Below are 57671 nucleotides of genomic sequence, written 5' to 3' on the forward strand. Positions count from 1 at the left end.
GAGGCATTTTTGCGCAACATAAGCGAGCAAGGGCGATGAAAAGCAGGCAGCGCTAACCCTAATTCCCAGGGTTTTACCGGGGTGAGGCGCGGCAAGCTTCGCAGAGTCACACAACTGCGATAGGAATCAGGGTACCGGTGATTCGTCGCCGGCTCTAATTTGGATAGGGTCCTGCTCAGGGACTGTACCCAAGCATCGGGAGTGCGAAACGATGCCGCGTTTGTTCACTGGTCTGGAAATTCCGGCCGAGATCGGCCAGTCGCTTTCCAACTTGCGGGGCGGCCTTCCCGGCGCCCGGTGGATCGATCCCGAAAATTATCACGTCACGTTGCGCTTCATCGGCGATATCGACGGCGTCTCCGCCAACGAGATCGCCTCGATGCTGTTTCGCGTCGACCGCAAACCGTTCGAGGTGAAGGTGCAGGGGCTGACCAGCTTCGGCGGCCGCAAGCCGCGCGCGGTGGTCGCCACCATCGCGCCGAGCAAGCCGCTGATGGAGTTGCAGGCCGAGCTCGAGCGCATGATGCAGCGGATCGGTCTCGATCCGGAGGGACGCAAGTTCATCCCGCATGTCACGCTGGCCCGTCTGCACGACGCCTCCGACCGCGACGTCGCCGACTATCTCTCGATCCGCGGCTATTTTCCAAGCAAGGCGTTCACGGCCGAACGTTTTGTCTTGTTCTCGTCGCGCGCATCGACCGGCGGCGGCCCGTATGTCGTCGAGGACGCCTACGAGCTGTGTGAGTAGGTCGCTCTTTCGCGATGTACGAAACGGTGGGTCCCGGATCTGCGCAGCAGTGTTGCACGCTGCGGTGTGTCCGGGATACGAATCCGCATACCCCGTCCACCAATTGACGGCTTGCAATTTCCGCCGGTCTCTGGCGGTAAAGAGCCATGCTCTCCACCCCCAGTTCCTCCTTCAGCGAAGCCTATCAGGCCCAGGTCGCATCAGGCGTGATCGAGCCCGATGCCGCGCAGGCTGAAGTCGCCGAAGCCTATGCCGCGCTGGACCTGCGGCTCGCGAACTACAAGCCGCAGCGCAAGCAGGGCCTGCTCAGCCGCCTGTTCGGCGGCGACAAGGACGAGGCGCCGCACGGGCTCTACATCCATGGCGAGGTCGGCCGCGGCAAGACCATGCTGATGGATCTGTTCTTCCAGCACTCGACCGTCGATTACAAGCGCCGCGCGCATTTCCACGAATTCATGGCGGAAACGCATGAGCGCATCTACGACTATCGCCAGAGCATCGCGCGCGGCGAGATCGCCGATGGCGACGTCATCGCGTTGACGGCGACTGCGATCTTCGAGGAGAGCTGGCTGCTCTGCTTCGACGAATTCCACGTCACCGACATCGCGGACGCGATGATCCTGGGACGCCTGTTCGCAAAGCTGTTCGAGCTCGGCACCGTCGTGGTCGCGACCTCCAACGTTGCGCCCGACGATCTCTACAAGGGCGGCCTGAACCGCGCGCTGTTCCTGCCCTTCATCAAGCAGATCACCGACCACATGGATGTCTCGCGGCTCGATGCGCGCACCGACTTCCGTCTGGAAAAACTTCAGGGCGTGCCGATGTGGCTGACGCCCGCCGACGGCGATGCCGATGCCGCGCTCGACCGCGCCTGGGCGAAGATGACCGGCAATGCCAAATGCAAGTCGCGCGACATCTCGATCAAGGGCCGCACCCTGCAGGTGCCGTGCTCGGCCCACGGCGTGGCGCGCTTCAAATTCGCCGATCTCTGCGAGAAGCCGTTAGGCGCATCCGACTACCTCAGGCTCGCGCACGACTATCACACCGTCCTGGTCGACCATATTCCAGTGATGGACTTCTCCCAGCGCAACGCCGCCAAGCGCTTCATCACGCTGATCGATACGTTCTATGACAATGCCGTGAAGCTGATGGCCTCGGCCGATGCCAACCCGATCTCGCTCTACATCGCCGATGAGGGCACCGAGGCGATGGAGTTCAAGCGCACGTCGTCGCGCCTGATCGAAATGAGTTCGGAGTCCTATCTGGCGCTGCCTCACGGCCGCAAGGATTCCACCGCCAGCGGCTCCACCAAGGGCCTGGTGGAGACTTAAGTCCTATTTCACCATCTTCCCAGCGTCATTCCGGGGCGCGCGTAGCGCGAGCCCGGAATCCATACTCCCGGCGCGCTTGGCCCCTGGGCCATTCGCGCAAAGAGTTAAGGGGGTGCGCCATCTTCAATTTGCCGCGAATGCGGCAAGCCGCAAGCGCGGGCGTGGTTATGGATTCCGGGCCTGCGCCTGTCGGCGCATCCCGGAATGACGGCGGGGTATGCTGGCTGCTCTCTCGCCAAGCCCGACAATTGGGCACCCACCGACTTGAACGAGGGAGGCGAAAGGGATAACCACCCTCTCAGTTTTCCCTCCTTACGTGTCTAAAGGACAGGTTCACATGGCGCGCGACAAGATTGCTTTGATTGGCTCCGGTCAGATCGGCGGAACGCTGGCTCACCTCATCGGTCTGAAAGAACTGGGCGACGTCGTGATGTTCGACATCGCCGAGGGCGTGCCGCAGGGCAAGGCGCTCGACATTGCGCAGTCCTCGCCGGTCGACGGTTTCGACGCGCACTACAGCGGCGCCAACTCGTACGAAGCCCTCGACAACGCCAAGGTCTGCATCGTCACCGCCGGCGTGCCGCGCAAGCCCGGCATGAGCCGCGACGACCTCCTCTCCATCAACCTCAAGGTCATGGAGCAGGTCGGCGCCGGCATCAAGAAGTACGCCCCCGACGCGTTCGTCATCTGCATCACCAACCCGCTCGACGCGATGGTCTGGGCGCTGCAGAAGGCCTCCGGCCTGCCGCACAAGAAGGTCGTCGGCATGGCCGGCGTGCTCGATTCGGCGCGCTTCCGCTACTTCCTGGCTGACGAGTTCAACGTGTCGGTCGAAGACGTCACCGCCTTCGTGCTCGGCGGCCATGGCGACACCATGGTGCCGCTGGTGAAGTACTCCACCGTCGCCGGCATCCCGCTGCCCGACCTCGTCAAGATGGGCTGGACCTCGCAGGCGCGCCTCGACGAGATCGTCGACCGCACCCGCAACGGCGGCGCCGAGATCGTCAATTTGCTCAAGACCGGTTCGGCCTTCTACGCCCCGGCCGCGTCCGCGATCGCGATGGCCGAGAGCTATCTGCGTGACAAGAAGCGCGTGCTGCCGTCGGCCGCCTACCTCAACGGCGAATACGGCGTGAAGGACATGTATGTCGGCGTGCCTGTCGTGATCGGCTCCAAGGGTGTCGAGCGCGTCGTCGAGATCGAGCTCGCCGGCAAGGACCGCGAGGCCTTCGACAAGTCGGTCGGCGCGGTGCAGGGCCTGGTGGACGCCTGCAAGAAGATCGCACCCGATCTTCTCGGCCGCTAAGGCGCAAAAATCCCCGCCGAAGATCGAAAACCGGTCTTCGGCGGTTTCACTTCCGGACCCCTGCTGACCGGGGTGGGTTCCGGGTCCGAGATCTCGATGTCAAAGAATCCGGGTTGCAGTTCCTGTGGTATATGGTATGCCAGCCACAAGACTGAGGTGGGCCCGTGGGGTCACCGCCCGCGGGTTCAGGGAGCGACCATATGAATATCCATGAATATCAGGCCAAAGCGCTGCTGGGTGAGTTCGGCGTGCCGATCTCCAAGGGCGTCCCGGTTCTCAAGGCCGCCGACGCGGAAGCCGCTGCCAAGGCGCTGCCGGGTCCGGTCTATGTGGTGAAGAGCCAGATCCATGCCGGCGGCCGCGGCAAGGGCAAGTTCAAGGAAGCCAGTGCCGGCGACAAGGGCGGCGTCCGCATCGCCAAGTCGGCCGCCGAGGTCACCGAATTCGCCAAGCAGATGCTCGGCGCCACCCTCGTGACGATCCAGACCGGCCCTGCCGGCAAGCAGGTCAACCGCCTCTACGTCGAGGACGGCTCGGACATCGACAAGGAGTTCTATCTCTCGCTCCTGGTCGACCGCGAAACCTCGCGCGTCTCCTTCGTCGTCTCGACCGAAGGCGGCGTCAACATCGAGGACGTCGCGCACAACACCCCCGAGAAGATCGTGACCTTCTCGGTCGATCCCGCGACCGGCATCATGGGCCATCACGGCCGCACCGTTGCCAACGCGCTGAAGCTCTCCGGTGATCTCGCCAAGCAGGCCGAGAAGCTCACCGCGCAGCTCTACGCGGCCTTCGTCGCCAAGGACATGTCGATGCTGGAGATCAACCCGCTGGTCGTGACCAAGCAGGGCCAGCTCCGCGTGCTCGACGCCAAGGTGTCGTTCGACGACAACGCGCTGTTCCGTCATCCCGAAGTGCTCGCGCTGCGCGACGAGACCGAGGAAGACGCCAAGGAAATCGAGGCGTCCAAGTACGACCTCAACTACGTCACCCTCGACGGCAACATCGGCTGCATGGTCAACGGCGCCGGTCTCGCCATGGCGACGATGGACATCATCAAGCTCTACGGCATGGCGCCGGCGAACTTCCTCGACGTCGGCGGCAGCGCCAGCAAGGAGAAGGTCGCGGCCGCGTTCAAGATCATCACCGCCGATCCCAACGTGAAGGGCATCCTGGTCAACATCTTCGGCGGCATCATGAAGTGCGACGTGATCGCCGAGGGCGTCACCGCCGCCGTGCGCGAGGTCGGCCTCAGCGTGCCGCTGGTGGTTCGCCTCGAAGGCACCAATGTCGAGCTCGGCAAGAAGATCATCCGAGAATCCGGCCTGAACGTGGTGCCGGCCGACAATCTCGACGACGCCGCGCAGAAGATCGTGAAGGCCGTCAAGGGAGGCTAAGGCCATGACCCAAGACCATCTCGCCGCATCATCCCCGCTCACCGAACACATGCGCCTGTCGGCGTTTGCCGGCGAATGGGATGGTGAGGAGATGGTCTTTCCGTCGCGCTGGGTGGAGGGTGGCTCTGCCACCTCTCATGTCAAGGCGCGCATGGACCTCAACGGCTTCTACCTGATCCAGGACTCGGTGCAGATGCGTGACGGCAAGCAGAGCTTCGCCACCCACGGCATCTTCACCTACGATCGTGACGACCGGACCTACAAATTGTTCTGGTACGACTCGCTCGGCTACACGCCGCCCTCGCCCGCTTCCGGCGGGTGGGTCGGCAATACCCTGACGCTGGTGCGCGGCTCGCTCCGCGGCAATGCGCGCCACGTCTACGAGATCATCGACGACAATTCCTACTCGTTGAAGATCCAGTTCTCGCCGGACGCGGAAGGCTGGGCTGACGTGCTCACCGGCGTCTACCGCCGCATCCACTGACCTCTCACTCGTTAGTTCGCGAAAGCAGACCTCATGTCCATCCTGATCGACAAGAACACCAAGGTCATCTGCCAGGGATTCACCGGCAAGAACGGCACCTTCCACTCGGAAGCCGCGCTTGCCTACGGCACCAAGATGGTCGGCGGCACCTCGCCGGGCAAAGGCGGCTCGACGCATCTGGGCCTGCCGGTGTTCGACACCGTGCGCGATGCGCGTGAGAAGACCGGCGCCGACGCCTCGGTGATCTACGTTCCGCCGCCGGGCGCGGCGGATGCGATCTGCGAAGCCATCGACGCCGAGATCCCGCTGATCGTCTGCATCACCGAAGGCATTCCGGTCATCGACATGGTACGCGTGAAGCGCTCGCTGGCCGGCTCCAAGTCGCGCCTGATCGGGCCGAACTGCCCGGGCGTCATGACCGCCGGCGAGTGCAAGATCGGCATCATGCCCGCCAACATCTTCAAGACCGGCTCGGTCGGCATCGTCTCCCGCTCGGGCACGCTGACCTATGAAGCCGTGTTCCAGACCTCCCAGGAAGGCCTCGGCCAGACCACCGCGGTCGGCATCGGCGGCGACCCGGTCAAGGGCACCGAGTTCATCGACGTCCTCGAAATGCTGCTGGCCGACCCCAAGACCGAATCGATCATCATGATCGGCGAGATCGGCGGTTCCGCCGAGGAAGACGCCGCCCAGTTCCTCAAGGACGAGGCCAAGCGCGGCCGCAAGAAGCCCATGGTCGGCTTCATCGCCGGCGTCACGGCGCCTCCCGGCCGCCGCATGGGTCATGCCGGCGCGATCATCTCGGGCGGCAAGGGCGACGCCGGTTCCAAGACCGAGGCGATGAAATCGGCAGGGATTACAGTGTCCCCGTCACCCGCCCGCCTCGGCCACACGCTTGCCGAAAAGTTGAAGAGCTAATTCACTTCTTCGTGCTTTTCCGGGCGAAGTTTCGCAGCAAATAGGCTAAATGGTGCCAGCCGCGTCGGGCCTCTGCCGGGGAGCCCGACGCCAGCGCCGTTTGTTATGCGCGAACCGAAATCGCCAGGAACTCAAGTATGTCTCGCCAGGACGCGAACGCAGCCTTTGCCCTCTCATCCTTTTTGCAGGGCACCAACGCCACCTACATCGACGAAATCTACGCCCGCTACGAGAAGGACCCGTCCTCGGTCGACGCCGAGTGGCAGGAGTTCTTCAAGAGCCTCAACGACCAGCCCGCTGACGTCCGGAAGAACGCCGAGGGCCCGTCCTGGGAGCGCGCCAACTGGCCGCTGACCCCGAAGGACGATCTCACCTCCGCCCTCGACGGCAACTGGGCCGAAGTCGAGAAGGCGGTCGGTGCCAAGATCGCCGCCAAGGCGCAGGCCAAGGGAGGCGACATCTCCTCCGCCGACGTGCTCCAGGCGACGCGCGACTCCGTCCGCGCCCTGATGCTGATCCGCTCCTACCGCATGCGCGGCCACTTCCACGCCAAGCTCGATCCGCTCGGCATCGAAGCCCCGCGCAACCGCGAAGAGCTCGATCCGCGCACCTACGGCTTCAGCGAGGCCGATTTCGACCGGAAGATCTTCCTCGATCACGTGCTTGGTCTCGAATTCGCCAACCTGCGCGAGATCACCGCCATCTGCGAGCGCACCTACTGCCAGACGCTCGGCGTCGAGTTCATGCATATCAGCAATGCTGCGCAGAAGGCCTGGATCCAGGAGCGCATCGAGGGTCCGGATAAGGAAATCTCCTTCACCCGCGAAGGCCGTCGCGCCATCCTGATGAAGCTGGTCGAGGCCGAGGGCTTCGAAAAATTCTGCGACACCAAGTTCACCGGCACCAAGCGCTTCGGCCTCGACGGCGGTGAATCGCTGATCCCCGCGCTCGAGCAGATCATCAAGCGCGGCGGCAATCTCGGCGTGAAGGAAGTCGTGCTCGGCATGCCGCATCGCGGCCGCCTCAACGTGCTGACCCAGGTGATGGGCAAGGCTCATCGCGCGCTGTTCCACGAGTTCAAGGGCGGCTCGGCCAATCCCGATGCGGTCGAAGGCTCGGGCGACGTCAAATATCACCTCGGCGCGTCCTCGGACCGCGAGTTCGACGGCAACCGCATCCATCTGTCGTTGACCGCCAACCCGTCGCATCTCGAGATCGTCGATCCCGTCGTGCTCGGCAAGGTGCGCGCCAAGCAGGACCAGCACGGCGATCCGCCGGACCAGCGGATCTCCGTGATGCCGCTGTTGATGCATGGCGACGCGGCGTTCGCGGGCCAGGGCGTGGTCGCGGAATGCTTCGGCCTGTCGGACCTGAAGGGCTACCGCACCGGCGGCTCCGTCCACTTCATCGTCAACAACCAGATCGGCTTCACCACCTATCCGCGTTACTCGCGCTCCTCGCCCTATCCGTCGGATGTGGCGAAGATGATCGACGCGCCGATCTTCCACGTGAACGGCGACGATCCGGAAGCCGTCGTGTTCGCGGCCAAGGTCGCGACCGAATTCCGTCAGAAGTTCCACAAGCCCGTCGTGATCGACATGTGGTGCTATCGCCGCTATGGCCACAATGAGGGCGACGAGCCGGCCTTCACCCAGCCGGTGATGTACAAGCGGATTGCGGCCCATCCCTCGACACTCACGCTCTACTCCAAGCGCCTGATTGCCGAAGGCGTCGTCACAGAGGGTGAGGTCGACAAGCTGAAGGCCGACTGGCGCGCGCGGCTCGATGCCGAGTTCGAGGCCGGCACCTCCTACAAGCCGAACAAGGCCGACTGGCTCGACGGCAAGTGGTCCGGCTTCAAGATCGCCGACCAGGAAGAGGATGCGCGTCGCGGCGTCACCGGCGTCGACCTGCCGATCCTGAAGGACATCGGCCGCAAGATCACCAAGGCGCCGGACGGTTTCCGCGTTCACCGCACCATCCAGCGCTTCCTGGAGAACCGCTCCAGGGCGATCGACAGCGGCAACGGCATCGACTGGGCGACCGGCGAAGCGCTGGCGTTCTGCACGCTGCTCAACGAGAACCACCACGTGCGCCTGTCAGGCCAGGATTCGGAGCGCGGCACCTTCTCGCAGCGCCACTCGGTCCTGATCGACCAGGAAGACGAGAGCCGCTACACGCCGTTCAACCATCTCGGCCACGAGCAGGGCCACTACGAGGTCATCAACTCGCTGCTGTCGGAAGAGGCCGTGCTCGGCTTCGAATACGGCTACTCGCTCGCCGAGCCGAACACGCTGACGCTGTGGGAAGCCCAGTTCGGCGATTTCGCCAACGGTGCGCAGGTCGTGTTCGACCAGTTCATCTCCTCGGGTGAGCGCAAATGGCTGCGTATGTCCGGTCTCGTCTGCCTCTTGCCGCACGGCTATGAGGGCCAGGGTCCGGAGCACTCCTCGGCGCGTCTCGAGCGCTATTTGCAGATGTGCGCGGAAGACAACATGCAGGTGGTCTACCCGACCACGCCGGCGAACTACTTCCACGTGCTGCGCCGCCAGCTGCATCGCGAGATCCGCAAGCCGCTGATCGTCATGACGCCGAAGTCGCTGCTGCGCCACAAGCGCGCGGTCTCGCGTCTCGAAGAGCTCGCGAAGGGAACGACGTTCCACCGCATCCTGTACGATGACGCCCAGATGCAGCCGAATGAGGCGACCAAGCTCGTCCCCGACGAGAAGATCCGCCGCATCGTGCTCTGCTCCGGCAAGGTCTATTACGATCTGTACGAAGAGCGCGAGAAGCGCGGCATCGACGACATCTACCTGATGCGCGTCGAGCAGCTCTATCCGGTGCCGCTGAAGGCGCTGGTGGCCGAGCTGTCGCGCTTCAAGAAGGCTGAAGTGGTGTGGTGCCAGGAAGAGCCCCGCAACATGGGTGCCTGGCACTTCATCGAGCCCTATCTGGAATGGGTGCTCAACCAGGTGAACGGCGTGAGCCGGCGTCCGCGTTATGTCGGCCGCGCCGCTTCCGCCGCGACAGCCACTGGTCTGATGTCCAAGCATCAGGCGCAGTTGAAGGCGTTCCTGGACGAAGCACTGAGCTGACCTTTCTGAACTGCGTCATGCCCCGCCCCAGTGCGCAATCGCGCACAAGGGCGGGGCATCCAGTAACTCGTGACGTGCTCGTGAATGCGATGCGTCCCGGCTTGCTGGATGGCCTGCTTTTCGCTGGCCGATGACATCCGGAATTCATGACCGCATTGGCGATCTCCTTAAGGAAAAGACCATGACTGAAATTCGTGTGCCGACGCTCGGCGAATCCGTCACCGAGGCCACCATCGGCCGCTGGTTCAAGAAGGCCGGCGACCCGGTCGCCGTCGACGAGCCCTTGGTGGAGCTCGAGACCGACAAGGTCACCATCGAAGTCCCGGCGCCGTCCGCCGGCACGCTGAGCGAGATCATCGCCGCCGATGGCGCGACCGTTGCGGTCGGCGCGCTGCTCGGCCAGATCACCGACGGTGCCGGCGCTGCCAAGCCCGCTGCCGCGCCCGCCAAGCCGGCTGCTGCTGCTCCGGCTGCCGCCGCTCCCGCGCCGGCTCCGGCTGCGAAGGCGCCGCCGGCCGATGCGCCGCTCGCCCCGTCCGTTCGCAAGCTGTCGGCCGAGACCGGCGTCGATGCCTCGACCGTTCCGGGCTCCGGCAAGGACGGCCGCGTCACCAAGGGCGACATGCTCGCCGCGATCGAGCGTGCGGCTTCAGCGCCGACCCCGGTCAACCAGCCTGCCGCCGCCGTTCAGGTGCGCGCGCCGTCGCCGGCCGATGACGCTGCCCGCGAAGAGCGCGTCAAGATGACCCGCCTGCGCCAGACCATCGCGCGCCGCCTCAAGGACGTGCAGAACACCGCGGCCATGCTGACGACCTTCAACGAGGTCGACATGACCAACGTCATGGCGCTGCGTGCCCACTACAAGGATGCGTTCGAGAAGAAGCATGGCGGCAAGCTCGGCTTCATGGGCTTCTTCACCAAGGCCGTCGTGCAGGCGCTGAAGGACATCCCGGCCGTCAACGCCGAGATCGACGGCACCGACCTGATCTACAAGAACTACTACCACATCGGCGTCGCCGTCGGCACCGACAAGGGTCTCGTCGTGCCCGTCGTGCGCGACTGCGACCACAAGTCGATCGCCGACATCGAGAAGGGCATCGCCGATTTCGGCCGCCGCGCCCGTGACGGCCAGCTCAAGATCGACGAGATGCAGGGCGGCACCTTCACCATCACCAACGGCGGCATCTACGGCTCGCTGATGTCGACCCCGATCCTGAACGCGCCGCAGTCCGGCATCCTCGGCATGCACAAGATCCAGGATCGTCCGATGGTCGTCGGCGGCAAGATCGAGGTCCGCCCGATGATGTATCTGGCGCTATCCTACGATCACCGCGTCATCGACGGCAAGGAAGCCGTCACCTTCCTGGTTCGCGTCAAGGAGAGCCTGGAAGATCCGGCGCGTCTGGTGCTCGATCTCTGATCCCTGATGCTCTGCGAGCGCCGTCGCCTCCCTGCGCGACGGCGCATGTCGAACCATGGAGGCGCGCGTGACGGATAAAGTCGTTGTCATCACCGGCGGCAGCCGCGGCATCGGGCGGGCGACTGCGATTGCGGCGGCCGCGCGCGGCTACCGCGTCGTGGTCGGCTATGCCAGCAACCAGAAGGCCGCCGACGAGGTTGTCGCGCAGATCGAGGCCGGCAACGGCAAGGCGATCGCGGTGAAATGCGATGTCGCCGAGGAAGGCGACATCCTCGATCTGTTCAAGCAAGCCGACAAATTCGGCACGCTTGCCGCGCTCGTCAACAATGGCGGCATCGTCGGCAAGAGCGGCGTGCGCGTCGACGAAATGTCGGCCGAGCGCATCCAGCGCGTGCTGGCCGTCAACGTCACCGGCTCGATCCTCTGCGCGCGTGAAGCGGTGAAGCGGATGTCGACCAAGCATGGCGGCAAGGGCGGCGTCATCGTCAATCTGTCATCGGTCGCCGCCAAGCTCGGCGCGCCCAACACCTATGTCGACTACGCCGCCTCCAAGGGCGCGATCGATTCCTTCACCATCGGCCTCGGCTACGAGGTCGCAAGCGAAGGCATTCGCGTCGCGGGCATCCGCCCCGGCCTGATCGACACCGACATCCATGCTTCCGGCGGCGAGCCCGACCGGCATCATCGCCTCGCCCATATGGTGCCGATGAAGCGCGTCGGCACCGCCGATGAAATCGCCAACGCCATCGTCTGGCTGATGTCGGACGATGCCTCCTACGTCACCTCTGCCATTCTCGATGTGTCCGGCGGACGCTGACGCGCCGCGCGGACGCTGACACATCCTCATCACGCTAAACTTACGGGACTTTCTCTCATGGCTACCTACGATCTCGTCGTCATCGGCACCGGACCTGGCGGTTATGTCTGCGCGGTGCGCGCCAGCCAGCTCGGCATGAAGGTCGCCGTGGTCGAAAAGAACGCCACGCTCGGCGGCACCTGCCTCAACGTCGGCTGCATGCCCTCGAAGGCGCTGCTGCACGCCTCCGAAATGTTCGAGGAAGCCGCGCACTCCTTCGCCAAGATGGGCGTGTCCGTCTCCGCGCCGAAGCTCGAGCTTCCCGCGATGATGAACTTCAAGCAGCAGGGCATCGACGGCAACGTCAAGGGCGTCGAGTTCCTGATGAAGAAGAACAAGGTCGACGTGCTCAAGGGCACCGGCAAGATCCTCGGCACCGGCAAGGTCGAAGTCTCCGCCGACGGCAAGTCGCAGGTGATCGAGACCAGGAACATCGTCATCGCCACCGGCTCGGACATCGCGCGCCTGAAGGGCATCGAGATCGACGAGAAGCGCATCGTCTCGTCGACCGGCGCGCTGTCGCTGGACAAGGTCCCGGGCAAGCTGCTCATCGTCGGCGCCGGCGTGATCGGCCTCGAGCTCGGCTCGGTGTGGAAGCGGCTCGGTGCCGAAGTCGCCGTCGTTGAATTCCTCGATCGCATCCTGCCCGGCATGGACGGCGAGATCGCCAAGCAATTCCAGCGCATCCTCGAGAAGCAGGGTTTTGCGTTCAAGCTCGGCGCCAAGGTCACCGGCGTCGACACCGCGGGCAAGACGCTGAAGGCGACGGTCGAGCCGGCCGCCGGTGGCGCGCCTGAAACCATCGAAGCCGACGTCGTGCTCGTCTGCATCGGCCGCGTGCCCTACACCGATGGTCTCGGCTTGAAGGAAGCCGGCGTTGCGCTCGACAATCGCGGCCGCGTGCAGATCGATCCGCATTTCGCGACCAGCCTGAAGGGCGTCTATGCCATCGGCGACGTCGTCGCAGGCCCGATGCTCGCGCACAAGGCCGAGGATGAAGGCGTTGCAGTCGCTGAGATCCTCGCTGGGCAAGCCGGCCACGTGAATTACGACGTTATCCCAGGCGTCGTGTATACCACGCCGGAAGTGTCCGCCGTCGGCAAGACCGAGGAAGAGCTGAAGCAGGCCGGTGTCGCTTATACCGTCGGTAAGTTTCCCTTTACCGCCAACGGCCGCTCCAAGGTCAACCAGACCACCGACGGCTTTGTGAAGATTCTCGCAGATGCGAAGACCGATCGCGTGCTCGGCGTGCACATTATCGGCCGCGAAGCCGGCGAAATGATCCACGAAGCCTGCGTTCTCATGGAGTTCGGCGGCAGTGCGGAAGATCTCGCCCGCACCTGCCACGCGCATCCGACCCGCTCGGAAGCCATCAAGGAGGCCGCGCTTGCAGTCGGCAAGCGGGCCATCCATATGTAGGTCACGCCCCGAACGAATCGGGCGGGACAACACATGCTGCGCCGCCTACTTCAACCGGTCTGGGTCCTGCTGGCGATCATCTTCCTGATCGAAGCCTGGCTGTGGGACCATCTCGAGCCGATCGTCGCGCGGGTTGTCGCAGCCATCCCGCTCGCACGCTTCAAGCAATGGCTGACGGTGCGCGTCAACGCGCTGTCGCCGGCGACGACGCTGATCATCTTCGCCGTGCCGATCATCCCATTGTTTCCGCTCAAGCTGATCGGCCTGTGGCTGCTCACCCACGAATATTGGCTGACCGGCGTATCCACGTTTCTGTTCGCAAAGCTGCTCGGCGTCGGCGTCACCGCCTTCGTGTTCGACGTCACGCGCGACAAGCTGCTGGAGATGCACTGGTTCGAGCGGATCTACGATCTGGTGCTGAAGGTCCGCGCCAAGGCCACCGAGCTGGTCGACCCGATCAAGCGCCGCATCCGCGAGCTGATCGCCGGCAACGGCGAAGGCTGGTCGTCAAGGACGCTGCGCCTGATCCAGCGTTTCAGGAAGAGCGTGCACGAAGCGCGCTGAGTTTCTAAGAGGCGCTCTCGCTATAATTCTCCGTCATTGCGAGCGCAGCGAAGCAATCCAGAATCCCTCCGTGGAGGCAGTCTGGATTGCTTCGTCGCTTCGCTCCTCGCAATGACGGATTGAGCGCGACAGCGTACCAACTAATGCAAATGCAGCAGATGCGGCCACCACAGGCCGAGGCCGGTCATGACGATACCGGCGAGCGTCAAGATGCCGCCGACATAAGCCAGCGCGATGATGCCGGTGATGATAGTGGCCGAGGCCAGCACGATGCCGATCTGGAACGCGGCCGAGGCCAGCTCGAAATGATGATATTTCGCGGTCGCCTCGTCGCGCTCGTGCTCGGCGTGCTTGGCCTTCTCGGCGAGCTGCTCGGTGCCTTCGCCGGTCTCGGGCTCGGAGCGGTAGCGTTGCGCGGTCTTGGTCCAGTCGTCGACCTGCTTCTGCACGGCCGCCTTCTGCGCCTCGTCGGTGGTGGCGCCGAGCGTGAGCTTGCCCTGCTCGGATGCGGTCAGCACCACGGTGCGGCGGATGGTCTTGGCCTGGAAGAACGCCCAGAGATTGGCGGACTCGACGTTCTTGCTGATCGCCTCGGTCTGGGCGCCCTTGCCGAGCGTTTCCGAGATCGCCAGAAACAGCGCCAGCACCGCGATCAGGAGCGCGATCTTCTTGTTCGAGCCGGACGCGTGTTCGGCGTGCTCGGCATGCTCCATGCTTTCATGTGCGCTCATGATTCCCCTCCTGTTCGGTTCCCAACGATTGACCGAACCGCGGGCGCCGCGCAAGAGGCACGCGCCCTATGACAGCTTCATGTCAGGCAGCAGCGGCCATTCAGCGCTGGTTCAGTCGCGTCACCGCCGCGGATGCGCGCTGGCATAGACTTCCAGCAGGCGCTCGGAATCGATGCCGGTGTAGATCTGCGTGGTCGAGAGCGAGGAATGGCCGAGCAATTCCTGGATCGCGCGTAAGTCGCCGCCGCGCGAGAGCAGATGTGTGGCGAAGGAATGGCGGAGCGCGTGCGGCGTGGCGCTATCGGGCAGGCCGAGCGCGCCGCGCAGCCGCTCCATCGCGAGCTGGATGATGCGCGGGCTGAGCGGACCGCCGCGCGCGCCGACGAAGATCGGGCCTTCCGCCGGCAGTGGATACGGGCACATCGCGACGTATTCCTGCACGAGCTCCAGCACGTTCTGCAGCACCGGCACCATGCGGGTCTTGTTGCCTTTGCCGGTCACGACCAGCACGTCGCCTTCGCCGGGCCGCGGCACCTCGCGCCGCTTCAGGCCAAGCGCTTCGGAGATGCGCAGGCCCGAGCCATAGAGCAGCGCCATCACCGCGGCATCGCGCGCGAGAATCCAGGTCTCGCGTTCCTCGCCGGCGCGCTCGTCAGCATCGGCAAGACGCTTGGCCGATGCCATCGGCAGCGGCTTCGGCAGGCTCTTGGCGACCTTCGGCGCGCGGATCGCGGACAAGGCGCCGACCTTGCCCTTGCCCTCGCGCTCGAGGAAGCGGCCGAATGAGCGCAGTCCCGCCAGCGCGCGCATCAGTGAACGGCCGGCAATATCGTCGGCGCGGCGCATCGCCATGAAGGCGCGCACATCGGTGGCTTCGAGCGAGGCGAACCGCTCCAGCGTCACGCGCTCGCCCCAATGGCTGCACAGGAAATCCAGGCACTGCCTTAAGTCGCGGCCATAGGCCTCCAGCGTCTTCGGCGACAGCCGCCGCTCGGCGCCGAGATGCGACAGCCAGCGCGTCATCTCCAGCGCGATCGAGGGATCGGCGCTGGCGAGCTCGATTTGTGGGGCGGCTGCTTTGCTCATGCGCTCTGGACGTAATGATTCCGCACAGTATATCGCATCACACCCGTTTACTGTTCGCTAAGGCCGCCCCGCGGCGCTAGCCTCAAGGCCCCAAGGTACCGATTCTCCACCCCATGGATCAGTCGTCGCGCAGCAACGCCGCCCCCGCCAACGCGACCCGCATGGTCGACGTGCTGGTGCCGGTCGCGCTCGACCAGACCTATTCCTACAAGGTCCCGCGCGGGATGGAGCTGAAGGCGGGCGATCTCGTCGGCGTGCCGCTCGGGCCGCGCGAGGTGCTGGCTGTGGTCTGGGCGGAGAACGCCAATCCGGATCCGCGCCTGCACAACCGCCTCAAGGAGGTCAGCGAGAAGATCGAGGTTTCTCCGCTGAAGCCCGAGCTGCGCTCGGTCGTCGACTGGGTCGCCAATTACACGCTGAGCCCGCGCGGCATGGTGCTGCGCATGTGCCTGCGGATGGGCGAGAATCTCGGCCCCGAGCGGGTGCGCCCCGGCGTGCGCCTGGTCGGCGATCCCCCCAGGCGGCTGACGCCGGCACGCCAGCGCGTGATCGAGGTGCTGTCGGACCGGCTGCTGCACGGCAAGTCGGAAGCCGCCAAGGAAGCCGGCGTCTCCGCCGGCGTGATCGACGGCCTCGTCGACGAGGGCACGCTGACGGTCGAGCCGATGCCGCCGGCTCCGCCGCCACCCGCACCCGATCCGGATTTCGGCCGGCCGGATTTCTCGCCGCTGCAGCGTACCGCCGCCGATACGCTGTGCGCGCTCGCGGCCAACGGCACCTTCCACGTCGCGCTGCTCGACGGCGTCACCGGCTCGGGCAAGACCGAGGTCTATTTCGAAGCGGTCGCCGAAGCGATCCGCCGCGGAAAACAATCGCTGATCCTGATGCCGGAGATCGCGCTCACCGGCCAGTTCCTCGACCGGTTCGCGCAGCGCTTTGGCGTGCGCCCCATCGAATGGCACTCCGAGCTGACGCCGCGCACCCGCGCGCGCAATTGGGCGGCGATCTCCGAGGGCACCGCGCCGGTCGTGGTCGGCGCGCGCTCGGCGCTGTTTCTCCCCTACGCCAATCTCGGCCTCATCGTGGTCGATGAAGAGCACGACCAGGCCTACAAGCAGGACGAGGGCGTGCATTATCACGCCCGCGACATGGCGGTGGTGCGCGCGCATATCGCAAAGATTCCGATCGTGCTGGCCTCGGCAACGCCGTCGGTCGAATCCGAGGTCAACGCGCGCAAGAACCGCTATCAGCGCATCGCGCTGCCCTCGCGCTTCGGCGGCCAGCACATGCCGCATATCGAGGCCATCGACCTGCGCCGCGAGCCGCCCGCGCGCGGCCGCTATATCTCGCCGCGCCTGGCCGGCGAGATCAGAAAGGCGATCGAAAAGCGCGAGCAGGCGCTGCTATTCCTCAATCGCCGCGGCTATGCGCCGCTGACGCTGTGCCGCGCCTGCGGCCATCGCTTCGCCTGCACCATCTGCGACGCCTGGCTGGTCGATCACCGTTTCCGCCAGCGCCTGGTCTGCCATCATTGCGGCTTCTCGATGCCGCGGCCGCATCTCTGTCCGAACTGTTCGGCGGAGGAATCGCTGGTCGCGGTTGGCCCCGGCGTCGAGCGCCTGCAGGAAGAAGCCGCTGCGCTGTTCCCCGATGCGCGCACCATGGTGCTGTCGAGCGATCTCATAACCTCGATCGAGACGATGCGCAGCGAGCTTGCCGAGATCGCGGAGGGGCGCGTCGACATCATCATCGGCACGCAGCTCGTCGCCAAGGGCCACAATTTCCCGCGGCTCAATCTGGTCGGCGTCGTCGATGCGGATCTGGGCCTGTCCAATGGCGATCCGCGCGCCGCGGAGCGCACATGGCAATTGCTCAACCAGGTGATCGGCCGCGCCGGCCGCGAGCAGGGCCGCGGCGTCGGCTATCTGCAGACGCACCAGCCCGATCATCCCGTGATGAAGGCGCTGATCGCCTGCGACCGCGAGGCTTTTTACGACAGCGAGATCGACCTGCGCGAACGCACGCTCTATCCGCCGTTCGGCCGGCTCGCGAGCCTGATCATTTCAGCCGGTGACCGCCCGAGCGCGGAAGGCCTCGGCCGCCGTCTCGTCGCGCTCGCGCCGCGCGACGAGCGCGTGGTGGTGCTGGGCCCGGCGGAAGCCCCGCTCGCCGTGATCAAGGGCCGCTACCGTTTCCGCATCCTGGTGAAATCGGCACGCGGCTTTGACCTGTCGGACTATTTGCGCAACTGGCTCGCGGTGTGCCCGAAGCCGAAGGGCAATCAGAAGCTCGAAGTGGACGTCGATCCGCAGAGCTTTTTGTAACGCCCCACCGCTCTCTCCCCGTCATTGCGAGCGAAGCGAAGCAATCCAGAAATCTCTCCGCGGAGGCAGTCTGGATTGCTTCGTCGCTGCGCTCCTCGCAATGACGAAGGCACGAAAAAGCCCGCCGTCCCCCAAGACGGCGGGCTTGTTTTCACCCGCGTTGATCCCGCCGCTCACATGTTCGCGGACGAAGGCGAGATTTGCGCTTTAAGGTGAGGCGCTCTAGCGCGCCGTTAGGAGACGACTTCCGCGGTGACGCGGCCGACACCGGCACCGGTGAGGCCGATGGCACGGGCAGCACCCGTGGAGAGGTCGAGCACGCGGCCGCGGATGAACGGGCCACGGTCATTGATGGTGACGATCACGCTCTGGCCGCCATGGGTGACGCGGAGCTTGGTGCCGAACGGCAGCGAACGGTGCGCCGCGGTCATGGCGTTCTGGTTGAAGCGCGCGCCCGACGCGGTGCGGCTGCCGGACTCGTTGCCGTAATAGGAGGCCATGCCCGAGAAGCTGCGGCCCGTGCCCGAGGACGGCGTCATCGCCGCATTGGCGTTCCGCCATTCGGAGGTCGCGTTGGTGTCAGCCTTGGCGTGATGGTGCCGGTGATGCCGGGATTTGGCGGAAGCCTCGGTGGCGGTTCCGCCAACGATGAGAGTTGCGGCGACGAACGCGATCGCCGTGCGCGGCCGGGTCACAGTGCCCAGCGTCTTCAAAGACAGCATTTAGTGGTCCCTAAGCTAGTATTGCCACATGTGTGGCCAGTGGAGCCCCCGTAGGTTTGTGAGCGGTTTGGCGTTTGATTTCGCAATGAGGCATGAATTGGGCAGTAAATACGTTCAGTGTCATAGTGAAATATCTTGTGACTGGCATCGATATTGCAGCCGATGTTCCGTAATCTTTCTCTTTAACAATTCTTTAACCCAAATATTACTTGCGAATACTGTAGATCGAAGTCGTTGTTCCCGATGTTTAGAATTGTGTAAGTATTCGGAGGCCGAGCCGAGCGGCCGCGAGGTCACGGCTCAGCGATCCGTGTTCATGGCCGCTATGCGCTGAGGGCAGGAACGAATGGGCGGGTCGGCGACGTCAGGCTCACGGCAATTCCGTGGCGCGGCAGGTCGTCATCAAGATCGTCGCCGGAGTGTCGTCGACTGCGACGAACTGGCGACAGAACCTCGTGCCTTTAATTTGGCGTCATGTTGCACGTGCGCGCCTGCTATGTTAGCAAAGCCGCGATTTTAACGGATCCGGCACCTCCCGTGTCGGCCGAAAATCGAAGTCCCGCTTGAATTCCAAGGGCTTGGATCGCTAGGCGCCGCTTTGTGGCGACGGTTTTTCCCTTGCGAATTTGACAGCTAAAAGAGCGCGTCTGTGGCTGCAGAAGATACGTCCGTTTCAGGTGTGTCCGGCCGTTATGCAACGGCCTTGTTTGAACTGGCCCGCGACCAGAAAGTGGTCGACGAGGTCAAAGCCGATCTCGACAAGTTCGAGGGTCTGCTGAACGAAAGCGCTGATCTCAAGCGCCTCGTCCGCAGTCCGGTTTTCGCGGCTGACGCCCAGTCCAAGGCCCTCACGGCCGTGCTGGACAAGGCCGGCATTGCCGGGATCTCCGCCAATTTCCTCAAAGTGCTGACCGCCAACCGCCGCCTGTTCGCGGTGGCCGACGTCATCCGCGCCTATCGCGTCCTCGTCGCCAAGTTCAAGGGCGAGACGACGGCCGATGTCACGGTGGCGGAAGCGCTTTCGGACAAGAATCTCGACGCCCTCAAGGTTGCCCTGAAGTCGGTGACCGGCAAGGACGTCGCGCTCAACGTGAAGATCGATCCCTCGATCATCGGTGGCCTCGTCGTGAAGCTTGGCAGCCGCATGATCGATAGTTCGCTTCGCACCAAACTCAATTCGATCAAGCACGCGATGAAAGAGGCAGGCTGATGGACATCCGCGCCGCGGAAATTTCCGCGATCCTCAAGGACCAGATCAAGAATTTCGGCCAGGAAGCTGAAGTCTCCGAAGTCGGACAGGTGCTGTCCGTCGGTGACGGTATCGCCCGCGTTTATGGTCTGGACAATGTCCAGGCCGGTGAAATGGTCGAGTTTGAGAACGGCACCCGCGGCATGGCGCTGAACCTCGAAACCGACAACGTCGGTGTCGTTATTTTCGGTGCCGACCGCGAGATCAAGGAAGGCCAGACCGTCAAGCGTACCCGCGCCATCGTGGACGCACCGGTCGGCAAGGGCCTGCTCGGCCGCGTCGTCGACGGACTCGGCAACCCGATCGACGGCAAGGGTCCGATCCAGGCCGACAAGCGCATGCGCGTCGACGTCAAGGCGCCCGGCATCATTCCGCGCAAGTCGGTGAACGAGCCGATGGCGACCGGCCTCAAGGCGATCGACGCCCTGATCCCGATCGGCCGCGGCCAGCGCGAGCTGATCATCGGCGACCGTCAGACCGGCAAGACCGCGATCGCGCTCGACACCATCCTGAACCAGAAGCCGCTCAATGCGCAGCCCGACGAGAACATCAAGCTGTACTGCGTCTACGTCGCAGTCGGCCAGAAACGTTCGACCGTCGCGCAGTTCGTGAAGGTTCTGGAAGAGCAGGGCGCGCTCGAATACTCGATCGTCGTCGCCGCCACCGCGTCGGATCCGGCGCCGATGCAGTACATCGCGCCGTTCACCGGCTGCACCATGGGCGAGTACTTCCGCGACAACGGCATGCACGCGGTCATCATCTATGACGATCTGTCCAAGCAGGCCGTCGCCTACCGCCAGATGTCGCTGCTGCTGCGCCGCCCGCCGGGCCGCGAAGCCTATCCCGGCGACGTGTTCTATCTGCACTCCCGCCTGCTCGAGCGCGCGGCGAAGCTGAACAAGGACCAGGGCTCGGGCTCGCTGACGGCGCTCCCGGTCATCGAAACCCAGGCCAACGACGTGTCGGCCTACATCCCGACCAACGTCATCTCGATCACCGACGGTCAGATCTTCCTGGAAACCGACCTGTTCTTCCAGGGCATCCGTCCCGCGGTCAACGTCGGTCTGTCGGTGTCGCGCGTCGGTTCGTCGGCGCAGACCAAGGCCACCAAGAAGGTCGCCGGCAAGATCAAGGGCGAGCTCGCGCAGTACCGCGAAATGGCGGCGTTCGCGCAGTTCGGCTCCGACCTCGACGCCTCGACCCAGCGCCTGCTGAACCGCGGTTCGCGGCTGACCGAGCTCCTGAAGCAGCCGCAGTTCTCGCCGCTGAAGATGGAAGAGCAGGTCTGCGTGATCTGGGCCGGCACCAACGGCTATCTCGACCCGCTTCCGGTCAACAAGGTGCGTGCGTTCGAGGACGGCCTGCTGTCGCTGCTGCGCGGCAAGAACGCCGACATCCTCAACGCGATCCGCGACTCCCGCGACCTCGCCGACGACGTGGCTGCCAAGCTGAAGTCGGTGGTCGAAGGCTTCGCCAAGAGCTTCGCTTAAGCAGAGCTTTCATGGCCGGATCTTCCGGCCATGACCGCTTCGCGAGAGGCAAAACAATATCAAGCATGCCCGGCGCCCGGCCGGGCATTGCGATAGGGACAGGCTAGCGGTCCGACACAGCGTCGAACCGCCGGGGTGAACGAAGAATGGCGTCACTTAAAGACATGCGCGTCCGCATCGCCTCCACCAAGGCGACGCAAAAGATCACCAAGGCCATGCAGATGGTCGCGGCCTCCAAGCTGCGCCGCGCGCAGACCGCCGCGGAAGCTGCACGTCCCTATGCCGACAAGATGAGCGCGGTGATCTCCAACATCGCCAGCGCTGCGGCGGGCTCGCCCGGCGCGCCGGCGCTGCTGGCCGGCACCGGTCGCGATCAGGTTCACCTGCTGCTGGTCTGCACCGGCGAGCGCGGCCTGTCCGGCGCCTTCAACTCCTCGATCGTGCGTCTCGCCCGCGAGCGCGCCCAGGCGCTGATGGCGCAGGGCAAGGAAGTGAAGTTCTTCTGCGTCGGCCGCAAGGGTTACGAGCAGCTCCGCCGCCAGTTCGACAAGCAGATCGTCGAGCATCTCGACCTGCGCAGCGTGCGCCAGCTCGGCTTCGTCAACGCCGAGGACATCGCCAAGAAGGTTCTGGCGCGTTTCGACAACGGCGAGTTCGACGTCTGCACGCTGTTCTACTCGCGCTTCCGCTCGGTGATCGCACAGATCCCGACCGCCCAGCAGATCATTCCGCTGGTGGTCGAGGAGGGCGGTGCCGCCAACACCACGTCTTACGAATACGAGCCGGAAGAGGACGAGATTCTCACCCGTCTTCTGCCGCGCAACCTCGCGGTCCAGATCTTCCGCGCGCTGCTCGAGAACAACGCCTCGTTCTACGGCGCTCAGATGAGCGCGATGGACAACGCGACGCGCAACGCCGGTGAGATGATCCGCAAGCAGACGCTGGTCTACAACCGCACGCGTCAGGCGCAGATCACCAAGGAACTGATCGAAATCATCTCGGGCGCCGAGGCTGTCTGACCAAGACGCTTCAGTACCCGTCAAACGCAACATCCCGGTCAGGCTGACCGAGGTTTAGAAGTTCGGATCGAAGGAGACATTCAATGGCAGCCCAGCTCGGTCGCGTCACCCAGGTCATCGGCGCCGTCGTCGACGTGCAGTTCGAAGGCCACCTGCCGGCCATTCTCAATTCGCTCGAGACCAAGAACGGCGGCAACCGCCTGGTGCTCGAAGTCGCCCAGCATCTCGGTGAATCGACCGTCCGCACCATCGCGATGGACACCACCGAAGGTCTGGTCCGCGGCCAGGAAGTGACCGACACCGGTTCGCCGATCCGCGTTCCCGTCGGTGAAGGCACGCTCGGCCGCATCATCAACGTCATCGGCGAGCCGATCGACGAAGCCGGTCCGGTCAAGTCGGAAGGCCTGCGCGCCATCCACCAGGAAGCGCCGACCTACACCGACCAGTCGACCGAAGCTGAGATTCTCGTCACCGGCATCAAGGTCGTCGATCTTCTTGCTCCGTATGCGAAGGGTGGCAAGATCGGCCTGTTCGGCGGCGCCGGCGTCGGCAAGACCGTGCTGATTCAGGAGCTGATCAACAACGTCGCGAAGGCGCACGGCGGTTACTCGGTGTTCGCCGGCGTCGGCGAGCGTACCCGCGAGGGCAACGACCTCTATCACGAGTTCATCGAGTCCAAGGTCAACGCCGATCCGCACAATCCGGATCCGAGCGTGAAGTCGAAGTGCGCGCTGGTGTTCGGCCAGATGAACGAGCCCCCGGGCGCCCGCGCCCGCGTCGCGCTCACCGGTCTGACCATCGCGGAAGACTTCCGCGACAAGGGCCAGGACGTGCTGTTCTTCGTCGACAACATCTTCCGCTTCACCCAGGCCGGCTCGGAAGTGTCGGCGCTCTTGGGTCGTATTCCTTCGGCGGTGGGTTATCAGCCGACGCTCGCGACCGACATGGGCGCGCTGCAGGAGCGCATCACCACCACGCAGAAGGGCTCGATCACCTCGGTGCAGGCCATCTACGTTCCGGCCGACGACTTGACCGACCCGGCGCCCGCGACCTCGTTCGCGCACTTGGACGCGACCACCACGCTGTCGCGCTCGATCGCTGAAAAGGGCATCTACCCGGCGGTGGACCCGCTCGACTCGACCTCGCGCATGCTCTCCCCGCTGGTCGTCGGCGAGGAGCACTACGCGGTCGCCCGTCAGGTCCAGCAGGTGCTGCAGCGCTACAAGGCGCTTCAGGACATCATCGCCATTCTCGGCATGGACGAGCTCTCGGAAGAGGACAAGCTGACCGTGGCCCGCGCCCGCAAGGTCGAGCGCTTCATGTCGCAGCCGTTCCACGTCGCCGAAATCTTCACCGGTTCGCCGGGCAAGTTCGTTGACCTCGCCGACACCATCAAGGGCTTCAAGGGCCTGGTGGAAGGCAAGTATGACCACCTGCCGGAAGCTGCCTTCTACATGGTCGGCACCATCGAAGAGGCGGTCGAGAAGGGCAAGAAGCTGGCGGCGGAAGCCGCCTAAGGGCGAATGGCGAATAGGGAGTAGCGAATAGACGCGCTGCTCCCACTCGGTTCGCCACTCACTATTCGCTATTCGCTACTCGCAGGTACACCATGGCCACCTTCCACTTCGATCTCGTCTCTCCGGAAAAGCTCGCCTTCTCGGGTGAGGTCGATCAGGTCGATATCCCCGGCTTCGAGGGTGATTTCGGTGTGCTGGCCGGACATGCGCCGGTCGTGGCTGCGATCCGCCCGGGCATCCTCACCATCACCACCGGCGGCAAGCACGAGAAGGTCATCGTGCTCGGCGGCCTCGCCGAAGTCTCCGAAAAGGGCCTGACCGTGCTCGCCGACGTCGCGACGTCGCTGGACGAACTCGACCGCGCCCAGTTCGCCGAGACCATCGCGGAGATGGAAGAGGGCCTGAAGGAGCACGAAGGCGGCGAGCTCGATCAGGCCATCGAGCGGCTCGATCACTTCAAGAGCATCCAGCAGCAGCTCAACTCCACGGCTATGCACTAAGCCCCGGCGCAACCGCTCCGGGGCTCAGGCTCCGAAATTTCTGAACAGGTTCAGCGCTCGTCACGGAAGTGGCGGGCGCTGAAACTTTGTTGCACCGCGCCGGAGATAACGGCATTCTGCGCCGCGGAAGAGGTTCCAGGGCTGGTGCAGATGAAGCGCAAGATCGCGGCGATTTTCGCGGCCGATATTGCCGGCTATTCGAGGCTTGTTGCGGAAGACGAGGAGGAGACGCTGCGGCGTCTGGCCTCCTATCGCGAGGTCATCGACGACTTCATCGCAAAGGCAGGCGGGCGCATCTTCAACACGGCGGGCGATGCCGTGCTGGCGGAATTCCCGAGTGCGGTCGATGCCGTGCGCTGCGCGATCGACATTCAGGAGAGCTTGCGGACCCGCAACATGGCCTATCCGCCGAGCCGGCAGATGTCGTTCCGGATCGGCATCACCATCGGCGACGTGGTCGAGCGCAACGGCGATCTCCTCGGCGACGGCGTCAACATCGCCGCGCGGCTGGAAGGTCTCGCCGAGGTCGGCGGCATCTGCGTCTCCCGCGCGGTGCACGAGCAGGTCGCCAACAAGTTGTCGGTGCAGTTCGCCGATATCGGCGCGCAGGAGGTCAAGAACATCCCGACGCCGGTGCACGCCTACATGGTGGCGATGCGGCGCGAGGACGGCACCTATACCAAGCCGCAGCTGAAGAAGGCGGCCTCCAAGGTCGCCGCCGCCCCGGTGTGGATGTGGCCGCTGGTGGTTGCGGTCGTCTCGGTCGTCGCCATCATTGTCAGCGGCTTCCTCTACAACACCAAGCTCAAGCAGACGGTCACCGCCGCGGTGGCGCCGGTTGCGGCGCCGAGCTCCGTGACTCCGAGCGCCGCGCCGAGCCCGACGCCAATCGCCGCTGCGCCGAGCCCCGCGCCGACCCAGATGGCAAAGGCGGCGATGGCTCCGATGCCTGCCGCGAATGCCGCGATGGCGCCGATGCCGGCGCCCTCACCGTCGCCGCTCACAGGCAAGCTCGTGGCCGACAGCGTGCCCTTCATCAACGAGCGCACCCGCAACTACCTCGCCGGCGACTATTCCGCTTCCGGCGACTACAAGGCCTTCGCGCTCAATGTCGGCGGCTTCACCGGCTCGGCGCTGAGCCAGTCCAGTGAGGAAGCTGCAAAGAATGCGGCGCTCGATCAGTGCCAGAAGCGCGCCGATGCCGCGCAATCGCCGCGGCGCTGCGAGCTCTATGCGGTGGGCAACAACGTCGTCTACACGCACGGCAAGCCGCCGATGCCGCCGTCTCCTTATTTCCGGCATGACGCCATCACCGAGCGGGCCTTCGTGTCCAAGGACTTCCCGATGGTGCGCGATCCCGCGAAAGTGCGGCTGGAGAACATGTTCGTGCCGGCGGCGAAATCGCGCTCGGTCGCGCTCGGACCGGGCGGACAATATTTCATGGTGCTGGGCGCGCTGTCCGCCGAGGATTCGGCGCGGCGCTCGCTGGAATCGTGCGGCGCCATCGCGGGCGTTGCCTGCATGATCGTCGCGGTCGACGACAATTTCGTCGTGCCGATCCCGACGCTGCTCAGGATCACCGGCTTCTTTCATGCGGCGAGCAATGCCTCGATCATCGCCGATGCCCGCGACGAGGTCGTGCGCAAGCTCGGCGATGCCATGGGCTGGAACGCCGTCGCCGTCGGCACCGCCGGCCGCCCCGGCCTCGGCCTGAAGGCCGCCGACGAGCAGACCGCGGTTAACGGTGCGCTCGCCGACTGCGCCAAGCACGACAGCGATTGCCACGTGATCGCGATCGGCCCGTTCACGGTGGGACCGATCAACTAGCGTCCTTGTTGGTTGAGACTCCACTCGCGCGCCGACAGAGGCGCGTTCCCTCCCCCCTTGCGGGGGAGGGCTAGGGAGAGGGGTAGCCCAGCAAAAGGTATCGCTTGTAGCTGACGTACTGCTGCAGGCGCGCGTCAGATAGAATCCCCGTGTGGACCCCTCTCCCTGCCCCTCCCCCGCAAGGGGGGAGGGAATGAGAGACTGGTGCCTCACTCACCCGCAAATCATCGCCAAAATTCTCTAATCATTTCAATCCCATCTCTACTGTGCATGGGGTTGTTTTCGCAGTTTCAGTTTCCGAACGCCGCAAACTCTCGCGCCACCGCGCGGTAGACCTCGCGGCGGAACGGCACGACGAGGTCGGCGACGCGGTCGAGGCGTTCCCAGCGCCAGGCGTCGAACTCCGCCGGTTGGTCGTTGCGCGGCGTCAGCGGATCGATCTCGTCGTCCTTGCCGGTGAAGCGCAGCGCGAACCATTTTTGCCGCTGGCCACGGAATTTCGCGAGGCGATGCGTCTGTGGTCCGTCATAGGGCGGGAATTCGTAGGTGAGCCAGTCGGTCTCGCCGAGGAAGCTCGCGCTGACGACGCTGGTCTCTTCCCAGAGTTCGCGCATCGCCGCATCGCGCAGGTTCTCGCCCTCATCGACCCCGCCCTGCGGCATCTGCCAGTCGAGGCCCGGCAGGATGATCTCGGGGCCGTCGCCCTTGAAGCGGTGGCCGATCAGCACCCGGCCTTCGGCATTGAAGAGGGCGATCCCGACATTGGGACGGTAGGGCTTTTCGTTCGTCACGCGTGGATCTCTCATTGTCAGTCCGGCGATGCCTTAGCACCAAAGCCGGGATGACAATTTGATTTAGTCATCGGCGAGCGCGGAAAATTCCTTCACCACGCGCTCATAGACCGGGCGCTTGAACGGGATGATCAGCTCGGGAAGATTCTTCATCGGTTCCCAGCGCCAGCTGACGAATTCGGCCTTGTGGCCGCCGCCGCCCGGCGTCTCGACGTTGATCTCGCTGTCCTTGCCGGTGAAGCGCACCGCGAACCATTTCTGGCGCTGGCCGCGATAGCGGCCCTTCCAGGCGCGGCCGGCGACCGTGCGCGGGATGTCGTAGATCAGCCAGTCCGGGACCTCGCCGAGCCGCTCGACCGAGCGTACGCTGGTCTCCTCATAGAGCTCGCGCTTGGCGGCGGCCCAGGTGTCCTCACCGGGATCGACGCCGCCCTGCGGCATCTGCCAGACATGGCCGTCGTCGACTTGCTCGATGCCGCCGGCGCGGCGGCCGATGAACACCAGGCCCTTCGGGTTGATCAGCATCACGCCGACACAGGTCCGGTAGGGCAGATCCTCATAACGCGCCATTCCGCCAGACCTCTCGCGTGCTCCGGGCAGGCTCGGCCCCGCCGGACCCGTGCCATACCAATCCGTTGATTTAGCTGGATTTTGATTTCAGCATCGCGGTTGTCAATGGCACCAAAAGAATACCCCGGTCGCCCAATGTCTTGGTCCAGGCGCCGATGCGCTCGATCGAGACGGGCAGGGCCGAGGCGGTGCCGACGGCGACGCCGCGCTCACGGGCCGCCGATTCCAGCTTGTTCAGCGCGCGGTCGATCTCGGTCGGGGTCGGAACCACGTCGATCGCGATGTCGCCCTTGCCGAACGGCATGGCCGCGCTGGCAGCCGCCTGCGGCGCGATGCTGCGGGGCGAAGAGCCGTCGTCGAAGAAGCCGAGGCCGCGCTTGGCCGCCTCGCGGATGATCGGCTGCATCGCCGGCTCGGTCGCGACGAAGCGGGCACCCATGAAATTGGTGAGGCCGGCATAGCCCTGCATCCGGCTCAGGTGCCAATACAGGCGGTCCATGTTCTGGTCGGGGCTGAGCGAGGTCAGCAGCGTCTGAGGACCCGGATCGTTGTCCGGGAAGTCGTAGGGCTCCATCGGGATCTGGAGGAAGATCTCGTGGCGCTGCGCGCGCGCCCGCTCGGCGAGCTTGCCGGGGTCGGCGCCGTAAGGTGTGAAGGCCAGCGTCACCGCCGGCGGCAGCTTCATGATCGCGTCGGTGGTTTTCGCCGCGCCGACGCCGAGCCCGCCGATCACGATGGCGACGACAGGCATCTTGCCGGCCTTGGCGCGGTCGGCATCCGCCGCATAGACGTTGAACGGCTTCAGGTCCCCGGCGACCACCGGGATCATGCCGTAGCGCGATTTCTCCAGCAGTTTTGGATCGATCCCGGCCATCACGGGCGGCGGGGCGGACGCCGCCGCCGCCTCGCCCGCCGCATCGCCGGCGCCGATCACCACGTCGTGGCGCGCGCCGGTGGAGCCGTCGATCATGGTGACGGTCTTCTGGTCGCCGGCCTGCTTCGGCGCGTCCCTGGTCTCGTGCTTGCTCTCTTGCTTGGCGTCCTGGCCATGGCCGGAGGCCGCCGGCTTCTCGTCGATCGCCTTGTCGGTGTTTTTGGAGTCGCGGATCGCGATCCGCGACATCGGCTCGCCGCCCAGCGGATCCTTGTTGAAGATGGCAAAGCCGGCAAAGGTAGCCAGGAACAGGCCGAGCATGACGGCGAGCAGTTGCATGGCCGTGAACGGCAGCCGCAGCCGGCGTTTGCGCCGCAGCTTATCCTGTCCGAGCGGGGTGCTCAGATCATCGGCCGTTTCAGTCATGCGCGATCCCGAATCACTCGTGCCGACGATACCACGCCAAGGTCAAGCGACGGCAGGCCGGGAGAGGCCGGGGATGTCGGGGGTCCCAAGCAAAAAGGGCGGCTCGATGAGCCGCCCTTTTCGTTCAACCGCGCGATGCGCCGACTTAGTTCGCCGCTTTGGGCTTGTCGGTCGTGGCCTTGTTGTCGCTGCCCGGCGTCGGCGCTGCGGAGGCGCTGTTCTTGATGCCGTGGAGCAGATCGTCGGCGAGCTTGAGCGCCTTGTCGTCCTTGGCATCCGGCGGAACGTAGGACTGCGAGCCGGTCTTCTCGTCGCCGTCGTTCTTGAGATGGCCGCGCAGCGAAGCTTCGCCCTTGGTGTCGGTGCGCGACTTCAGCTCGTCCGGCACGTCCTGCAGCACTTCGATGTCGGGCACGATGCCCTTGGCCTGGATCGACTTGCCCGACGGCGTGTAGTAGCGCGCCGTGGTCAGGCGCAGCGCGCCGTTGCCCGAGCCGAGCGGAATGATGGTCTGCACCGAGCCCTTGCCGAACGAGCGCGTGCCGACGATGGTCGCGCGCTTGTGGTCCTGCAGCGCGCCGGCGACGATTTCCGACGCCGAGGCCGAACCGCCATTGACCAGCACGATGACCGGCTTGCCCTTGGTGAGGTCGCCCGCATGCGCGGTGCGGCGCTGGGTCTCCTCGGCATTGCGGCCGCGGGTCGAGACGATCTCACCCTTCTCCAGGAACGAGTCGGAGACGGTGACCGCTTCCTCGAGCAGGCCGCCCGGGTTGTTGCGGAGGTCGATGATGTAGCCCTTCAGCTTGTCGCCGATCTGGTTCGAGAGGTTGGCGACTTCGCGCTTCAGGCCTTCGGTGGTCTGCTCGTTGAAGGTGGTGATGCGGATATAGGCGATGTCGTCGGCCTCAATGCGGGCGCGCACCGAGCGGACGCGGATGTTGTCGCGCACCAGCGTGACGTCGAGCGGATTGTCCTGGCCCTTGCGGATGATCTTGAGCTTGATCTTGGTGTTGACCGGGCCGCGCATCTTCTCGACCGCCTGGTTCAGGGTCAGGCCCTGCACCGCCTCGTCGTCGAGATTGGTGATGATGTCGTTGGCCATGATGCCGGCGCGCGAGGCCGGGGTGTCGTCGATCGGCGAGACCACCTTGATCAGGCCGTCTTCCATCGTGACCTCGATGCCGAGGCCGCCGAACTCACCGCGGGTCTGCACCTGCATGTCGCGGAAGCTCTTCGCGTCCATGTAGCTCGAATGCGGATCGAGGCCGGTGAGCATGCCGCTGATGGCGGATTCGATCAGCTTGGTGTCGTCGGGCTTCTCGACATAGTCCGAGCGCACGCGCTCGAAGACGTCGCCGAACAGGTTGAGCTGGCGATAGGTGTCCGCGGTCGCGGCCCGCGCGCTGGAGCCCATGAAGACCGCGCGCGGCTGGGTCACGAACAGCGTCAGCGCCGCACCGGTGGCCGCGCTGAGGAGGATAACTGAAGTCTTGCGCATCATCCGCGAACCTTCTCGCCTTCATTTGCGGCCCACCATGGGCCTGGATCGATTGGAGTGCCGTCTTTGCGGAACTCGACATACAGCACAGGTTGACTCGCGTTCGTGGCGAGAATGGAGGCGACTTGAGAGGTCGACCCCATGGTCGCGACCGGCTCCCCCGTGAGAACAAACTGACCGATGTTGACCGAAATGCGCTCCATCCCGGCGATCAGGACATGATACCCGCCACCGGCGTTGAGGATCAAGAGTTGTCCATAGCTGCGGAATGGCCCGGAATAGACCACCCAGCCGTCACACGGCGTGGTGACCTGCGCGCCTGGCTTGCTGGCCAGCGAAATGCCCTTCTGGACCCCGCCGATCCCGTCGGAACCGCCAAAGTCCCTGATCTTGTTACCGTTAACCGGAAGCGGCAGGAGGCCCTTGGCCGAGGCGAAGGCGATCGCCGGGGTGGTCCGGGACCGGTCCTTGAAAACGGCGGGCCCCGGCTTGACGTTGGCGGCCGCCTTGGCCTCGGCCTGCCTGGCGGCCTCGGCCGCCTTCTCGGCGGCCTTGGCGGCGCTTTGCAGGTCCTGCTCCATCTTGGTGATCAGGCCCTGGAGATCGCCGACCTGCTTTGACAGCGTGATGGCGCGCGCGTTCTCGGCGTCGAGATCCTTTTCGCGCGCGGACTGCTGGCGCTGCCGCTCCTCAACGAGGGCGGTGAGGCGGGTCTGGTCGCTCCGGACCTTGTCGCGGTCGGTGGCGAGCTGGTCGCGTTCGGTGGCGATGTTCTTGCGCAAGGAAACGAGCTCGCCGAGCTCGCTGGCGATCTTCTCGGCGCGGCCGCGCAATTCCGGCACCACGGCGCCCAGCAGCATCGCGGTGCGCAAGGATTGCAGCGCATCTTCGGGACGCACCAGCAGCGCTGGCGGCGTGCGCCGGCCGGCGCGCTGCAAGGCCGCCAGCACCTCGACGATGTCGGCGCGGCGCGAATCGAGCGAGGAGCGCATCTGCTGCTCGCGGCCGTTCAGCGTCTTCAGCCGCGTTTCGGCTTCGTCGATCTTGGTCTCGACGGTGCGCACATTGGCGGCGGTGTCGATCAACTGCTGATTGAGCTGGGTGCGGTCCTGGCCGAGCGAGGTGATCTCGGCCTTGAGCTTGGCCTGGGCTTCTTCCGCGCTCTTCTTGCTCGCGCGTGCGGCTTCCAGCTCCTGCTCGCGCTGCTTGATCGCGTCGGGCGAAATCGCCGCCGTCTGCGGCGCAGGTGCAGCTGTCTGACCTTGCGTCTGAGCTTGCGCGAGGCTTGCGCCCGTGAGGCCAGCGATCAGCAGCAGGTTGAGGACAGGCGCTCGCATCGCTTTTCAGCAAAGGTGCTCGTTGTGGCGCGCATCACGCGCGGTGATAGGGGTGGCCCGCCAGAATCGTGGCGGCCCGATACAGCTGTTCCAGAAGCATGACGCGGACCATTTGATGCGGCCAGGTCGCAGAGCCGAACGCGATCGCGAGCTTGGCCTTACGGCGCAATTCGGGCGAAAGTCCGTCCGCCCCTCCGATCACGAAGATAGTATGTCCGGCGCCCTCGTCGCGCCAGCGTCCGAGATGCCGTGCGAATACGGTGGAGGCGAGATTCTGGCCGCGCTCGTCCATCGCCACCAGGATCGACTTGTCCGGAATGTGCGCGGAGATCGCCGCGGCCTCTTCGGTCATCCGCGTCGCGGCGTCGCGCGCGCGGCTCTCGGGGATTTCGTGGATCGAGAGCTCGCGGAATCCGAGCTTGCGGCCGACCTCGTCGAACCGCTCGAAATAGCGGTCGGCAAGCTCCCGTTCGGGGCCCTGCTTCAGCCGGCCCACCGCAATGACAGCAACGCGCATGATGTTTTCAGGGTCGCGTTTTCAAGGCCGCGCGCAGCCCGCGCGCGCACGACGCTAACATGCGCGTCAGCCGATTCGAAATCGGCTCAGTGAGCCTAGATCGCCTTCGCCGCCCCTGGGCCCTGCGTGTACAACCGCTCGAGGTTGTAGAACTCACGGACCTCGGGTCGGAACACGTGCACGATCACATCGCCGGAATCGATCAGCACCCAGTCGCAATTGGGCAAGCCCTCGACGTGGATGCTCTTGATGCCGTTTTCCTTGAGGCCCTTGGCGACGTTCTCCGCGATCGCACCGACGTGCCGGTTCACCCGGCCGGTGGTGACGATCATGTAGTCGGAGTAAGCCGATTTGCCGCGAAGGTCGATGGTGACCGTCTCTTCCGCCTTCATATCCTCGAGGCGGGAGAGGATCAGGCTCAGCGTCTTGTCGGCGTCGGGTTGCGCCTGCAAGGCCGCAGCTTTGGTCGATGTTTTACGCGCCGGTTTTGCCTTGGGTAAAACAGTCTTGGACAATACAGATGTGGTCAGGGACCATTCCTTTCACTGTATCGCGAACGCCGAATCCTGCGCTCACTGGCTACACTACATCATGTGGGGTTAAGGGTTTCAATATGCCAGAGCGCCCGGAGCCCCCACGGCCTCCGCACAGTCTGTCTCACTTCGTACCTTTCCAGCTCCCGTCCGGGTTCCGGAGGCGGGTCGAGGACAGGTTCAGCTTCAATCCGGTCAGAAAGACCCAGGCCGGCGCCGGCTGATCCGCAAGCAATGCTGCCTTGTTCTCGGGCAGGCGGTAACGGGCGAGCGCGTTGGCGGCGGGCGAGGCGAGGGCGCGAAAACTCTGCGGCGGGCGGTCGATCACCGCAATCGGCACCTGGCCGGCAATCCGCCGCCAGTCCTGCCAACGATGGAATTGAGCGAGGTTGTCGGCGCCCATAATCCAGACAAAGCGCAGGCCGGAGAACCGGCGGCGCAAGGTGTTGATCGTGTCGATAGTATACCGGGTACGAATGACGGATTCGAGACAGCTCACCTCGATCCGGGGATCGTCGGCGACGTCGCGCGCGGCCTGCATGCGCTTGCCGAGCTCGTGCAGATTGCCGTTCTCCTTGAGCGGATTGCCGGGGGTCACCAGCCACCAGACGCGATCGAGTTGCAATCGCGTCAGCGCGAACCGGCTGATCGCGCGATGGGCCTGGTGCGGCGGATTGAACGAGCCGCCGAGCAGACCGATGCGCATCCCTTCGGTATGGGGTGGGACCGCTTGCGCCACGAAGCGCGGCACGACGAAGTTGTTGCTCAATGCCCCGCGCCTTGCGACGTTACTTACGGCCGCGTCTGCCCTGTGCCGTGAACGCGATACTTGAAGCTCGTCAACTGTTCGGCGCCGACCGGGCCGCGGGCGTGGAAACGGCCGGTGGCGATGCCGATCTCGGCACCGAAACCGAACTCGCCGCCATCGGCGAACTGCGTCGAGGCGTTGTGCAGCACGATCGCGGAATCGACCTCGCTCAAGAACTTCTTCGCCGCAGCCTCATCCGCGCTTACGATCGCATCGGTGTGATGCGAGCCGTGGGTCTGGATGTGTGCGATCGCGCCGTCGACGCCATCCACCACCTTCGCCGCGATGATCGCGTCGAGATATTCGGTGTTCCAATCGTCTTCGCTGGCAGGCTTTACGCGCGCATCCGTCTTCTGCACGGCGTCGTCGCCGCGCACTTCGCAGCCGGCCTCGATCAGCATCTCGACCAGCGGCTTCAGGTTTTTCGCAGCAGCCGCGCGATCGACCAGCAGCGTCTCGGCGGCGCCGCAGACGCCGGTGCGGCGCATCTTGGCGTTCAGCACGATCGACTTCGCCATGGCGAGGTCGGCGCTGCCATCGATGTAGACGTGGTTGACACCTTCGAGATGCGCGAACACGGGCACGCGCGCTTCCTGTTCGACGCGTGCGACGAGGCTCTTGCCCCCGCGCGGCACGATCACGTCGACGGCGCCATTGAGGCCCGACAGCATCATGCCGACGGCCGCGCGGTCGCGCGTCGGCACCAGCGTGATCGCGGCTTCGGGCAGGCCGGCTTCGCGCAGGCCCTGCACCAGGTATTCATGGATCGCGCGACACGAGCGAAAACTGTCGGAGCCGCCGCGCAGGATCACGGCATTGCCCGACTTCAGGCAAAGCACGCCGGCATCGGCTGCGACATTGGGCCGGCTCTCAAAGATCACGCCGACGACGCCGAGCGGCACGCGCACGCGCTCGATGGTCATGCCGTTCGGCCGCTGCCAGCTCTCGGTGACGACACCGATCGGATCGGCAATGCCGCGCACGATGCCGATGCCTTCGGCCATGCTCTCGACCCGCGCCGGCGTCAGCGTCAGGCGGTCGATGAAGGAGGCGATCATGTTGCTGGACGCGCGGGCCTCGGCGACATCCTCGGCATTGGCGGCGAGGATCGCCGCGGCGTTGGCGCGGATCGCGCGCTCCATGGCTTCCAGCGCCCGGTTCTTCTGCTCCGGCGGCGCCAGCGCCAGCACGCGCGCCGCAGCGCGGGCACGGGTGGCGAGATCGGACATCAGCGCCTGGAGATCGGCATTTCCGTCTACGGCTTTGAGGGGGGCGGCCATGGGGTCAAAACCTTCTGCTAAGGCGGTGTCCTAGCACGGAAATCCCGCGTCTGCGAAGGGTCGGGAGGGTATGGCAGGTACTCCGGGCTGCGACCCGGCTGGGTCAGTGGCCCAGCAAAAAAGGACCGGAGCGGCCCTTACCCGCCCATCACCAGATCGTCGCGGTGGATCATCTCCGACCGCCCGCTGATGCCGAGAATGGCCATCACGTCGGGGGAGGAGCGGCCCTTGATGCGTTCGGCGTCGTCGGCGTCGTAGGCGATCAGGCCGCGGCCGACTTCGCTGGTGTCGGGACCGCGGACGATGACGGCATCGCCGCGGGCGAACTGGCCCTCGACCTTGATCACGCCGGCCGGCAGCAGGCTGGCGCCGGCGCGCAGCGCCGCGACTGCGCCGGCGTCGATGGTCAGCGTGCCCTTCGGCTCCAGCGAGCCGGCGATCCAGCGCTTGCGCGAGGTGATGGGATTGGCCGGCGTCAGGAACCAGGTGCAGCGGCCGCCATCGGCGATCGCCTGCAGGGGATGCTCGATCTTGCCGGAGGCGATCAGCATATGCGTGCCGCCCGTCGTGGCGATCTTGGCCGCCTCGACCTTGGTGCGCATGCCGCCGCGCGACAGCTCGGACTCGGCATCGCCCGCCACCGCCTCGATCTCGGAGGAGATGCTGTCGACGACGGGAATCAGCTTGGCGTTCGGATTGTTCTTCGGCGGAGCATCGTAGAGCCCGTCGATGTCGGACAGCAGCACCAGCAAATCGGCGCTCGCCATGGTGGCGACGCGCGCGGCGAGGCGATCATTGTCGCCATAGCGGATCTCGGTGGTGGCGACCGTGTCGTTCTCGTTGATCACGGGGATCGCGCGCCACTCCAGCAGCTTGCCGATGGTGGAGCGGGCGTTGAGATAGCGGCGGCGCTCCTCGGTGTCCTGCAGCGTGACCAGGATCTGGCCGGCGTCGATGCCATGCGCGCCTAGCACTTCCGACCAGATCCGCGCCAGCGCGATCTGGCCCACGGCGGCTGCGGCCTGGCTCTCTTCCAGCTTCAGCGGGCCGCGCGGCAATTTGAGCCGGCTGCGGCCGAGCGCGATCGAGCCGGAGGAGACCACGAGGACGTCGCGCCCTTCCTTGTGCAGCTTGGCCATGTCGTCGGCGAGCGCAGCCAGCCACGAGGCCCGCACCTCGCCCCTGTCGGAATCGACCAGCAGCGCGGAGCCGACCTTGACGACGATACGGCGGAATTGACTGAGTTCGGGGCTGGCCATGTGTGTCTGTCTTGGCGCGTACGACGAAATGCTCTGCATTGGAGACGGCGGAGCGAAGGGCGGCGCCGGTTGAGGCCTGCTTTTGCAGCAGGACGATGGCCGGCGCAAGGCGGGGGAAATAGTAAACGGCGAAGGTCGGCCTTGTCTTAAACGCCGGCCCGGCTCTAATGCCGCCAGCCAATAATGGGCTGAAAGAGGACGCGAATGGATCGCCGCAAATTCATGGCCGGATGTCTCGGTCTGCCGCTGCTGGCGCAGGCGGGTGAGGTGCAAGCGCAGGCCGGGCTAACCAAAGTCATCTTCCCGTTCGCGGCGGGGGCCGGCGGCGACACGCTGTGCCGGCTGATCGCGCAGGAGATGGCGCCGGTGCTGCAACGGACCATCGTGGTCGAGAACCGCACCGGCGGCGACGGCCTGATCGGCATCAAAGCGGTCAAGGGCGGCAGCCCCGACGGCAGCATGGTGCTGGTGACGACCGGGCCCACCATGTATCTGCTGCCGATGGTTGAGACGACACCGAGCTTCGACACCGCGAAGGATTTCATGCCGGTGTCGCTGCTGGCGCGGTTCGAATTCGCGCTGGTGATCGGCCCGGGGATCGATGCCGCGGATTTCAAGGGCTTCGTCGCCTGGCTCAAGGCGCATCCGGACAAGACGTCGTTCGGTGTGCCGAGCAACGGCACCATTCCGCATTTCATGGGCTCCAAGCTCGAGAAGGATCTCGGCATTCCCCTGACCCGTGTGCCCTATCGCGGCAGTGCGCCGATCCTCAACGACCTCGTCGGCGGCCACATTTCTTTTGGGATCACCACGTTGGCCGACGCGCTGCCGCAGCATCGCGCCAAGGGCGTGAAGATCATCGCTGTGTCGAGCACGGAGCGTTCGCCGTTTGCGCCCGATGTCCCGACACTGAAGGAGAGCGGCATCGATCTGGTCGCGGACGCCTGGTACGGCATGTGGCTTCCCGCCGGCAGCCCGCCGGAGTTTGCGAGCAAGCTCGGCGCGGCGGCCAGCGCGGCGCTGGCCAAGCCCGAGGTAAAGGAGAAGCTCACAGCGATTGGCCTAATCCCAGTCGGCAGCACGGCGGATGGGCTGTCGAAGGAGCTGGCCGCGAACACGGCGTTCTGGCAGCCGATCGTGAAGGCGACGGGATACAAGATCGAGAATTGAGTCTCTCCTCCCGTCATTGCGAGGAGCCCTTGCGACGAAGCAATCCAGAGTCCCTCCGGGGAGAGATTCTGGATTGCTTCGCTACGCTCGCAATGACGGCGCGGGCGGATGTTCGATCGCATCAATGATGCGCACGCCCGCAGAGCGCTCCTCTCCGCACGCGGGGAGAGGCGAAGAACAACTCACATCTTCGCGCGCTGCGCTATCCCGTCCTTGATCGCGGCGAGTTCTTTCTCGTCCCAGATGCCGATCAACACGCCGCCCTTCACCTGGAGCTGGTTGTCGGCATAGGCCGCGATCTTCTCGCGCGGCGTGGTGATGTGGTCGTTCGGATGCAGGGCCCAGTCGAACAGCTCGGCCTGCAACCGCGCGATGATGCCGGCGCATTCCGGATCTTCGCCGCGATCGACGTATTCATCGGGATCGGTTTCGAGATCGTACAGCATCGGGCGGAAGCCGGAGGCGTGGATGTATTTCCAGCGGCCGTCGAACACCATGAACAGGCGGCAGCGCTCGATCGGCTGGTTCAGCTTCAGCCGCACATCCTGCATCGCGTAGTCATATTCGGAGAACGCCACCTTGCGCCAATCGCCCGGCGTCGGGCCGCGCAGCAACGGCAGCAGCGAGCGACCCTCAAGAATGTGGCCCGCCACCTTGCCGCCGAAATAATCGACGAAGGTCGGCGCGAGATCGATGCCTTCCACCAGCGCGTCGCTGCGCGTGCCGCGCGTGGCGTCGGCTTCCTTCGAAGGGTCGATGATGATCAGCGGAATTTTCGCCGACTGCTCGTGGAATAGATCTTTCTCGCCCATCCAGTGATCGCCGAGATAATCGCCATGATCGGAGGTGAACACGATCATGGTGGTTTCCAGGAGGCCGCGTTCCTCCAGGAATTTCATCAGCACGCCCATCTGGTCGTCGATCTGGGTGATCAGGCCCATATAGGTCGGGATCACCTTCTCGCGGGCCTCGTCGCGCGCCATGTTGCGGGAGTAGCGCATGTCCATATAGGCGCCGAACACCGGATGCGGGCTCGAGCGCTCGCGCTCGGAGCGGATCACCGGGATCATGTCGTCGGTCGAATACATGCTGGCGTAGGGCTCGGGCGCGATGTAGGGCCAGTGCGGCTTGATGTAGGACAGATGCAGGCACCACGGCCGCCCATCGGTCTCGGCCTCGCTGATGAAATCCATCGCGCGGCGCGTCATATAGGGCGTCTCGGAATGCTCGTCCGGCACGCGCGCGGCCTTGTCGGCGTGCACCAGCAGCCAGCCGTTCTGCAAGCTGCCGTCTTCCGCTGCACCTGAATTGGCCCAATGCTCCCAGGGATTGGTCGCGTCAAAACCTTGCTGGCGCAGATACTCGTCGTATTTCGGGCGCGGCCGTCCGGTCGGGTGCAGGCCGTCGTCGCGCTCATAGGGCTCAAAGCCGCACTCAGCGACATGCACGCCGATCATCGATTCCGGCGGGATGCCGAGCGCCTTCATGCCTTCGAGATCAGGCGCCATGTGGGTCTTGCCGACCAGCACGTTGCGCACGCCGATCTTCTTGAGGTGATCGCCCAGCGTGGGCTCGCCGACGCGCAGCGGCCAGCCGTTCCAGTGCGAGCCGTGCGAGCGCATGTAGCGGCCGGTATAGAAGGACATCCGCGACGGGCCGCAGATCGGCGACTGCACGTAGGCCTTCGAGAACAGCACGCCACGCCTCGCCATGGCGTCGATGTTGGGCGTCTTCAGCGTGGGATGGCCGGTGCAGCCGAGATAATCATAGCGAAGCTGGTCGCACATGATCCAGAGAACGTTCTTCGCGCGCGGCATGCCTCGCCCCTGCATTTTCTTGATTGTTCGATGCTGCGCTATCGCGCCGGCGAAGACAAGCGGGTCAGTCCTAGACTGACCACGGCTCCGCTTCGGCCGCGCTCTTGGCCTTGGCCGACACCGGGGCTTCGCCGATCACCTCGACGAGCGCGCGCAAGGCTTCCTTGACGCCGTCGCCGGTCACGCCCGAGAGCAGCAGCGGTGTCTTCTTCGCCGCGCGCTTCAGTCGGTCCTTCTGCTTCTTCAATTCGTCCGGCTCGACCGCGTCGATCTTGTTCAGCGCGACGATCTCGATCTTGTCGGTCAGCAGCCCGCCATAGGCATCGAGCTCCTTGCGCACCGTCTTGTAGGCCTTGCCGGCGTGCTCGCAGGTGGCGTCGATCAGATGCAAGAGCACGCGGCAGCGCTCGACATGGCCGAGGAAGCGGTCGCCGAGGCCGGTGCCTTCATGCGCGCCCTCGATCAGGCCGGGAATGTCGGCCAGCACGAATTCGCGGCCGTCGGCGTTCACGACACCGAGCTGCGGATGCAGCGTGGTGAAGGGATAGTCGGCAATCTTCGGCCGCGCCGCGCTGACCTTGGACAGGAAGGTCGACTTGCCGGCATTGGGCATGCCGACGAGGCCGGCATCCGCGATCAGCTTCAGCCGCAGCCAGATCCAGCGCTCCTCGCCGGGCTGGCCGGGATTGGCGTTGCGCGGCGCGCGGTTGGTCGAGGATTTGAAATGGGCGTTGCCGAAGCCGCCATTGCCGCCCTCGGCCAGCACGAACTTTTCGCCGACATTGGTGAAGTCGTGGATCAGCGTCTCGCGGTCTTCGTCAAAGATCTGCGTGCCGACGGGGACCTTCAGCACGATGTTCTTGCCGTTCGCGCCGTGGCGGTCCGAGCCCATGCCGTTCTCGCCCTTCTGGGCCTTGAAGTGCTGCTGGTAGCGGTAGTCGATCAGCGTGTTGAGGCCATCGGCGACCTCGATGATCACGTTGCCGCCGCGGCCGCCATTGCCGCCGGACGGACCACCGAACTCGATGAACTTCTCGCGGCGGAACGCCACGCAGCCGTTCCCGCCGTCACCGGAGCGGATATAGACCTTTGCTTCGTCGAGGAATTTCATGGGCCATAGGTAGGCCAGCCGGGCACGCGCGGCAACCCGGACTTACCCGCAAATCGGCCGAAAACCGGCGAATTTCGCCCCTTGCTTAACCAACCGGTCGCCTCCGGATCAGGAATTTCTGCGTGCCCTCCACCACCAGCTCCTTGCGTTGGTTGAACACGGTGCTTTTGAGCGTCACCGCACCGGTGGTGCGGCCCGGCACCAGCTCGGTGACCTCGAGCGCGGGATAGATCGTGTCGTCGGCGTAGACAGGTCTGAGGAACCGGCTCGACTGCTCGAGGAAGCCGACCAGGGATTCCTCGACCATGAAGGGAAACAGGCCCGCACCGGGCGCGGTGTGGATCAAGGTCTGGAAGCCGTGCGCGAGCAAATGCGGCATGCCGCGGCTGCGGCAATATTCCACATCGTAATGCACCGGGTGGGTATCGCCGCTCGCGGTCTGGAAGGCCGCGAACACGGCCGTGGTCTGGGTGCGGCTCGGCAGCACGAAGCGTTCGCCGACCACGAAATCCTCAAACCAGCGTTGCGCGGTGATCATGCGGTGCTGGGCCGGGTCGAAGTCGGTCATGTCTTAGCTCTTTCTTGGCTCTCTGCTCGTGGTCGGCCTATCGCTACCGCGCCGCGAAGAGTGCGACAATCCGCTCAATTCGGCTTGCGTGGGCTTGTCGCGGCGGCTCACGTCATTAAAACGACCGCAAGCGAGTCTAGTCGCTGATTTTTTCCGCGCTCTCTCCGCCCGTCATTGCGAGCGCAGCGAAGCAATCCAGACCGTCTCCACGGAAGCAGTCTGGATTGCTTCGTCGCAAGAGCTCCTCGCTATGACGATCTCTCACAGCCCGACTTGTTCGATGCCCTTCTTCAAAAACCTTTCCGCCTATGACGAGCGCTCGGCGCGGCTGGCCGGCATCGCCCTCATGGTGCTGTCGATCTTCATGTTCTCGTTCGGCGACGCCATGGGCAAGTTTCTGGTCGGGACGTATTCGGTGGGGCAGCTCCTGTTCCTGCGCGCCTGCGCGGCGCTGCTGCTGCTGGCGCCGATGATCTGGAAGAAGCGTCACCAGTTCCTGCATCTGGAGCGGCCGCGTTTGCAGCTGTTCCGCGTCGTGCTGTCGACGCTGGAGGTGGCCGCCTTCTTCCTCGCCACCGTCTATCTGCCGCTTGCCGACGTCATTACCTACTACCTCGCCGGTCCGATCTTCGTCACCGCGATGTCGGCGATCTTCCTGGGCGAGAAGGTCGGTTGGCGGCGCTGGACCGCGATTCTGATCGGCTTCTGCGGCGTCTTGATCGCACTGCGGCCGTCGGCGCAGACGGTCAGCTTGCCGGCGCTGATCGCGCTCGGAGGCAGCTTGTCGTTCGCGACGTTGATGCTGATCACGCGCAGCCTGCGCAAGACGCCCGATATCGTGATGGCGTCCTCGCAATTCATCGGCACGTTTTCGCTGGGCGCGGTGCTGTCGGCATTCCACTGGGTGCCGCCCACACCGGGCAGCCTCGTGTTCTTCGCGCTGGCGGGGCTTATTTCGGTGACCGCGCTGTTCTGCGTCAACCGCTCGCTCAAGCTCGCGCCGGCCAGTGTCGTGGTGCCGTATCAATATTCGATGATCGTCTGGGCCGTGATCTTCGGCTTCGTCGTGTTCGGCGATGTGCCGTCGATCGCCACCATCGTCGGCGCCGCGATCATCATCGGCGCCGGGTTCTACATCTATTTGCGCGAGCGCGATCTCGGCCGCCCGAATGCGGAAGTGAACCCGCCGGTGTAGCGTCGTCCCGGGGGGCGCGCAGCGCGAGCCCGGGACGACAGTTGTGGCTACCTCATCCGCCGTGCACTGCTCCAGCTCTTCAGCGACGACCACACGCCGCGCGAGAGGCGGAAGCAGTCGACCGGCGTGGAGGAGCCCAGCGCCAGGAAGCGGTGCAGCTGGACGCCGCTCCACTGGAAGCCGCACTTTTCCAGCACCTTGCGCGAGGACGGATTGGTGACGCGCGCGCCGGCATAGAGATGGTCGTCGTCGAACTCCTCGAAGAAGAAGTCGATCGCGCCGCGCGCAGCTTCAGTTGCGTAACCCCGGCCCCAATGCTCGACGCCGAGCCAGTAGCCGAGCTCGGCATTGCCGGGCGTGGAGCAGTCGATGCCGACCATGCCGACCGGCCCGCTGTCGTGCTCGATCAGGAACACGGTCTCGCTACCGAGCACGGCGGTGGCACGAACGAACTCGACGGCGTCGTCCTGCGAATAGGGATGGGGGAGGCGGCGGGTGTTTTCCGCCACGCGGCGGTCGTTGGCGAGGTTTGCGATGGTCCTGACGTCGGCGAGGGTCGGCCGCCGCAAGGTCAGCCGCTCGGTGGCGACGACGCTTGGTCTCGCCTCCCGCAAGGTCACGCTCGAGAAATCCTGCAACATGTCCGGCTCCGTCAAAGTCACTAAGCGAAAAGTGAACTGGTCAAACGAAAAGGGGAGGCCGGTTTCCCTGCCTCCCCTGGAGCCTTCGATCTCTATGATCTCTGGACTCCGCCGGTTTGGTCAAGGACCCGGCGGACTCCAAATTAGATCCACCGTCTATTCAGCCGCCTCTGCGAGCGGGAGCACCGATACGAAGGTGCGGCCGTTGGCTTTAGCCTGGAACGTGACGCGGCCCTCGATCTTGGCGAACAGAGTGTGGTCCGTGCCCATGCCGACATTAAGGCCCGGGTGCCAGGTGGTGCCGCGCTGACGCGCAATGATGTTGCCGGGAATCACAACTTCCCCGCCGAACGCCTTGATGCCGAGGCGCTTACCCTTGGAATCGCGACCGTTGCGCGATGAACCGCCTGCTTTTTTGTGAGCCATGGCTCGTCTCCGAAATCCTGCGTAGTTCTAGGTCAATTCCTTGACGGAATCATTTCAAAACGTCGCACGCATCAATTCGTGAATTGGCGTGATCGGTTTTCGTTACTCGGCGGCTTCCTTGACCACCTTCTCCTTCTTCGGACGCGGGCCCTTGGTGGGCTTGGCGTTGTCCGTCAGGATCTCGGTGACGCGCAGAACCGTAATCTCGTCGCGATAGCCGCGCTTGCGGCGCGAATTCTTGCGGCGGCGCTTCTTGAACGCGATGACCTTGGGGCCGCGCTTGTGGTCGAGCACCTCGACCGCAACGGAGGCGCCGGCCACCGTCGGAACGCCCAGGACCGGCGTGTCGCCGCCGACCACCAGAACTTCGCTCAGCTGGATGATCGTGCCAACTTCGCCTTCGATCTTGCCTACTTCGAGAACATCATCCGGCACGACGCGGTATTGCTTGCCGCCGGTTTTGATGACTGCGAACATCGTTTTTTCTCCGTGTTCAATCCCGGCCTCGGGACGAACATCGTCCGGGCCGGCTTTTTGGTCAGTCGCTATGGGTTTATGCGAGTTTTGTGCGGGTGGGAATTATCCCATTGAAAACCCACGCAAAAACAAGCGGCGCGAGAAACGCCCCGCGCCGGTTGTGGGTCTTATAGTCGCCGCCTGCGAAGAGTCAAGGAAAACTGCCGAAAAGGGCCCGGATTTGAAGGATTTGGCCCATGTCCACGCCGGCCATTGAATCTCGGCCCGCACAGCAACCAATGGGTTCCCCCGCTGTTGTCCCCCGCGAATTGGTATTCGGGCAAGGGCTTCCATGGCAACGGATGAGTTGGTCAAGACAACGGGCATCGCCCAGCACGGGGCGAGCCGGCTGCCGTCGGTCGACGTCGACAGCTTCAACATCGAGATCAAGGATGACGAGGGGTTTCTCGGCGACCGCGCCAGCAAGGCTGCGTTTCGCGAAATTCTCGAAGAGTGGCGCAAGCCGCTTCGCAAGAGCGGCGAGGACCCCTTCGGCGACGAGCCGTCCGACAAGATCAGCAAGAAGGCCCTCGATGCCGTTCTGGTCGGCGACGACACGGAGGCCACGGCCGTCGTGCACAGCGCGATCGAAGACTTCGCGCAGGAGCTCGCTTACGTCACACGGCGATTCCTCAAGACCAAGGCCTGGGCCAAAACCGAGTGCATCGTGGTCGGCGGCGGCTTTCGCGCCAGCCGGCTCGGCGAGATCGCGATTGCCCGGGCCGAGATCATCCTCAAATCGGAAGGCTTCAAGGTCGATCTGGTGCCGATCCGCTTTGATCCGGATGATGCCGGCTTGATCGGCGCCCTGCACCTCGCGCCGTCCTGGATTTTCGAGGCCTATGACAGCATTCTCGCGGTCGATATCGGCGGAACCAACATCCGCTGCGGGATCGTCGAGACGCGCTGGAAGAAGGCGCCGGACCTGTCCAAGGCGGTCGTCTTCAAGTCCGATCTGTGGCGCCATGCCGACGATGAGCCGAGCCGCGAGGCCGCGGTGAAGCGGTTGGTCAAGATGCTCCAAGGCCTCATCGAGGACGCCGAGGCCGAAGGCTTCAAGCTCGCGCCGTTCATCGGCATCGCCTGTCCCGGCGTGATCAAGGAGGATGGGTCCATTGAAAAAGGCGCGCAGAACCTGCCGGGCAATTGGGAGAGCAGCAAATTCAACCTGCCCGCGAGCTTGATCGAGGGCATTCCGCAGATCGGCGGGCACGACACCGCGATCGTGATGCACAATGACGGCGTGGTTCAGGGCCTCTCGGAGGTACCCTTCATGCAGCATGTCGCGCGCTGGGGCGTGCTCACCATCGGCACGGGTCTCGGCAATGCCCGCTTCACCAACCGCCGCAAGAACGGTAGCAACGGAAAAGACCGTGATTCTACCGAGAACGGAAAGGAAGCTAACAAGAAAAAGGCCAAGGCCGACAAGGAGTAACCTTGACTGGTTAGGTTAAGGACCACTTTGCGTTGCGGCCCGCGGCCTGCACGCTAGGGTCGAATTGTCGTCTCAATCTGGCCGGCGAAGCCGCCCTTCCCAGCCAGTATTTCACTGAGCGGCACCGGGACCGCCAGTGTTTACCGCGTCTGGCGGTCCCACCCGTTCTTCGGGATGTTTTCCGCCCTTCAGCTCCAGCCGATCCGCTGAAAGAACGCCGCGATCTCCTGCGCGGCGCGATTCGGATCCTCGCGATGCGGGAAGTGGCCGACGCCGGGGAACATCGCAACGTCGACATTGCCGAACGTCTCGCCCAGCCGGTCGGTCCAGGCATAGGGAAACAGCGGATCGTGCTCGGCCCAGCGCACGCAGGTCGGCAAATTGATCGGCGGCAGTTGCGGTGCTTCACCCTTCATCATCGCGACGCGCCCGGCATGTGACGCGCGATAATGCGCAAAGCCGCCGGCGAGATTGCCTTCCTTGAAGAAATTGTCGGCGAAGGCGTCGAGGACATCGTCGAATGCGTTCTTGCGATGTGCCCAACCTTTCAGGAAGTGGGAGATATAGAGCCGGCAGCTCTCGCGGCTCGCGCCGACGAGCCGCACGGCCATCTCCATCTGGTGGAAGGACTGGTACCAGATGTGGTTGAGCCGATCAGGCGCCGCCATGCGCGGCCCGATCCCGGGATAGACGAAATCGAAAAAGAACAGGCCCGCCAGCCGGTCGGGCGCCTGCCGGGCCAGCGGCTGCATCACGGCGCCGCCGACATCGTGGCCGACGACCCCGAATCGCGCGATGCCGAGGGCGTCCATCAGCGCCAGCATGTCCGCCGCATGGCCGTCCGGACCGAAAGGCCCATCCGGCTTGTCGCTGTCGCCGAAGCCGCGCAGATCGGGTGCTACAAGCATAAATCGGTCCGAAAGCCGGGCCATGACCGGCTTCCAGGTCAGCCAGAATTCCGGCCAACCATGCAGCAAAAGCAGCGGTTTTCCGCTTCCTGCGCGAACCACGTGGAATTTGGCGCCATTGGCGGCGATCGTCAGGTGCTCCATGGCAGTTCCTCCCGGCCAAAGCGTTTTCAAGCGAAGTGGACGCCGGTTCGCGTCAAGAAAACGCGTCAAATAAGAATCTGGAGCCCGTTCCGATCCTATCGGAACGGGTTCTAGCTGGTGCGGGGCTGAAAGAGGCAGCGGATTTTCCCCTTTCGCGCCTTGTCTGGCCAGCCATCCTCGCCTATTAACGCCCCCAACCACAGGGGCCTGCCCCTTCATGGCGCCTTCAGGAGAGGTGGCAGAGTGGTTGAATGCACCGCACTCGAAATGCGGCATAGGTGCAAGCCTATCGGGGGTTCGAATCCCTCCCTCTCCGCCATAATCAAAGTGTCCAGCCCGGAGACATAGGTAACGGATCGTACCTAAGAGATGGGTAACAACCTCATGCCCCGAACGGGTTGTCGAGGGGCAGCAGGTTTTCTGCTCCAGGTCGAAGTATCCCAAATCACAGTGCGTGAAAGTTCCGCGTCGCAGCGGCTTTTGTCGCCGTTCCCGGTAAGGCCGCAATTCGACAGCTCACTTGCGGCGGGTCGCCAAGCTTCTCCACAATGACCCTCGCGAGTCCCGCCCGAGGATCTCCCCGATGACCGCCAAAATCGATCTCCTGACGCTGCAGCTGTTCGTGGCGATCGTCGAGGAGCAGAGTATTGCGAAGGCGGCGGAGAAGAAGAACATTGCCGCGTCCGCGGTCAGCCGCCGCATCTCGGATATCGAGGACCGTTTCCAGGTCGAGCTGCTGCATCGTCATTCCAAGGGGATCGAGCCGACGCCGGCCGGGTTTGCTCTGCTCGAGCACGCCCGCATCATCCTCGGCAATTTGAGCAGGCTCGAGACCGAGCTGACCGGATACCGGCAGGGCACGCGCGGGCTGATCCGGGTCTGTGCCAACAAGTCCGCGATCCTCGAATTCCTGGCGGACGAGCTCAGCCTGTTCCTGGAACGGCATCCGATGGTCCGCATCGACATCGAGGAGGATCTCAGCCCCGCGATCGTGCGCGCGGTGGTCGAGAACCGCGCCGACATCGGCATTTTCGGCGGCAACATCGACGGACAGGATCTGGAGTTGCTGTCCTATCGCAGCGACAGCCTGGTCGCGCTGGTCACGCGCGACCATCCGCTGGCCGGCCGCAGCAATGTTCGCTTCCGCGAGCTGGTCGATTTCGACTTCGTCAGCCTGGAGAAGGGCAGCTCGATCGAGACGCTGTGCGTTGGCGCGGCCGCGGCGCTTGGGCAGCATCTCAAGGTGCGCGTCCGCGTCAGCAGTTTCGATGCGCTGTTTCGCGTCATCGATGCCCGGATGGGGGTCGGCGTCGTGCCGCTGGAGATCGTCCAGGGCCGCTATGGCGTCGACAGCCTCGTCACCGTCCCGCTCGACGAGCCGTGGGCATCGCGCAAACTCGTCATGGGCGTGCGCGATTACAATTCGCTGCCGCCGGTCACCAAGCTGCTGGTCGACCATTTGCGGGTGCATGATGATGCGCGTCTCACCATGGACGGCCTCTCCGACCGGCTGACGATCGTGCGGGGCAGAGGCTAGCTCGCCCGCGCCAAGGCCAGCGCCAAGTCGAGCCATCGCGTGGCGCGATGGCTCGCTGCCAAACCGTCACTGCACTTTTCCGGAACGGACTTCTATCCTGTTTCCCAACATCGCGGCCGGTCGGCATGATCGGCAGCCTTACGGCGCATCAGATGCCGAACAGGGAGGACGGATCGTGGACACGCGTGGTCGCACGCTGCTGGCCAAAATCTGGGACCAGCATGTCATCGCGGAGGTCAGCGATGATACCGATCTGCTTCATGTCGATCGCCATTTGCTGCATGACCTCGGCGGCTCCCGCGGCCTGATCGACCTCAAAGGCCGCAACCTCCCGGTTCACAACCCCGAGCTGACCTTCGCGACGCCTGATCATGCGATTTCGACGGCGTCCGGGCGCGCCGGCACGATCAGGACCGGGCAGGAATTGCTGGCGGCGTTGCGGGTCGAGACCTCGGCCAGCGGCATTCAGTTGTTCGACATCGACCAGCCCGGGCAGGGCATCGTCCATGTCATCGGGCCGGAGCTCGGTCTCAGCCTGCCCGGCTGCCTGATCGTCTGCGGCGACAGCCATACCTGCACCCATGGCGGGCTTGGCGCGCTCGCCTTCGGCATCGGCTCCAGCGAGCTCACACATGTGCTGGCGACCCAGACCATCATCCAGCGCCGGCCCAAAACCATGCGCGTGACGTTCGACGGCAAACTGCCGTTCGGCGTGACGGCGAAGGATCTCATCCTCGCCCTGATCGGCCATGTCGGTGCCGCCGGCGGCACCGGCTACGCCGTCGAATACGCCGGCAGTGCGATCAGGGACATGCCGATCGAAGGGCGGCTGACCATCTGCAATCTGTCGGTCGAGCTCGGCGCCAAGATGGGGCTGACTGCGCCTGATGACAAAACGTTCGACTACATCCGCGGCCGTCCCTACGCGCCGCAGGGCGAGATGTGGGACCGCGCCGTCGCGGCATGGCGGACGTTGCGCAGCGACAGCGACGCAAAGTTCGATCGCGAGGTCTCGATCGACGTCGGAACGATCATCCCGCAGATCACCTGGGGCACCAGCCCCGAACATGTGCTCGGTGTCGATGGCCGCATTCCGGATCCCGCCGACATTGCCGATCCGGCGCGCCGCGGCGCGATCGAGATCGCGCTCGATTATATGGGCCTCAAGCCGGGCGCGCCGATCGCGGGCACGCCGGTGGATTGGGTCTTCATCGGCTCCTGCACCAACAGCCGTCTCAGCGATCTGCGCGCCGCAGCCGAGGTCGCGCGTGGCCGCAAGGTTGCGCCGGGCGTGCGGGCCTGGGTCGTGCCGGGTTCGGAGACCGTCAAGCGCGATGCGGTCGCCGAAGGGCTCGACAGGATCTTCATCGACGCGGGCTTCGAATGGCGCGAGCCCGGATGCTCGATGTGCCTCGCCGCCAACGGCGAAACCGTGCCGCCCGGCCAGCGCTCGGTGTCGACGTCGAACCGGAATTTCATCGGCCGGCAAGGACCGCGTGCCCGCACCCATCTGGCGAGCCCGGCCATGGCCGTCGCGGCGGCGGTGTCCGGCGCCATCGCCGACGTCCGAACTCTGGAGCGCTAGATGGCACAACCCTTCACCAAGCTGACGGCGATTGCCGCGCCGATCATGCGCACCAATGTCGATACGGATGTCATCATCAGCATCAACCGCATGATCGGAAATTCCGTTCGCGGCAGTCTCGGCAAATGGGCGTTCGGATCGCTCCGCTATCTGCCCGATGGTTCGGACAATCCGGCGTTCATCCTGAATCGCGAGCCTTATCGTGCCGCGGAGATCCTGGTGACCGGGCCGAATTTCGGCTGCGGCTCGTCGCGCGAGGCGGCGGTGTGGGCGCTTCAGGAGATGGGCATCCGCGCCATCGTCGGATCCGGCTTCGGCGACATCTTCTTCGCCAACTGTTTCCAGAACGGCATCCTGCCGGTGGTGCTGGACAAGGCCGTCATCGACAGCCTTTCGGCGGAGATCGAAGCGAGCCAGGGCGCAGGACGCGTCAGTGTCGATCTGCAGGAGCAGACGGTCACCTCGCCATCGGGGACGCGGCACAGTTTCGAGATCGATCCGCGCCGGCGCGCGGGTTTGCTCGAAGGGCTCGACGAGATTTCGCTGACGCTGCGGCGGGATCAGCAAATCCGCGCCTTCCAGGCATCCGACCGCACCGCGCGGCCGTGGATTCATTTTGCAGGATAATCGGTAAGATAATCGGCAGGACACATCAGGCATGAACACGCTCTCGAACATGATCAAGGTCGCCGTGGTCGGCGGGGAAGGCATCGGTCCTGAAGTGACCGACCAGTCCCATCGCATTCTCAAATGGTTTTCCGCCCGGCGCGGCGTGCCGGTGGCGCTGCGCGAAGCGCAATACGGTCTCATCCCCTATCTCGCGACGGGCAAGGTGTTGCCGGATGACACCGTCGAGGCGATGGAGGAGGCTGACGCGATCCTCTGGGGTGCGACGGGTGGCCCTGAAACCACCGAGGTTCCGCCGGCGGCGCGCAAGGCGGGAAGCCTGCTGTCGCTGCGCAGCAAGTACGACCTCTATGCGAACCTCCGGCCCATCGTCGCCAATCCGGCGCTCGCGGACTCCGCGCCGTTGAAGGCGTCGGTGTTGAAAGACGTCGACTTCATCATCATCCGCGAGCTCACCAGCGGCATCTATTTCGGCGAGCCGCGCGGCATCGAAACGCTGGCCGACGGCCAGCGTCGCGGCTTCAACACCCAGCAATACACCACAAGCCAGATCCGCCGGGTGGCGCGAACCGCGTTCGAGCTGGCGCGAACCCGCAAGGGCCGGGTCTGCTCGGTCGACAAGGCCAACGTGCTGGAAACCAGCGTGCTGTGGCGCGAGGAGGTCACGGCGCTGCATCAAGCGGAATTTTCCGATGTCGAGCTGACGCACCTCTATGTCGACAACGCCGCCATGCAGATCGTGCGGGCGCCGTCGCAATTCGACGTCATGGTGACCTGCAATATTTTTGGCGACATTCTCTCCGATTGCGCGGCGATGGCGTCGGGCTCGCTCGGCATGCTGCCGTCGGTCTCGCTCGGGCCGCCGGATCGACTCGGACGCCGCAAGGCGCTCTATGAACCGGTCCATGGCAGTGCGCCTGACATTGCCGGCAAGGGCATCGCCAACCCGCTCGGTTCCATTCTCAGTGTCGCGATGATGTTGCGTATCACCCTCAATCGGCCCGATGATGCCACGCTGCTGGAGAAGGCCGTGGATACGGCTCTCGCTGCCGGCGCAAGAACGGCTGATATCGCCGAACCCGGCGCAAAAAGACTGTCGACCCGGGAAATGGGCGATGCGGTGCTGAACGCGCTCGACAAGGTGGTCGGCAAGGAGAGGGAGCACGCGTGATGAGGACCAGGGTCACCAGACGGGCCGCGCTGACCATTGTCGCCGGCGCCGGTGCCACCATGGCGGCAGGGCGGGCGTGGGCGGATACCCCCTCGGGCCGCGTGATCTATCCGGTGGCGATCCCGGTCTACCAATCCCAATTCGTTGCCGACCGGGCCGGCTTCTTCAAGGACGCCGGCCTCGATTGCAAGCTGATCCAGGGCGGCAGCGGCGTGAAGACGCGCGAGATCATCGCCTCGTCCCAGGGCGATATCGGCATCGGCGACATCACCCACCCGATGCAGCTCAGCAATCACGGCCGCAGCGCGCGCGTCCTGATGCCGGTCGATACCCGCAGCAACGCCGCGATCTTCATCATCCGCAAGGATCTGTTCGATCAGGGCATCACCACGCTCGAGGCGCTGGCGAAGTGGAAGCGGCCCGACGGGCGCAAACCGATCGTCTCGGTGTCGTCGCTGGGCGGCACCAACCACGTGTGGGCATCCTACTACATGGAAACCATGGGGCTGGACGACAAGGTGACCTGGATCGGCACCGGCAATGTCGACACCATGATGGGCACGCTGAAGACGAAGCAGGTCGACGTTCTCATCAACTCGCCGTCGATCCTGAAGGATTCGGTCGAGCAGGGCTGGGGCGCGCTGCTGTTCGATGGCACGGACGAGGCGGTCTGGGCCAAATATATCGGCGGCAAGGTCCCGGTGACGTCGCACTTCACGCTGCAGTCGAGCATCGACAAGGACCCGCAGAAGATGCAGGCGTTCGTCACCGCGCTGTGGCGCGCCACCCAGTGGATCAAGGGACACTCTCCCGAAGAGATCTATGATGCGATCGAGCCCTATGTCGGCAGCACGTCGCGCGATGCGAACATTTTCGACATCGGCGTCATGAAGAAGGTCACCGACTACGACTGCATCATCGATGCCGAGAGCTTCGCGCGCGGCCAGAAGGTCTGGTTCCGTGAAATGACCGGCATCAAGCCGCTCGCGATGGCCGAAATCGTCAACACCAGCTTCATCGAAGCGGCGCGCAAGGCCTATCCCGCTTGAGCGTGCAGGCATTACATGCGCCGCAGGCCGACGCGTCGCCCGAGACGCAGCGCATCGACGTGCGCGGATTGTGCAAGACCTTCCAGTTGGCGGGTACCGCCATCGAGGCGGTGCGCGACGTTTCCTTCAGTGTCCGGCGCGGCGAATTCGTCGCTCTGCTAGGGCCGTCAGGTTCGGGCAAGAGCACCGTCCTCAACATGATCGCGACGCTGGTCAAGCCGACCAGCGGTCAGATCCTGATCGACGGAACACCTGTCGTTCATGGACGGGCGACGGCTGATGTCGGCTATGTGTTCCAGCGCGATACCCTGTTTCCCTGGCGCACCGTCGCCGACAACATCGGCTACGGTTTGCAGCTGGCGGGCGTCCCGGCGGCGGAGCGCAAGGAACGTATCGATGCCTGCCTGAAACAAGCCGGGCTGCAGGATTTTGGCAACGCCTACCCTTCGGCCCTGTCGGGCGGCATGCGCCAGCGGGCAGCCTTGATGCGAACGCTGGTCGTCGAGCCGCAGGTTCTGCTGATGGACGAGCCGTTCGGCGCGCTCGACACCCACACCAAGATCGACATGCACGATGTGCTGCTGCGCATCTGGGAGCGCGAGAAGCAGACCGTGCTGTTCGTGACCCACGATCTCGGCGAGGCCCTGACGCTGGCCGATCGCATCATCCTGTTTTCCGCGCGGCCCGGCCGGATCAAGGAGAGTTTTGCGGTGGATTTCGCCCGCCCGCGCAACGCCGTGAAGATCCGGGAGACGCCACGTTATGCCGAGCTGTTCCAGCTGATCTGGCACTCGCTCGGCGAGGAATTCATCAAGGGCCGCAAGCCATGAGACGCGCGCGCCACGCCGGCAGGACGTTGGCATGGCAGGCGCTGATCTGCGTCGGCCTCCTCTCGATCTGGCAGTGGGGATACGATCTGCGCGGGCGCCTTCCCTGGCTGGTGCCGGATCTGCTCGACCCCTACTTCATCTCCAAGCCTTCAGACATCTTCGAGCATTTCCTGATCCTGAGTTGCCTCAAGTCGAAGCTCGGCATGTTCAACGGCTGGTTCAATGGTGAATTCGCGCGCTGCATGGCGCGATCCGAGAACAATCTCTGGGTCGCGACCGCCGTCACGCTGAAGAACACGTTCTTCGGTTTCGTGACCGGCGTCAGCAGCGGCTTTGCCGCCGGGCTCGTGCTGGGCCGGTCGGACCGGCTGAGCGCCATTTTCCAGCCGTTCATCACGGCGGTGAATTCGATCCCCCGTATCGCGCTGGCGCCGATCATCGTGCTGGCCTTCGGCATCGGCGACACCTCGAAGGTCGTGACCTCGTGGATCGTGGTCGTCTTCCTCGTCTTCTTCAATACGTTCGAAGGCGCGCGCTCGATCGACGAGGGTTTTGTCAACGCAGCGCGGCTGCTCGGCGCCAGCGAGTGGCAGATCACCCGCACGGTGGTCATCCCCTCGACCATGGCCTGGGTCTTCGCCTCGTTGACGCCCGCGATTTCCTTCGCCCTGATCGGTGTGATCGTCGGCGAGTTCATCGGTGCGGAGCGGGGGATCGGGCGCCTGATCATCGAGTCCGAGGCGCGGGCGGAGGCCTCGGGCATGATGGTCGCCGTCATCGTGCTGATGCTGGTTGGTGTCGCGCTATCCGCGCTGATCTGGCGCTTGCAGGCCTATTTGCTGCGCTGGCAGCAGCACAATCTCGCGGAGTAGCCCGAGGCCGCCCCCTCACTCGATCCAGACCGTCATCCCCGGCTCAAGCGCCTTCTGCGGACCATCCTGATCCAGCCGCAGGCGAAGCGTGTTGCGGTCGTGGTCGCCGACGACGCGCTCGGCCTGCCAGGTTGCGAAGATGCCGATCGGACGCAGCTCGGTGACGACGGATTTGATGGCGGTTGCGTCACCATTGCGCAGCACGTTCGCCGTCTTTCCCATCGCGAGCGCGCCGAGATGGTCCTCGCGGACGTTGAACGAGAGCCATTGCTTGCCTTCCGCCTCGACCATCAGGATCGGCTGGCCGGCACGCACGTTCTCGCCGATTTCGGCAGCGATGACGCTGACCACGCCGTCGGCCGGCGCGCGCAGGATCATCTTGTCGAGCCGCCGCTCCAGCACGGCGACCGCGGTGGCAGCGGCCTGCACCTGTGCATCCGCAATCGCGCGCTCCTCCCGCGTCGGGCCCGCGACTGCGGCATCGTAATTGGCCTGGGCCTGCGCTACATCGGCCCGCGCGGCGGCGACGTCGTTTTCGGCCTGGTCGAGCGCCTGCTGCGACTCGAAGCTCTGGCGCGCCAGTGTGCTGGTGCGCGTGAGCTGCGCCTGCACATAATCGAGACGGGCGCTCGCCTTGGCGATTGCGGCCTTCAGGGAATCGACCTGCTCGCGACGGATGCCGGCATAGACGTGGTCGCGGCTTGCAACGGCCGAGCCGAGCGCGGCCCGGGCCTGATCGGCCTGCGCGGTCAGTTCCACCGCCGACAGTTTTGCCAGGACGTCGCCGGCCTTCACATGGGCGCCCTTCGCGACGGCGATCGACACGAGCTGGCCGTTCACCTCCGGCTCGACCCTGATCTCGGTCGCGCGCACGACGCCGACGAGAGCCGGTGGCGATGCGGGGCGTCGCGTCGCGTAAACCACGGCGCCCGCGACGAGCACGAGCGCAATCGCGCCGATAGCGGCGGGCCTAGCTTTGGACATGTCTCTGTCCTCTCTTGACGGCAAATGCCGAGACCACGGCGAGCGCGAAATAGCCGAGCGCCAGACACCACAATCCGAGCCAGTCATGCGCGACGTCCCGGATACCGGCACCGAGCTGGTTGATGCGGACGAGGCCGTCAATGGCGTGATCGGCGGGAAACAGCTGGCCGAGTGCGCGTGCGGCTTCGGGGATCGCTTCGCGCGGCCATGCGAAGCCCGCGGTGAAGAACTGCGGCAGGCTGGTTGCGAGCAGCAGGAGGGTCGCGTTCTCTGGCCGCGTGAACCATGCGCCGACGGCCTGCCCCAGGAAGCTCGTCGCCAGCAGGAAGATGGTGGCGAGCGCGAAAACCTCCGGCAAATGGCCGAGCGTCGAGAAGCCGTAGATGCGCGGCAGCACGATGAGATAGAGCGCCAGCACCGGAAGGTAGATGGTCAGATGCGCGACGCCGCGTCCAAGCACGCCGGCGAACGCCCCGCCGGGCGAAGCCAGCGCCGTGCCGGTCAGCATCGCCGCGCCGATCAGCAGCGTCTGCTGGAGGATCAGGATGAAGGCCGCAGGCACAATGTAGCTCGCATAGCCGCCGACGGGGTTGAAGATCGGTTGCAGCAGGACGTCGGCCGGGCTCGCGCTCGCCAGCTTCGCCTTGACGAGACTGCCGTCCGAGCGCCCGCCGCGTGAAACGAGTTCGGACGTCAATGCGCCGATCGCCGTGGCGATGCCGCTCGCCGTCGATCTGAACATGAAGAGGTAGGTGGCATCCGCGTAGATCGGCAGGTGCGCGGTGATGCCCTTGAGCACGTCGCGCTCGGTATTTTCAGGGATTTCGACGGCCGCAAAGGCCTTGCCCTGATCGATGGCGGCGCGCGCCTCCGCGACGGTGCGGGTGCGAACTACGACGCTCAGAGCGCCGCTTGCATCCAGATTCTCGACAATCCGCCGGCTGAGCTCGCTGAGATCATTATCGACGACCACGATCGGAAGCTTGCGCAGGATCTGGTTCAGATAGGGCTGCGGATAATAGACGCCGTAGACCAGCGGAGCCAGGAACAGCACGCTGAAGGCGCTTCGCATGCCGAGCACGCGCCGCCACTCGGCGGTGAAGGCGCCGCCGAGGCCCCGCGGCGCGGGAGCGGTCTCGGCCGGTTCGGCAGGTCGTGCCGCCGCAAACCATCCGCTGCGATTGAGGCTCGCCATGCGCAGCCAGGCAAGACCTGAAAAGAGTATCGCGAGGCCGGCGAGTGCAGCGAAGGGGACGGCGGATTCGGAGACGGGCAATCCCCGCGCCGCCTGTCCCAGCAGCACGGCCATGTACCAGCGTAGCGGCAGGATCGCGCTCCAGGTCTGCGCGAAAGCGTTCATGCCGATGGTCGGAAAGCCGACGCCGGCATAGCCGAATGCGGGGGACGCGATCAGGCCCGCAAGTCCGAGCCCTGAGGCGAGGTCGCGGGTGAGGAGCTGCAGCAGGGCGCCGAGTGAGAGGTACGCAATGATCAGGAGCGAGCCGGCCGCGACGATCAGCGGCAAGTCGCCCCTGAACGGAATCTGCAGCACGCCCTCCAGCACGAGCGGCTCTGCCAGCATGATCACGACGAAGATGCAGAACAGGGGCGCAAGCTTGCCGGCCAGCGCGACCAGCGGATCGCCGCCCGCGCTTTCGAGCCAGGCCCGCGCGTCGCGGCGGCGGAATTCGGAGCCGACCGAATAGCCCGCGGCCAGCGTGATCACGACATGGATGATCGTCGGCAGCAACGCGCGCAACAGGAACTGCGCGTAGTTCTTCTGCGGATTGACGAGTGCGATGGTCTCTGCGGCGAGCGTTCCCGTTGACGCCGCGGCAGGTGCGGCGCGCCTGGCGGGAGCCGCGGCATTGGCTGCGGCGGAGAGCGCATCGTTCAGGCCCGATGACGCGATGCCTGCTGCGGTGAGAAACTGCTGGTTATAGAAGCCGACGATCTGCGGGCGCCGCTGCGCTTTCAAATCGCGTTCGAAGTCCGGCGGGATAAAGATGGCCGAGATCGCCCGGCCGGCCCTGATGTCCTGCACGGCCGACGACAGATTGCCGGAGCGGTCGGCGATCCGCAGGCTCGGCGATGCCGCGACAAATTCGGCGATGGCGCGCGATGCGTCCGACTTGTCCTCGTCGACGATGGTCACGCCGAGGCCGCGGATGACCGGATGGCTGAAGACCGCGGTGAGCACCACGAACGCGAACAGCGGCACGCCGAAGATCAATAGCAGCGCCACGCGATCGCGTAGCAGCCAGCGGCACTCGCGCTGAGCGACCAGGAGAAATCCGGGCTTGGTCGCGAGCTTCATTGCCGCGACCGCCAGTCGAGGTAGGCGCTCATGCCCGGCCGCAGCTCGGGCACGGGCTGCACCGGGTAGGCGCGGATCGAGAACGTCCGCAAGTCGAAATCGCCCGAGGCGCGCGTCGCCCGCCAGCTCGCATATTCGCCCTTGGTGGCGATCAGCTTGACCTCGACGGTGACGCTGCGGTCGTTGAGCGCGGGAATGCGAACGTCGAACTTGTCGCCGACCTTCAGGTTCTTGATCAGATCCTCGCGAAGATCGAAATGGACCCAGACGTCGGCGAGATTGATCAGTGTCACCAGCGGTACGCCCGGCGAGACATATTCGCCCGGCTCGACGTTGCGCTGATAGACCTGCGAGGCGACGGGCGCGTAGACCACGAGCTGGTCGATGATCGATTGCACGCTCTGGATATCGGCCTCGGCCTTCTCGACATTGGCCTTGGCGATCGCGCGCTCTTCCTTGGTGTAGCCGTTGACCGCCTGCTCATAGGCGGATTTGGCCTGATCGAGGGCGCGTCCGGTCTCGTGCAGGGCGTCGGTCGCCTGGTCGAGCCGGGCCTGCGGCGCGTTGCCCTGTTCGGTCAGCGTGCGGGTGCGGTCAAAAGTCTTCTGCGCCAGCACCAGAGCCGCTTGCGCGCGGTCCATCTCCGCCTTGCGGGCGGCGACGACCTCGACCCGCGTGCCGACCATGATGTTCGCGAGCTGGGCGTCCGCGACAGCCTTTGCCGCCTTCACCTGCTCCTGCTTCGCCACTGTCTCCGGATTGTCGATCCGGACGAGCACGGCATTCGCGCTGACGTTCTGGCCGCGTTCGGCCGGGATCTCCTTGACCCGTCCATCGACACGCGCGGCGATGTCGAGCCGTGTCGCATC

The 57671-nt window shown here is 64.9% G+C and carries 52 protein-coding genes and 1 tRNA gene (2 of these 53 only partly in view); 30 read left to right on the forward strand and 23 right to left on the reverse strand.

Features of this window, described 5'->3' with window-relative positions:
• The 12 genes from RAD16_RS33705 to RAD16_RS33760 form a co-directional block, all read left to right on the forward strand.
• A protein-coding gene (locus RAD16_RS33705) for a GDSL-type esterase/lipase family protein (RefSeq protein ID WP_458162158.1) crosses the window boundary here: on the forward strand, positions 1-39 show its 3' portion. Its footprint begins 597 nt before the window's first position; the window shows 39 of its 636 coding nt (coding positions 598-636); its start codon lies off the left edge, out of view; its stop codon occupies positions 37-39.
• Between the two features lie 172 nt (positions 40-211).
• A complete protein-coding gene (gene thpR / locus RAD16_RS33710; protein WP_271510461.1) occupies positions 212-748 on the forward strand; it encodes an RNA 2',3'-cyclic phosphodiesterase in 537 nt (178 codons plus the stop codon).
• 146 nt (positions 749-894) lie between these two features.
• The gene (zapE, locus tag RAD16_RS33715) at positions 895-2079 is read left to right on the forward strand and encodes a cell division protein ZapE (RefSeq protein ID WP_458162159.1); all 1185 of its coding nucleotides are present in this window, start codon (positions 895-897) and stop codon (positions 2077-2079) included.
• Positions 2080-2416: 337 nt separating this feature from the next.
• Entirely contained in the window at positions 2417-3385 is a 969-nt protein-coding gene (gene mdh, locus RAD16_RS33720) for a malate dehydrogenase (protein ID WP_035702908.1), read from the forward strand.
• A 200-nt stretch (positions 3386-3585) separates the two neighbouring features.
• Positions 3586-4782 carry an ADP-forming succinate--CoA ligase subunit beta gene (gene sucC, locus RAD16_RS33725; RefSeq protein ID WP_458162160.1) on the forward strand — a complete coding sequence of 399 codons (1197 nt, stop codon included), beginning with the start codon at positions 3586-3588 and terminating at the stop codon, positions 4780-4782.
• Between the two features lie 4 nt (positions 4783-4786).
• A complete protein-coding gene (locus tag RAD16_RS33730; protein ID WP_458162162.1) occupies positions 4787-5266 on the forward strand; it encodes a DUF1579 family protein in 480 nt (159 codons plus the stop codon).
• A 33-nt stretch (positions 5267-5299) separates the two neighbouring features.
• Positions 5300-6184 (forward strand): succinate--CoA ligase subunit alpha, encoded by an 885-nt coding sequence (gene sucD, locus RAD16_RS33735; protein WP_458162163.1) that lies wholly within the window; start codon positions 5300-5302, stop codon positions 6182-6184.
• A gap of 137 nt (positions 6185-6321) precedes the next feature.
• Positions 6322-9279: a 2-oxoglutarate dehydrogenase E1 component gene (locus tag RAD16_RS33740; RefSeq protein ID WP_458162164.1), complete on the forward strand. Its 2958-nt coding sequence runs from the start codon at positions 6322-6324 to the stop codon at positions 9277-9279.
• Between the two features lie 181 nt (positions 9280-9460).
• Positions 9461-10699 carry a 2-oxoglutarate dehydrogenase complex dihydrolipoyllysine-residue succinyltransferase gene (gene odhB / locus RAD16_RS33745; RefSeq protein WP_458162166.1) on the forward strand — a complete coding sequence of 413 codons (1239 nt, stop codon included), beginning with the start codon at positions 9461-9463 and terminating at the stop codon, positions 10697-10699.
• A gap of 55 nt (positions 10700-10754) precedes the next feature.
• Positions 10755-11516: an SDR family oxidoreductase gene (locus RAD16_RS33750; RefSeq protein WP_458162167.1), complete on the forward strand. Its 762-nt coding sequence runs from the start codon at positions 10755-10757 to the stop codon at positions 11514-11516.
• Between the two features lie 57 nt (positions 11517-11573).
• Positions 11574-12974: a dihydrolipoyl dehydrogenase gene (lpdA, locus tag RAD16_RS33755; RefSeq protein ID WP_458162168.1), complete on the forward strand. Its 1401-nt coding sequence runs from the start codon at positions 11574-11576 to the stop codon at positions 12972-12974.
• A gap of 33 nt (positions 12975-13007) precedes the next feature.
• Positions 13008-13538 (forward strand): hypothetical protein, encoded by a 531-nt coding sequence (locus tag RAD16_RS33760; protein ID WP_458162169.1) that lies wholly within the window; start codon positions 13008-13010, stop codon positions 13536-13538.
• 140 nt (positions 13539-13678) lie between these two features.
• Here the strand turns inward: RAD16_RS33760 and RAD16_RS33765 are convergent, their stop codons facing one another.
• Together RAD16_RS33765 and RAD16_RS33770 are read right to left on the reverse strand one after the other, a co-directional pair.
• The gene (locus RAD16_RS33765; RefSeq protein ID WP_458162171.1) at positions 13679-14269 is read right to left on the reverse strand and encodes a DUF4337 domain-containing protein; all 591 of its coding nucleotides are present in this window, start codon (positions 14267-14269) and stop codon (positions 13679-13681) included.
• 120 nt (positions 14270-14389) lie between these two features.
• A complete protein-coding gene (locus tag RAD16_RS33770) occupies positions 14390-15355 on the reverse strand; it encodes a tyrosine recombinase XerC (RefSeq protein ID WP_326899796.1) in 966 nt (321 codons plus the stop codon).
• Between the two features lie 113 nt (positions 15356-15468).
• Between RAD16_RS33770 and RAD16_RS33775 the strand changes: the two genes are divergently transcribed.
• On the forward strand, positions 15469-17679 hold the full coding sequence (locus RAD16_RS33775) for a primosomal protein N' (RefSeq protein WP_458162173.1): 2211 nt from the start codon (positions 15469-15471) through the stop codon (positions 17677-17679).
• A 233-nt stretch (positions 17680-17912) separates the two neighbouring features.
• On the opposite strand, the gene RAD16_RS33780 is transcribed toward RAD16_RS33775, so the two are convergent.
• A complete protein-coding gene (locus RAD16_RS33780) occupies positions 17913-18401 on the reverse strand; it encodes a septal ring lytic transglycosylase RlpA family protein (protein ID WP_458162175.1) in 489 nt (162 codons plus the stop codon).
• 649 nt (positions 18402-19050) lie between these two features.
• Between RAD16_RS33780 and RAD16_RS33785 the strand changes: the two genes are divergently transcribed.
• From RAD16_RS33785 to RAD16_RS33810, 6 genes are all read left to right on the forward strand, one after another.
• A complete protein-coding gene (locus tag RAD16_RS33785) occupies positions 19051-19611 on the forward strand; it encodes a F0F1 ATP synthase subunit delta (RefSeq protein ID WP_458162177.1) in 561 nt (186 codons plus the stop codon).
• Positions 19611-21140, forward strand: coding sequence for a F0F1 ATP synthase subunit alpha (gene atpA / locus RAD16_RS33790; protein WP_458162178.1), 1530 nt, complete (start codon positions 19611-19613; stop codon positions 21138-21140). Before RAD16_RS33785 ends, atpA begins: the two co-directional genes overlap by 1 nt.
• 146 nt (positions 21141-21286) lie before the next feature.
• Entirely contained in the window at positions 21287-22159 is an 873-nt protein-coding gene (locus RAD16_RS33795; RefSeq protein ID WP_458162179.1) for a F0F1 ATP synthase subunit gamma, read from the forward strand.
• Between the two features lie 83 nt (positions 22160-22242).
• On the forward strand, positions 22243-23676 hold the full coding sequence (gene atpD, locus RAD16_RS33800; protein ID WP_458162180.1) for a F0F1 ATP synthase subunit beta: 1434 nt from the start codon (positions 22243-22245) through the stop codon (positions 23674-23676).
• A gap of 92 nt (positions 23677-23768) precedes the next feature.
• Complete coding sequence (locus RAD16_RS33805; protein WP_458162181.1) at positions 23769-24176, forward strand: F0F1 ATP synthase subunit epsilon; 408 nt, start codon at positions 23769-23771, stop codon at positions 24174-24176.
• A gap of 150 nt (positions 24177-24326) precedes the next feature.
• A complete protein-coding gene (locus tag RAD16_RS33810; protein ID WP_458162182.1) occupies positions 24327-26003 on the forward strand; it encodes an adenylate/guanylate cyclase domain-containing protein in 1677 nt (558 codons plus the stop codon).
• A gap of 290 nt (positions 26004-26293) precedes the next feature.
• On the opposite strand, the gene RAD16_RS33815 is transcribed toward RAD16_RS33810, so the two are convergent.
• From RAD16_RS33815 to proB, 10 genes are all read right to left on the reverse strand, one after another.
• A complete protein-coding gene (locus RAD16_RS33815; protein ID WP_458162183.1) occupies positions 26294-26794 on the reverse strand; it encodes an RNA pyrophosphohydrolase in 501 nt (166 codons plus the stop codon).
• 63 nt (positions 26795-26857) lie between these two features.
• A complete protein-coding gene (locus RAD16_RS33820; RefSeq protein WP_458162184.1) occupies positions 26858-27364 on the reverse strand; it encodes an RNA pyrophosphohydrolase in 507 nt (168 codons plus the stop codon).
• A 70-nt stretch (positions 27365-27434) separates the two neighbouring features.
• Positions 27435-28664 (reverse strand): divergent polysaccharide deacetylase family protein, encoded by a 1230-nt coding sequence (locus tag RAD16_RS33825; RefSeq protein ID WP_458162185.1) that lies wholly within the window; start codon positions 28662-28664, stop codon positions 27435-27437.
• A gap of 145 nt (positions 28665-28809) precedes the next feature.
• Complete coding sequence (locus RAD16_RS33830; RefSeq protein ID WP_458162186.1) at positions 28810-30168, reverse strand: S41 family peptidase; 1359 nt, start codon at positions 30166-30168, stop codon at positions 28810-28812.
• Positions 30165-31502 (reverse strand): murein hydrolase activator EnvC family protein, encoded by a 1338-nt coding sequence (locus RAD16_RS33835; RefSeq protein WP_458162187.1) that lies wholly within the window; start codon positions 31500-31502, stop codon positions 30165-30167. The genes RAD16_RS33830 and RAD16_RS33835 overlap by 4 nt, the downstream gene beginning before the upstream one ends.
• Positions 31503-31536: 34 nt before the next feature.
• Positions 31537-32019, reverse strand: a complete 483-nt coding sequence (gene rlmH, locus RAD16_RS33840) for a 23S rRNA (pseudouridine(1915)-N(3))-methyltransferase RlmH (RefSeq protein ID WP_458162188.1) — start codon at positions 32017-32019, stop codon at positions 31537-31539.
• A gap of 95 nt (positions 32020-32114) precedes the next feature.
• Entirely contained in the window at positions 32115-32471 is a 357-nt protein-coding gene (rsfS, locus tag RAD16_RS33845) for a ribosome silencing factor (protein WP_458162189.1), read from the reverse strand.
• A 205-nt stretch (positions 32472-32676) separates the two neighbouring features.
• On the reverse strand, positions 32677-33321 hold the full coding sequence (locus tag RAD16_RS33850; protein WP_458162190.1) for a nicotinate-nucleotide adenylyltransferase: 645 nt from the start codon (positions 33319-33321) through the stop codon (positions 32677-32679).
• A 23-nt stretch (positions 33322-33344) separates the two neighbouring features.
• Positions 33345-34640, reverse strand: a complete 1296-nt coding sequence (locus RAD16_RS33855) for a glutamate-5-semialdehyde dehydrogenase (protein WP_458162191.1) — start codon at positions 34638-34640, stop codon at positions 33345-33347.
• A 137-nt stretch (positions 34641-34777) separates the two neighbouring features.
• Entirely contained in the window at positions 34778-35899 is a 1122-nt protein-coding gene (gene proB, locus RAD16_RS33860; RefSeq protein ID WP_458162192.1) for a glutamate 5-kinase, read from the reverse strand.
• Between the two features lie 204 nt (positions 35900-36103).
• Here proB and RAD16_RS33865 point away from each other — a divergent pair, with 204 nt between their 5' ends.
• Positions 36104-37069 carry a Bug family tripartite tricarboxylate transporter substrate binding protein gene (locus tag RAD16_RS33865; protein WP_458162193.1) on the forward strand — a complete coding sequence of 322 codons (966 nt, stop codon included), beginning with the start codon at positions 36104-36106 and terminating at the stop codon, positions 37067-37069.
• Between the two features lie 182 nt (positions 37070-37251).
• Here the strand turns inward: RAD16_RS33865 and RAD16_RS33870 are convergent, their stop codons facing one another.
• From RAD16_RS33870 to RAD16_RS33880, 3 genes are all read right to left on the reverse strand, one after another.
• Complete coding sequence (locus tag RAD16_RS33870) at positions 37252-38886, reverse strand: alkaline phosphatase family protein (RefSeq protein ID WP_458162194.1); 1635 nt, start codon at positions 38884-38886, stop codon at positions 37252-37254.
• Positions 38887-38956: 70 nt separating this feature from the next.
• A complete protein-coding gene (gene obgE / locus RAD16_RS33875; RefSeq protein WP_458162195.1) occupies positions 38957-39997 on the reverse strand; it encodes a GTPase ObgE in 1041 nt (346 codons plus the stop codon).
• Positions 39998-40082: 85 nt separating this feature from the next.
• Positions 40083-40565: a MaoC family dehydratase gene (locus RAD16_RS33880; protein WP_458162196.1), complete on the reverse strand. Its 483-nt coding sequence runs from the start codon at positions 40563-40565 to the stop codon at positions 40083-40085.
• Positions 40566-40845: 280 nt separating this feature from the next.
• Between RAD16_RS33880 and RAD16_RS33885 the strand changes: the two genes are divergently transcribed.
• On the forward strand, positions 40846-41760 hold the full coding sequence (locus RAD16_RS33885) for a DMT family transporter (RefSeq protein ID WP_458162197.1): 915 nt from the start codon (positions 40846-40848) through the stop codon (positions 41758-41760).
• Positions 41761-41807: 47 nt separating this feature from the next.
• Here RAD16_RS33885 and RAD16_RS33890 read toward each other — a convergent pair whose 3' ends face one another.
• From RAD16_RS33890 to rplU, 3 genes are all read right to left on the reverse strand, one after another.
• Complete coding sequence (locus RAD16_RS33890; protein WP_458162198.1) at positions 41808-42401, reverse strand: GNAT family N-acetyltransferase; 594 nt, start codon at positions 42399-42401, stop codon at positions 41808-41810.
• A gap of 156 nt (positions 42402-42557) precedes the next feature.
• Entirely contained in the window at positions 42558-42827 is a 270-nt protein-coding gene (gene rpmA, locus RAD16_RS33895) for a 50S ribosomal protein L27 (RefSeq protein ID WP_008137923.1), read from the reverse strand.
• A 102-nt stretch (positions 42828-42929) separates the two neighbouring features.
• Complete coding sequence (gene rplU, locus RAD16_RS33900; protein ID WP_458162199.1) at positions 42930-43304, reverse strand: 50S ribosomal protein L21; 375 nt, start codon at positions 43302-43304, stop codon at positions 42930-42932.
• Positions 43305-43635: 331 nt separating this feature from the next.
• Between rplU and RAD16_RS33905 the strand changes: the two genes are divergently transcribed.
• Positions 43636-44778: an ROK family protein gene (locus tag RAD16_RS33905; RefSeq protein WP_458162200.1), complete on the forward strand. Its 1143-nt coding sequence runs from the start codon at positions 43636-43638 to the stop codon at positions 44776-44778.
• Positions 44779-44966: 188 nt separating this feature from the next.
• On the opposite strand, the gene RAD16_RS33910 is transcribed toward RAD16_RS33905, so the two are convergent.
• A complete protein-coding gene (locus RAD16_RS33910; RefSeq protein WP_458162201.1) occupies positions 44967-45830 on the reverse strand; it encodes an alpha/beta fold hydrolase in 864 nt (287 codons plus the stop codon).
• A gap of 229 nt (positions 45831-46059) precedes the next feature.
• Between RAD16_RS33910 and RAD16_RS33915 the strand changes: the two genes are divergently transcribed.
• From RAD16_RS33915 to RAD16_RS33950, 8 genes are all read left to right on the forward strand, one after another.
• Positions 46060-46149 (forward strand) — tRNA-Ser (locus RAD16_RS33915).
• A 264-nt stretch (positions 46150-46413) separates the two neighbouring features.
• Positions 46414-47367 carry a LysR family transcriptional regulator gene (locus RAD16_RS33920; RefSeq protein WP_458162202.1) on the forward strand — a complete coding sequence of 318 codons (954 nt, stop codon included), beginning with the start codon at positions 46414-46416 and terminating at the stop codon, positions 47365-47367.
• 175 nt (positions 47368-47542) lie between these two features.
• Positions 47543-48952 (forward strand): 3-isopropylmalate dehydratase large subunit, encoded by a 1410-nt coding sequence (gene leuC / locus RAD16_RS33925; RefSeq protein ID WP_458162203.1) that lies wholly within the window; start codon positions 47543-47545, stop codon positions 48950-48952.
• Positions 48953-49579, forward strand: coding sequence for a 3-isopropylmalate dehydratase small subunit (gene leuD / locus RAD16_RS33930; RefSeq protein ID WP_458162204.1), 627 nt, complete (start codon positions 48953-48955; stop codon positions 49577-49579).
• Between the two features lie 31 nt (positions 49580-49610).
• Positions 49611-50750, forward strand: a complete 1140-nt coding sequence (gene leuB / locus RAD16_RS33935; RefSeq protein ID WP_458162205.1) for a 3-isopropylmalate dehydrogenase — start codon at positions 49611-49613, stop codon at positions 50748-50750.
• Positions 50750-51799 carry an ABC transporter substrate-binding protein gene (locus RAD16_RS33940; protein WP_458162206.1) on the forward strand — a complete coding sequence of 350 codons (1050 nt, stop codon included), beginning with the start codon at positions 50750-50752 and terminating at the stop codon, positions 51797-51799. The genes leuB and RAD16_RS33940 overlap by 1 nt, the downstream gene beginning before the upstream one ends.
• Positions 51796-52629, forward strand: a complete 834-nt coding sequence (locus RAD16_RS33945) for an ABC transporter ATP-binding protein (RefSeq protein WP_458162207.1) — start codon at positions 51796-51798, stop codon at positions 52627-52629. Before RAD16_RS33940 ends, RAD16_RS33945 begins: the two co-directional genes overlap by 4 nt.
• Entirely contained in the window at positions 52626-53501 is an 876-nt protein-coding gene (locus tag RAD16_RS33950; RefSeq protein WP_458162208.1) for an ABC transporter permease, read from the forward strand. The genes RAD16_RS33945 and RAD16_RS33950 overlap by 4 nt, the downstream gene beginning before the upstream one ends.
• A gap of 15 nt (positions 53502-53516) precedes the next feature.
• Here the strand turns inward: RAD16_RS33950 and RAD16_RS33955 are convergent, their stop codons facing one another.
• The 3 genes in view from RAD16_RS33955 to RAD16_RS33965 are tightly spaced (each overlapping or abutting the next) and all read right to left on the reverse strand, a layout consistent with a single transcriptional unit that may run on beyond the window.
• Entirely contained in the window at positions 53517-54485 is a 969-nt protein-coding gene (locus RAD16_RS33955; protein ID WP_458162209.1) for an HlyD family secretion protein, read from the reverse strand.
• Positions 54472-56802: an ABC transporter permease gene (locus tag RAD16_RS33960; RefSeq protein ID WP_458162210.1), complete on the reverse strand. Its 2331-nt coding sequence runs from the start codon at positions 56800-56802 to the stop codon at positions 54472-54474. Before RAD16_RS33960 ends, RAD16_RS33955 begins: the two co-directional genes overlap by 14 nt.
• Positions 56799-57671, reverse strand: the 3' portion of a protein-coding gene (locus tag RAD16_RS33965; protein WP_458162211.1) for an HlyD family secretion protein. It continues 201 nt past the right edge of the window; the window shows 873 of its 1074 coding nt (coding positions 202-1074); the start codon falls outside the window, past its right edge — the gene reads right to left on this strand; it ends in the stop codon at positions 56799-56801. The genes RAD16_RS33960 and RAD16_RS33965 overlap by 4 nt, the downstream gene beginning before the upstream one ends.

The sequence above is a fragment of the Bradyrhizobium sp. 18BD genome (genome assembly GCF_054185225.1).

Bases quoted from the DNA above. Each gene is read 5' to 3' on its own strand.
- thpR (WP_271510461.1), top strand. From the start codon at position 212: ATGCCGCGTTTGTTCACTGGTCTGGAAATTCCGGCCGAGATCGGCCAG.
- zapE (WP_458162159.1), top strand. From the start codon at position 895: ATGCTCTCCACCCCCAGTTCCTCCTTCAGCGAAGCCTATCAGGCCCAG.
- mdh (WP_035702908.1), top strand. From the start codon at position 2,417: ATGGCGCGCGACAAGATTGCTTTGATTGGCTCCGGTCAGATCGGCGGA.
- sucC (WP_458162160.1), top strand. From the start codon at position 3,586: ATGAATATCCATGAATATCAGGCCAAAGCGCTGCTGGGTGAGTTCGGC.
- RAD16_RS33730 (WP_458162162.1), top strand. From the start codon at position 4,787: ATGACCCAAGACCATCTCGCCGCATCATCCCCGCTCACCGAACACATG.
- sucD (WP_458162163.1), top strand. From the start codon at position 5,300: ATGTCCATCCTGATCGACAAGAACACCAAGGTCATCTGCCAGGGATTC.
- RAD16_RS33740 (WP_458162164.1), top strand. From the start codon at position 6,322: ATGTCTCGCCAGGACGCGAACGCAGCCTTTGCCCTCTCATCCTTTTTG.
- odhB (WP_458162166.1), top strand. From the start codon at position 9,461: ATGACTGAAATTCGTGTGCCGACGCTCGGCGAATCCGTCACCGAGGCC.
- RAD16_RS33750 (WP_458162167.1), top strand. From the start codon at position 10,755: ATGGAGGCGCGCGTGACGGATAAAGTCGTTGTCATCACCGGCGGCAGC.
- lpdA (WP_458162168.1), top strand. From the start codon at position 11,574: ATGGCTACCTACGATCTCGTCGTCATCGGCACCGGACCTGGCGGTTAT.
- RAD16_RS33760 (WP_458162169.1), top strand. From the start codon at position 13,008: ATGCTGCGCCGCCTACTTCAACCGGTCTGGGTCCTGCTGGCGATCATC.
- RAD16_RS33765 (WP_458162171.1), bottom strand. From the start codon at position 14,269: ATGAGCGCACATGAAAGCATGGAGCATGCCGAGCACGCCGAACACGCG.
- RAD16_RS33770 (WP_326899796.1), bottom strand. From the start codon at position 15,355: ATGAGCAAAGCAGCCGCCCCACAAATCGAGCTCGCCAGCGCCGATCCC.
- RAD16_RS33775 (WP_458162173.1), top strand. From the start codon at position 15,469: ATGGATCAGTCGTCGCGCAGCAACGCCGCCCCCGCCAACGCGACCCGC.
- RAD16_RS33780 (WP_458162175.1), bottom strand. From the start codon at position 18,401: ATGCTGTCTTTGAAGACGCTGGGCACTGTGACCCGGCCGCGCACGGCG.
- atpA (WP_458162178.1), top strand. From the start codon at position 19,611: ATGGACATCCGCGCCGCGGAAATTTCCGCGATCCTCAAGGACCAGATC.
- RAD16_RS33795 (WP_458162179.1), top strand. From the start codon at position 21,287: ATGGCGTCACTTAAAGACATGCGCGTCCGCATCGCCTCCACCAAGGCG.
- atpD (WP_458162180.1), top strand. From the start codon at position 22,243: ATGGCAGCCCAGCTCGGTCGCGTCACCCAGGTCATCGGCGCCGTCGTC.
- RAD16_RS33805 (WP_458162181.1), top strand. From the start codon at position 23,769: ATGGCCACCTTCCACTTCGATCTCGTCTCTCCGGAAAAGCTCGCCTTC.
- RAD16_RS33810 (WP_458162182.1), top strand. From the start codon at position 24,327: ATGAAGCGCAAGATCGCGGCGATTTTCGCGGCCGATATTGCCGGCTAT.
- RAD16_RS33820 (WP_458162184.1), bottom strand. From the start codon at position 27,364: ATGGCGCGTTATGAGGATCTGCCCTACCGGACCTGTGTCGGCGTGATG.
- RAD16_RS33825 (WP_458162185.1), bottom strand. From the start codon at position 28,664: ATGACTGAAACGGCCGATGATCTGAGCACCCCGCTCGGACAGGATAAG.
- RAD16_RS33830 (WP_458162186.1), bottom strand. From the start codon at position 30,168: ATGATGCGCAAGACTTCAGTTATCCTCCTCAGCGCGGCCACCGGTGCG.
- RAD16_RS33835 (WP_458162187.1), bottom strand. From the start codon at position 31,502: ATGCGAGCGCCTGTCCTCAACCTGCTGCTGATCGCTGGCCTCACGGGC.
- rlmH (WP_458162188.1), bottom strand. From the start codon at position 32,019: ATGCGCGTTGCTGTCATTGCGGTGGGCCGGCTGAAGCAGGGCCCCGAA.
- RAD16_RS33855 (WP_458162191.1), bottom strand. From the start codon at position 34,640: ATGGCCGCCCCCCTCAAAGCCGTAGACGGAAATGCCGATCTCCAGGCG.
- proB (WP_458162192.1), bottom strand. From the start codon at position 35,899: ATGGCCAGCCCCGAACTCAGTCAATTCCGCCGTATCGTCGTCAAGGTC.
- RAD16_RS33865 (WP_458162193.1), top strand. From the start codon at position 36,104: ATGGATCGCCGCAAATTCATGGCCGGATGTCTCGGTCTGCCGCTGCTG.
- RAD16_RS33870 (WP_458162194.1), bottom strand. From the start codon at position 38,886: ATGCCGCGCGCGAAGAACGTTCTCTGGATCATGTGCGACCAGCTTCGC.
- obgE (WP_458162195.1), bottom strand. From the start codon at position 39,997: ATGAAATTCCTCGACGAAGCAAAGGTCTATATCCGCTCCGGTGACGGC.
- RAD16_RS33880 (WP_458162196.1), bottom strand. From the start codon at position 40,565: ATGACCGACTTCGACCCGGCCCAGCACCGCATGATCACCGCGCAACGC.
- RAD16_RS33885 (WP_458162197.1), top strand. From the start codon at position 40,846: ATGCCCTTCTTCAAAAACCTTTCCGCCTATGACGAGCGCTCGGCGCGG.
- RAD16_RS33890 (WP_458162198.1), bottom strand. From the start codon at position 42,401: ATGTTGCAGGATTTCTCGAGCGTGACCTTGCGGGAGGCGAGACCAAGC.
- rpmA (WP_008137923.1), bottom strand. From the start codon at position 42,827: ATGGCTCACAAAAAAGCAGGCGGTTCATCGCGCAACGGTCGCGATTCC.
- rplU (WP_458162199.1), bottom strand. From the start codon at position 43,304: ATGTTCGCAGTCATCAAAACCGGCGGCAAGCAATACCGCGTCGTGCCG.
- RAD16_RS33905 (WP_458162200.1), top strand. From the start codon at position 43,636: ATGGCAACGGATGAGTTGGTCAAGACAACGGGCATCGCCCAGCACGGG.
- RAD16_RS33910 (WP_458162201.1), bottom strand. From the start codon at position 45,830: ATGGAGCACCTGACGATCGCCGCCAATGGCGCCAAATTCCACGTGGTT.
- RAD16_RS33920 (WP_458162202.1), top strand. From the start codon at position 46,414: ATGACCGCCAAAATCGATCTCCTGACGCTGCAGCTGTTCGTGGCGATC.
- leuD (WP_458162204.1), top strand. From the start codon at position 48,953: ATGGCACAACCCTTCACCAAGCTGACGGCGATTGCCGCGCCGATCATG.
- leuB (WP_458162205.1), top strand. From the start codon at position 49,611: ATGAACACGCTCTCGAACATGATCAAGGTCGCCGTGGTCGGCGGGGAA.
- RAD16_RS33940 (WP_458162206.1), top strand. From the start codon at position 50,750: ATGAGGACCAGGGTCACCAGACGGGCCGCGCTGACCATTGTCGCCGGC.
- RAD16_RS33950 (WP_458162208.1), top strand. From the start codon at position 52,626: ATGAGACGCGCGCGCCACGCCGGCAGGACGTTGGCATGGCAGGCGCTG.
- RAD16_RS33955 (WP_458162209.1), bottom strand. From the start codon at position 54,485: ATGTCCAAAGCTAGGCCCGCCGCTATCGGCGCGATTGCGCTCGTGCTC.
- RAD16_RS33960 (WP_458162210.1), bottom strand. From the start codon at position 56,802: ATGAAGCTCGCGACCAAGCCCGGATTTCTCCTGGTCGCTCAGCGCGAG.